This window comes from Mariprofundus sp. EBB-1 (genome assembly GCF_003665155.1).
In the GTDB taxonomy this organism is placed as follows: domain Bacteria; phylum Pseudomonadota; class Zetaproteobacteria; order Mariprofundales; family Mariprofundaceae; genus Mariprofundus.
The window spans coordinates 1-42839 of sequence record NZ_RCFQ01000027.1; the positions used below are offsets into that span (position 1 = coordinate 1).

Below are 42839 nucleotides of genomic sequence, written 5' to 3' on the forward strand. Positions count from 1 at the left end.
ATTTTTTCACCACATTCCCATAGGGGAGCCACTCTCGGCTTTGGCATCCTGCATCGCTCTACCTCCCCCATCCATGGGGTCGTTGCTTCGCCATCAGGTGAATGCTGGATACAGCAGAGAATATACCCTGGGGTATTCACCTTCTTCACAGGCGCGGCCGGTGAATGCTTTTGACTATGCCTGTCGGCGGATACTCCACTTCCATGCAGCGCATCCCATATCTATCTGCACAGCTCAATCCTACAATGCCTTTACTCTGCGAAACTTTCCCCCAGGGGAGTCTCTCTTGCACAAGTGCAATTCACCTTCTGCGTACTCCGAGGTGAAAGCTTTTAACTGTTTTAGTGTGGTTGACCTGACATCACACATCATCAGCCTTGAATGTAGAGCCAAACATCCCTATACATGACCTATGTTAAGAATTTTATTTCTACTATTTATATCTATCCCGCTGCTTGAACTATGGTTACTGATTGAAGTTGGTAGCGGCATCGGTGGTCTTTCGACCATTGCCCTGTGCCTACTCACCGCCGCCCTTGGTGGCTTCCTGATTCGTTGGCAAGGCATGAGTACTTTGATCGATGCGCAAAAACGCATGGCACATGGTGAAGCACCCATTGAACACGGCTTGCATGGTTTAATGATCGCCTTTTCAGGCCTACTCCTGTTCACACCGGGCTTCATCACCGACAGCATGGGCTTTCTGCTACTGTTTCCGCCCTTTCGCCGCCTTGTGATTGGCATGTTACCATTTCAAAAAATTAATCAGACAAACCCTGGGAACAGATCAGGCTCTTCTGATATCATAGATGCTGAAGTCATTACCCACGACAAGCATATTTCATAATATGTGGATAAAAACCGAAAAAAGCATTCACCGGCCGCGCCTGCACATCCGGAACAAAGGCATTTCACCGCAGAGGACGCAAAGTTACGCAGAGTAAAACCTAAAAATAGTATTTAAGACGCGTTGCCTTATATCAATATAGCAGAGCTAGAAACGCGGCTTCAGATGGTGACACAGACTCTCAAGAGGCATTCGGGGACTCGCCCATCATTCAAGGAAAAGCCAACACTATAAACCGATCCTTATAAATCAAATGTCGTTGCTTTACTCTGCGTACTGAAGGTGAATCGAGTTTACGAGAGAGAGACTCCCCTGGGGGACTGCGGTAAACTATTCTTAGATTACTAACCCGTGCCGGCGACGCTGCTTGACCTGCATCATTGCACCCGTACATTTCAGCTTACATTTTTTTCAACACTCGCAACAATGGAGGCAACAACTATGAACGTAGCAACAATGACAACCAGCCAGGTAGCTGATGATCGCATCGGCTTTTTAGGTAAAACATACGGCATGCTTGCCCTCTGTATCGCTGCCGGCAGCATCGGCGCATACATGTCCATGGGCTTCGCTTTCCCGCAGGAACATCCCTTCATGATGTTATTTGTCATGATCGGCGGCATCTTTCTGGTACAGGGCGTTCGCCACATTCCGGGCATCAACTTCATCGCCCTGCTGGCTTTTGGCGCCATCACCGGCATGGCGATCTCTCCACTGGTAGGCATGGTGGCTGCAAAATCCGGTACGCTGGTTACACAAGCATTTATGACCACTGCCGTAGCATTTGTTTCATTGACCGCTTACACCTTTATTTCCCGTCGTGACTTTTCTTTTCTAAAAGGTTTCGTCTGGACAGGGCTGATTGCCATGATCGTATTGGGCCTGTCCAACTACTTCTTCTTTGAATCACCACTATTATCACTAAGCCTGTCCGGTATTGGTGTGTTGCTGTTCTCAGCGTTCATCCTGTATGACACATCGAACATTCTGCGCGATTACCCGAATGACGAGTATATTTCCGCAGCACTGACCCTCTACCTGGATGTGTTTCTACTGTTCCAGCACGTGCTTGCGATGTTCGGCATGCTCGGCGGCGATGACTAAGCTCCACACCTTTAACTAGCAGATAAAACCAAAAGCGAGCCACGAATTTCACGAATACACACGAATAAGGCAGAGAAACTGCTATAGAATATCAGTGGCTAATGTTTTCTGATCACGTACTAATTTCAGCTGTCTCACGGTCTATTAACCCCATCGTTAACTAACAGACAAGACCACAAGCAAGCCAGAAGGTGAATTGTGACTAGATGAATCCCCCAGGGTAATTTCTTTGCGCCAACACATTCACCATGTAAGGCAATGATCATAGATTTTTAATTCGTGTTAATTCGTGAAATTCGTGGCTGATGTTTTCCTGATCACATCTGCAGCCCTTTACCGGGCTGCATTTTTGTTGAGGCTCTGTGTGCATGACGCTAGCCTCTGTTTTTTAACAACTTAGCAACACAACACTGGAGACAGATATGCTTGATAAAGCGCTGATGGAAATCCTGGCCTGCCCTAAATGCAAGGGCGATGTACACTACAATGAGCAAAACAGTGGTCTGGTTTGTGACAGCTGTCAGCTCGAATATCCGATTCGCGATGACATCCCTGTCATGCTTATTGATGAAGCCAAAAGCCTGAGCGCGTAACACCCCCTTCTCTGCCAACATGGCATTCATGGTTAAAATCCTGTTCTATCTGATTCGCTGTCTGCCGGTTCGACTGGCCGGAGCCATTGGAGCGGGTCTAGGGCGTGCGGCCTATCTCATCGATGGCCGCCATCGCCAGATTGCCATGCGTAATCTGCATCGTCTCTATCCACAAAAAAGCATGGCATGGAAACAGCGTATCAGTCGCGAATCCTTTGCCGAACTTGGTCGCACTACCTTTGAGATGCCGCATGTATTTCTGCGTTCCAAACAGTTTTTAACATCGCGCATCGAATTCGTCGGTCTGGAAGAGATCAACAAAGCTGCTGCAGCTGGCCACGGTACTGTTTTTACGGCATGTCATCTCAGCAATTGGGAGATAGGCGCCCTATCCATATCTCTGGTGAATGCTCCCGGCGATCAGATGTATCGGGCTGTGCGTCAACCGCCGCTCGATGCATTTCTTAAGCAGTGCAGAGAACGCTTTGGCAATCGCCTGCATGAACGCCGTGAAAATATGCGCTGGATTCCTAAAACACTGAAACAGGGGAAGAGCGTCTCTATCATGGTGGATCAACACCTTTCCAATGGTGTTCCAGTGCCTTTTATGGGACATCTTGCCCGCTCTACCACCTTGCCTGCAACCTATGCCCGACGTAATCATTCAGCCCTGTTTGCCGGCATCGTGCATCGCATTGGTCATCAATTTCGTTTCCGCATTGAATTTAAACGCATAACATTGCCCCCACAACATGCGGATAGCGAGCAGGATGCACTCGCTGGTACTGCAGCATTGCACGAAGCCTATGCGCAGGCCATTGATCAACGTCCTGAATTGTGGTTATGGATTCATCGGCGCTGGTTATACCTCGATGAACAGGAGCAAGCATGAGCAAACATAAGCCCGTTTCCCGCTTGCGCTGGCAAGCCTCACTCAAACTCATTTCAGATCGTTGGAGTCAAAAAAGCCTGAGTACTGAAAGAGAGCGCCTTGAAAACACCACCCTTTCCACCATCCAACACTATGCCGAGCAATACACTGAAGATGCTTCCGTACTTGAAATCGGCGGCGGTCCATGCTGCATTTCCCGCCTGTTGAATCTGAAACACAAAACCTATCTTGATCCGTTAATCGATGATTTCAGACGCATGTTTCCCGGTGAACTGCCTGAAGATGCTGAATATTTAGCAACAGTGGCTGAACGCATTTCCAAGCCGGCTAATAGTTATGATCTCATTCTCTGCCTGAATATGCTTTCGCATTCGCTCAATCCGGAATTGATCATGCATGAAATCGAGCGCCTGCTAAAAACCAATGGCACCCTTATCTTATCTATTCGCACACACTGCCCCATTGAATCCCGTCTGCATTACTGGGCCATGCAGTTTTGTCCTTTCTTGTGTAAAAAAACGCGTCCGTATTACTACTCACTGACCGGCATTCATCGCACATTACAACGGCACTTCAATATTATTGAAGAAAAAAGACTGAACATCAGACCGTTTTCAAACCCGTATATTAATCGCGAATGGCATCTGTTTGTCTGCACCCACAAAACCAGCCTTCCACACACATCCGGTAGCGCATGACAAAAGATCAACATCTGGTACTGATGCCGCCAAACTGGATTGGTGATGTCATTATGGCCCAACCCGCACTGAAAAGCATCGCAACCTATTATGCTCAGCACGGAACTGCGCAGATTTCGGTATGCGGCAGAGCATGGTTAAAAGAGCTGCTGCCATACCTTGGCCTAAACCATGCCCAATATCAGTCGAGCATTCCTGCTGCCGACACCGCCTTCCTGTTCCCCAACAGTTTCCGTTCCGCCTGGCAGTGCCGTCAGGCAGGGATTAAGCAGATCATCGGCTATCGTGGCCAGTGGCGCAGTCTGTTATTGAGTCGGGCACTGCCCCATCGTATAGACACCTTACATCAACACCACCGTCTGTTTCATCTCGATATTGCCGCACAGATGAATATCCCGACAGAAGACACGGCAGTTACGCTTTCAAGCCCTGCCGGTGACAAATTAGCCGGGCAGAAGCTCATGCAGCAACATGGTCTGGATCCGGAACGGGTCATCTGCATTGCTCCGGGCGCCCAATTCGGGGCGGCCAAATGTTATCCACCGGATGGTTTTCATGCGGTGGTTAAGCAGTTGGCAGACACAGGCTCGCAACCGCTTACGCTGGGCATGCCGGAAGATCATGCCACTAGCCAGCAGATCATAGCCGACATCACCAGCCCGCACTGGAATGCGGCAGGATCAACCAATATGACCGAAGCCCTGCAATTGATTTCCGCATCTAAACTCATGCTGTGCAATGATTCAGGCCTGATGCATGTCGCCGCCGGCTTAGGTATTCCAACGGTAACACCATTCGGAGCCACGGACCCTGCGCGCACGGCTCCCTCGGGCCCGCGTGTAAACGTCTTGTATCAACCGGCAGATTGCAGTCCATGCCTGCAACGCGAATGCAGTGTCAGCGGCCATCCCTGCATGGCCAACATCACACCGACCATGCTATTGGATGCATGCAGATCCATGCTTGCTGACCACTGATATGAAGATCCTGATTGTCAAACTATCCGCCTTTGGTGATATTATTCATGCCCTGCCTGCCCTGCAGGACTTACTTGAACGCAAGCAGGTCAGTGAAGTCCACTGGCTGGTGGATCAACGTTATGGGTTCGTCACAGATATTTTACCGGCCAATGTGATTGTGCATCAGGTTGCGCTCAAAGGTGATCACCCTGTGCGCTCTGCCTGGAAAGCCATCAAAGCGCTTCGGGAAATTGGTTTTGATGCGGTCATTGACCTGCAAGGCCTGATCAAATCAGCCGTGCTTGCACGCGCTTGTGGTTCACCCGTCTATGCCTTTGATCCACATTTTTTGCGCGAGAAAGCCAGCATGATCTTGACCAGAAATATCCGCTTTCACCCGCAGGATAAGCATGTGGTGCAGCAATATCGACGTATTGCTGCGGCTCCGTTCACATCATCGTTTGCACCACCTCAGGCATCATCAGACACCCCTACTGAGGCAATTCCCTACCGCGCACCACAAATCGACATCGCACACAGCCATTGCCGCGCCGATACCACACTGCTTCAACGGCTTGACTTGAAAGCGCACAGTTATGTCATTCTGCATGCCGCCGGCGGCTGGAAAACAAAACAGCTCCCTGAACAGAGCTGGATAGATATTGCCCGAAGCCTGTATGATCAAGGCATTACACCCCTGTTTAGCTGGGGAAACGAGACAGAACAAACTCAAGCGCAACACCTTGCAGCACAAAGCAATGGCTACGCCTTGCCCGAACGATTGAATATGTCAGCATTGGTCGCATTGATTCAAGCAGCTAAAGCTGTGGTTGGCGCAGATACCGGCCTGCTACATCTGGCCGCAGCATTGAATCAAACAACCATCACATTTTGGGGACCGTCTGCATCATGGAATTCGGCTCCCTTCACGGTTGAACAAACAGCAACAGAACCACAAAACCCAGAAAAGGTAGTGAAGCATTGGCATATCGAATCCAGTCCGGCCTGTGGCCCTTGCTTCAAACGCACATGTAATCAATTTGTCTGCATGGATGCGATTAAACCTGAGTCTATTACAAGGATATTACATGAGCTCTGATCATACATTTTCACAGAAGATGCACACCATGCTCCTACGCGCCCGCATTCCAGCCAGCATTCTCATGGGACTGGCTATTATTGTCTTCGCCAATCCCACGCTATCAAGCTGGCTTATCGGTCTGGCTATTGTCGTCATCGGAGAAGCCCTGCGTATCTGGGCTTCCGGCCATATCCACAAATCGGCCCAGGTCACCTCAACCGGCCCATACGCCATGGTACGGCACCCGCTATATCTCGGACATTTCCTGATTGCGACCGGCTTCTGCATTACCGGTGATAGTTTGCCCGCATTTATCATTGTCACCATTGCATTCTTCATCATCTATATGCCCACCTGGAAAAATGAAGAGAAGAATTTAACGGAAATGTTTGGCGCTACCTATTCTGATTTCATGGCCAATACTCCTGCTCTGTTGCCACGCTGGAACCGTAGTGTGTTCAGTGGTTCATTCTCCTGGGAACTGGTAAGCCAGCATCGTGAATGGAAGCATGCAGCCGGCTTAACCGCCGGCATGATCGGCATGGCCGGCTTAATATTCTGGGATAATTCTATCGCCCTGTTTCTACTCTCGTTGGTGCAAGGCAACTAATACACATATGCTGCGTTTCGGCTTTGCCATACTGTGTGCCTGTTGCCTGACGGTTACAGCGCTTAGCGCTGAGGCGACCGCAGCAACAGAGACAGTCAGCACAGCAAACATCGCTACAGCTCTCACCCCATCCTCAACACGCAAGGCTGCTAAAACAGTCGCAACGATCGCGACAAACCAATGCATGCCCTACATTGGTGAACATCTCACATTTAACATTGGCTGGGAATTCATTAATGCAGGCTCTACCACACTGGATATCGCCGCTATCGGTAACAATGGCTGGCAAGTCAAAACACTTGCCCGCACCAATAAATTCCTTGATGCATTCAGAAAAGTACGGGATTACATCACTGCGGAAGGGCTCTGCGTTGATGGTAAGATGCAAAGCACCCTGTTTGATGCTGACCTGCATGAGCGCAAATACAGAGCCAAAAAGCGCACCGAATACCTCTGGAAAGAGAACAAAATCACCCATACCCAGAATCAAATCACCGAACACTTTGATGTACCTGCCGGTCACTTGAGTGTGATTGATGCGTTTCTTACCGTACGCGGGTTAACACTCACACCCGGTCAAACCATCAATATCCCGGTGTTTGATTCACGCAAACAGTATGAAATTGAAGTGAACATTCTGCCTCGCAAAGAGATACTGAAAGCGCCCTGGGGTGAAAAAGTAAGCTGTATTCTGGTAAGGCCCAAACTGAAAACAGCAGGCATATTCACCAATAAAGGTGAGATGCTGTTGTGGATGACCGATGATGAACGTCATATTCCACTGAAAATGATGGCCAAAATAAAATTCGGTCGTATTTTTGCACATCTTAAGTCATATTCGAAAACGCCATGAACAGACACATAGATATTGTAGCAGCGTTCAACGCGATGGATGCTATCACTGATTTAACACACGCGTTGTCTTATCTATCTTTAGGAGAATTTTCTTGAAAATCATTGGAATTCACGGTTATTCATCAAGCAATCCAAATGCAGGAGCAGCACATAACTCCGGCGTTGCATGGGTTGAAAATGGCGTGGTGCTTGCAGCCACAGAAGAAGAACGTCTGAGCCGTAAAAAGAATGATTACAGCTATCCATTCCTCTCACTCAAGCAGATGCTTGATATGCAAGAATCAACGCCTGACTTCACTGCCCTTGCACAGCGTTCGAACATCAAATATCTACCGGATATGCTGAAGAATTATAAGCAGGCACGATCACTAACCGACGATGCTCCCTTTAAAAAATATTTAACCGGTAAACTTCTTGAGTTACCACTGCGCACATCTATTCAGGCCTGCTCCTCTCGCAAGGTACCTGAATCTGTAGCATCCTTACCACGCAGTGAAACCAGACACCATCAGGCCCATGCCGCCAGCGCCTATTATTGCTGCCCATGGCCAGATGAAGAGGTGCTTGTTATCACCCTTGACGGGCATGGGGAGAGCCATTGCGGCTCTGTCTGGACCGGTAAGCAAGGCAAGATGGAATCCCGTTCCTGGCTTTCTGCCCTGCACTCCGTTGGTAATATTTATTCGGCTGTCACCGCGCACCTGGGCTTTAAACCCATGCGCCATGAAGGCAAAATTGTTGGACTAGCGGCCTATGGCAATCCGGAACCTTTTTGCTCTCGCTTACATGAACATGTCACCGAAAGAGGTAAACACACCACCTTTGATGCTGATTTAATCTTACTGGCGATGCTTGGAAATAGAAAAGAGACCACCACTGTTTACCAATCACTCTCACAAGGGCTGTCACGCGAAGATATTTCGGCAGGCTTACAGACATTCACTGAACAGCTTGTCTGCGATTTTATCCATGCATGGGTTGAAGAGAGTGGCATTCATAAGCTGGCGTTGGCTGGTGGCGTATTCGCCAATGTTAAATTGAACCAGCGTATTCTGGAACTTGATAATGTAGATAATATTTATATTCACCCCAATATGGGTGATGGTGGGCTGGCAGTTGGCGCAGCGCTGAATACCTATGCAGACAACAAGGGCGGTCTGATCCCACAATTTATGGCATCAGCATACCTTGGCCCCGACATTGAAGTGGCTTCGGCCAAACTGGCAATGGAAGCAGCCGGAGCAAGCTATACACAACCTGATGATTTAGCCGACCAGGCAGCGGAGCTACTTGCCAATGGTCGTGTTGTTGCGCGTGCTGCAGGACGCATGGAATATGGCCCGCGCGCACTGGGAAACCGGACCTTGTTTGCCTCCTGTTCCGATCCAACGATTAACAAATGGCTCAATGACAGACTTCAACGCACCGAATTTATGCCTTTTGCCCCCATTATTATGGAAGAGTACGCAGCCGAGTATTTCCCGAGCTGGAAACCTGAACACTATGCTGCCCGCTTTATGACCATCACCTACGATGCTTCGAGCATCGCCAAAGAGCAGATTCCGGCGGCTATTCATATTGATGGCACCGCACGCCCTCAGGTGTTGAGGCAACAGGATAATCCTGAGGTTTACGCCATACTCAAAGCCTTCCATGCCAGAACAGGTGTGCCAGCACTGATCAATACATCCTTTAACATGCATGAGGAACCCATCGTATGCTCAGCCTCTGATGCCGTACGAGCCTTCCAACTTGGCAATATCGATGCACTCATTTGCGCTGATCTGTTGGCTGTAGCTGAACAATGAAAGCCCTTGTCACAGGTGGAGCCGGATATATTGGTGCCCATATGGTGCACCTTTTAAGGCAGCATGGGATTGAGGTTGCTGTACTCGATGACTTCTCAACAGGCCACCGTAATGTGATTCCCGAAGGTGTTGAACTGATTGAACAGGATTTAACCAAACCTGAATCCGTGCTTAAAATTCGCGCCTTCAAGCCGGATGTTATTTTCCATTTTGCGGCAAAAAGTATTGTAGAAGAATCCATGCATGCGCCATGGAGCTATTTATCGCAAAATTTACGCATGACCATGCATGCTATTGAGGGGCTGGAAAATGATAGCCTGTTCATTTTCTCCTCATCATGTGCGGTGTACGGGGTTCCTGCATCTATTCCTATTGATGAACAGACGCCATGCCAACCGCTATCTGCCTATGGCAAAAGTAAACATGTTGGAGAGGCTTTATTGGAAGCTGCCTGCAAAGAGCGCGGGCTTCGCGCCATCTGCATGCGCTATTTCAATGTGGCCGGCTGCGGAGATCCAGTACTACTTGAAAACCATCATCCAGAAACACACTTGATCCCAAACCTGTTGCTGGCAGCAGGTAAAAACACATTCAGTATGTATGGAACAGACCATCCAACCACAGATGGAACTGCCGTTCGGGATTACATTGATGTTCGGGATCTGACCGAGGCTCACTTATTAGCGTCACAACAATTACGCCAACAAAAAGCTGGTTTCTTTCAAGCTTTCAATCTTGGTTCGGGTAGCGGATACAGTGTGAAGCAAGTCTTTGATACCGTAGAACAACTCACCGGCTGCACCATTGATTATAACACCCACCCCGCTCGCCCCGGTGATGCACCAACGCTGATTGCAAATTGCACCGCCTGGAAAACCTTTAGCGGCTGGCGTGCCAAATATGATATACACGCCATGATTGAAAGTGCATGGAAAGCCATGCATGCCTGATAGTATTGCGGTTATTATTTCCACCTACAACAAGCCTGATGATTTAAGATGTGTGCTTGAAGGATATCGTCTTCAAACGGATCAACACTTTTCCATTTATGTGGCTGATGATGGTTCTGGTGAAGAAACCCGCACCCTTATAGATAACATGCGTGCAGCATACCCTGTTCCACTGCATCATATCTGGCATAAAGATGATGGATTTAGACTCTCGGAAATACGCAATCGTGCGCTATTAGCGGTGTCAGAGCCCTATGTGCTTATTACCGATGGTGATTGTATCCCATTCCCTGCACTGATTGCCTCACATCGAAGGCTATGTAAACGCGGATCATTTCTTACCGGCTCTCGGCTGTTATTAAGTGAAGGTTTCAGTACTCAAGTAAGACAACAAGACATTGACCTGCATGATCTCACTACAACAGCCACACTGCTGTCATTAAGACGTAGCAAATCGATCAATCGTATCTGGCCCGCTTTTATCCCACCCTTGATTGGCATCGAAAACAGTAAGCTCAGCGGCCTACGGGGCTGTCATATGAGTTTCTGGTTGAAGGATTTGCAAACCATTAATGGCTATGACCAGAGCTTCACAGGCTGGGGCCGTGAAGACTCGGATATTACAGCGCGTTTATTTCATGCCGGACTCACACGAAGAAATCTGTATGGCACACCATTATTACATTTGTGGCATCAGGAATTTTCAAGAAACAGCCTGTCTGACAACGACGCCACCCTGCAATCCTGTCTGAATGAAAAACGCGTTGAAGCCGTGTATGGACTAAGCCAATTGGCCGAAAAACTGAAAACTCATAGCCAACCTCTTCAATAAGGCTTTAATCAAAATCGATCAACCGTTAGCCACGAATTACACGAATCCCCACGAATTTTGAACAAGATAAATAATCTAGAGAGTTGGGGAATGAATGGCTGTATTGTAGAGAGTAATGAAGATGGTTTTAGCCGAATTAGCTTATAGAAATTCGTGTTAATTCGTGTAATTCGTGGCTGGTGTTTTTCCTTTCGTCTCTCTTGCTTCGCACCACAGGTACTTCCTCCTGTCGCCATACGATGAGACTTATCGCTTCGTGTGCGATGAACCAAAAAAGCGTAACAACTCAGTGATTACTGGCGTTGGCGTAAAATGCGATACCTGACTTTTTATCTTCATAGATTTCAATCCAGATATCACCCGTCTTGGCCGCATCAGCCAGATCGGTTGTTGGCACGTGTGCTTTTAATGTCATGGATTCACCATGAAAACGGCCATGAATCTGACAATCACCAGCAATATGGTATTCCACATCATCTGCCGGCCCATCATAGGTAAAGGTAAGCTGGCAGTTCACACCAACATCATCGAACTCACCCTTTTCCCCCTCTTTCAACACATCCTGCTGCAAGTTCATCACATCCCCGTTCATAGACTTTGCAGAGTGTGACAATAGTGCCACCTTAGCTCCATCCATAGCGCGGATAAACGCACTGAAACCACCAAAAATAATCGGATCATAATCAAAGCTGGCTGTTGTTTTCTCAAGAATAATGAAGTTCAACGATCTTGAGTCATCAGCATAAGCAGCCGTACTCACCATTGTGATCACTGAAGCCATCAGCATACAAAATATATAACGCATTTAAATCTCCTAATAATGTAACAAACAGTTTGGTTTATGTAGCCGGGAAAAAGGACTATTTAAGCGGGATGTAACCCATACCTTTCACAATCGCCTGACACTCAGCACCCTGCATATAGGCAATAAAATCTTTGGCTTCACCAACAGGATCGCCTTTACTCAGCAGCAATAGCGGGCGCGATACACTATATTTGCCGGACACCACATTTTCAGGTGTCGCTTCAATGCCATCAAGTGTAAGCACTTTCACCTTACCACCAGTAGCATAATCGCTGGCCACACCAACAGAAGCAAAGGTCACGGCGTTGACATCATGGGCTACTTTATCCAGTGCCACATCCTGTGAAAATGCCACCCAAGCCTGACCTTTATCAAACGTAATCGTATCTTCCTCTGCTACACCTATCAGATGGAATTTTTTGGTGAACAACTCGTAGGTACCATGTTCAGCGCCCATCGATACCAGATACACTTCTCCATCATGACCACCCACAGTACTCCAGTTGGAAGCTTCACCTTTAAAGAGCTGCTCAACCTGAGCCGAAGTCAGGCTTGCAAGCGGATTATCTGCATTGACCACCAAGACAACACCATCCGTAGCAATTTTATGAATCTTCAGATCAGGATATTTTTTAATCTCTTTCGCTTTCACAGAGCGTGAAGCACGACCGATATCCACTTTTCCTTTGGCAACCGTTTTCACACCCTTACTGGAGCCGCCTCCGGCGATCACAATATGTACACCAGCATGGCTCTTTTTATACACCTTAGCACATGCTTTCATGGCTGGCTGCACAGTTGTGGAACCGGCTGAGGTAACAACACCGGCATGGGCAACGGACACCCCGAAAACGGCAATCATTGCCGCAAACAAATAGAGCTTTTTCATGAACAATCCCCACAAAAACTATCAATAAAGAACGTAGAACGTTGATTTACATCAATATGCAAAGCAATTCGATGCATGGCACACCCTTCAAGCGGCCGCACTATGCCAGCATGACATGTGCATGGAAACCTCCATACCATTGATAAATTCAGCACTCTCACACTTTCTCTCAATATAAACATGGCATAGTATTTTTTGAGACATACTGGAAGCCTTGGATACTTCTTTGGACATATCAATACAAGGCTGTGACGTCATAGATAGATCAACCCAAAAGATCATTATCGGACAGGAGAATTGTGAAACAATAGAGCGCCCAGTGAAGGGAGGAACCAAAGAAACGACTCTGGTTTATTTCTGACTAATCTCTTCAATAAACCTTTAATCAAAATCTATCAATCTTTAGCCACGAATTATCACGAATGTACAGAAGGCATATTACTTTCTTATGCAATAAAGTAGCTCATGCTTATCTGTAATCGGATCCATCAACACATAACAACCGACCACACCATTAAGTAGGATCTTTAATTCGTGTTCATTCGTGTAATTCGTGGCTGTTTATTTGATGGAGTAATGCTGAACAGTTGCTGCTCCCCACTATTGTTCAATGAATTTTTTTACAACTTATAAGGCATCACTTGGTGTTAAAACACTAGCATTCACGACTGTTTCTTTCTTTTACCTTTCTGTCTCCCGCATCCACCGTTAAGCTTCGGACATGAATCATTCAGGCAGCCCTCTGGCAACGTTTACACACGTCTCATTCAAACCACTTCGGCAACTCATATTGCTTGCATGCTTGGCCGCGCTCATGCCGACATTTGCTGATGCAGCGAACAAGAATCCGGATGGCACACAGTATGTCAGCCGCGAAGCACTCAGCACGCTACTGGCTTCAGAAATCAACGTTCCAGTAACTGAAATTCGTGCCATTCTGAAACAGGCAACATTTCAGCCAAAGATCGTTCAACGCATGAATGGCCAGTGGGAAGCTCAGCCTTATGCAAAGTATCGACCGCTGTTCATCAAACAGAGTATGCAGGATAAAGGCCGCGCCTATCTTCACAAACATCAGCACATTTTTAACCAAATTGAAGAAAAATATCAGGTTGATAGCGTCATTATTGCTGCCATCCTCGGTATTGAGACACGTTTCGGTGTTGCCCACGGCACACGCCCCGTGCTTGATTCACTCTATACCCTCTCTACCGGCTTCCCGCGTCGGGCTGAATTCTTTCGCAAACAGCTCGGTGCCATCATAGAAATCAGCCGTCAGGACAAGTTTGAACTGAGCACGCTCAAAGGCTCATATGCCGGTGCTTTTGGCTCCATACAATTCATTCCAACCTCGTTCCGCGCATACGCTGTGGATGAAGATGGTGATGGTATCCGTGACGTGTTTCACTCCAAACCCGATATCATTGCCAGCGTAGCCAATTACTTTAAACGACACCATTGGCAACACAATCGTCCTTCGGCTTTCTGGTTGCCCATGGAAACCAAGCTAACGCCTGAATGGCAACAGCTTGCTAAGGGAAAATTAAAACACTGGGTAACACTGGCAGATCTACGCCAATCCATGCCTGAGATATTTAACGCCATTCCACAACCCTGGCGCGATAGTGATAAAGTCAGCATTATCGAAATGGAAACCAAACAAGGCATGCGGTTCGCATTGGTACATTACAACTTTAAAGTCATCATGCGATACAACCCTTCCTTTAATTATGCCATGGCCGTCACAGAAATCGCGGCCATGCTGGAGAGAACAACATTCGCCGTCGATTAATCACCCCCACCCTACTGCTTTCTCTGTTGAGTCTTGTGATAGCAAGCTGCTCAGGCCATGTCTCACCCATTAAGGATTCAGCGCCAGACACGGTGCCCAATGGCCAGGCCCATCTGCCCGATGGCGCAGGCGGTGTTAGCAAAACAGGCAAGCCATATCGTGTTGCCGGCCAATGGTACACGCCCCTGAAAAGTGAAGGCCGTTATGATGAGACCGGTACGGCTTCATGGTATGGCACCAAATTCCATGGACTACTCACAGCCAATGGTGAAACCTATGATATGCATGCCTTATCGGCTGCACATAAAACACTGCCCTTGCCCACCTTGATGCGAGTGACCAATCTGGACAATGGTCGTAGCGTGATTGTGCGTGTGAATGATCGCGGCCCATTTGTGAAAGATCGCTTGATTGATCTCTCTTATGCTGCTGCCAATGCCCTCGGTTACACCAAACAGGGTACGGCCCATGTGCGCGTCCAATCGCTTGAAATCCCCCCGAGTAAAGCAACGAAAACACTGGCTATGGGCGCTAAACTCAAAGCAGCAGACCGCTCCAACACCATCACCGTATCCAGCCCTGACACCTTATCACTGCCAGCGACGGCACCATCCGGAAAAATATTTGTGCAACTGGGCGCCTTTGGCTCACAAGAAAATGCCGGCCGCTTGCAAGCCAAATTAAAAACCGCCTTTCCGGCCGCCCATATTATTGCCGTGCATATCGCTGAGAAAACACTCTATCGTGTGCGTATCGGCCCCTTTGAAGACATGGTAAATATTGAAAAAACAGTATTATCACTACAACAGAAAGGCTTTGATAAGCCCATGGTGATTATTGAATGAGTACAGTACAATCGACAACACGCCCTCGTCTGGCCGCATTTGGCTCATCCCGCATTGGCTCTGACTCACCGATATATCAGGATGTAACGGCACTCTCCAAGCAGATCGCCGAATCCGGTTGGGATGGTATGACCGGTGGGCATCAGGGCATGATGGCTGCATTTTCTGAAGGTATGCATGCCGGTAACGGCCATATTCAAGGCATCACACTGGAGCGTTTTCCCACACCACCGAACAACACCCTAAGCGAAGAGATTCGCGCTAAAAATTTCTTTGATCGCATGGGAACCATGATTGAACAGGCTGACGCATGGTTAGTATTGCCCGGCGGCCTTGGCACACTGGCCGAACTGGCCATGACATGGGATCTCATTGCTATTCGTGTGCTGGAACCACGCCCGCTGCTTCTCTATGGTGATATGTGGCAACCCATTATCGCCACACTTTCTGATCAACTGGTGTTATCGGCCGACAAAGCCTTTCATTCCATTCAACTGTGCCATTCACATCAGGATATTCTGGATGCACTAGAGCCGTACGCATGAAACCTGATGCAACCCACCCCACTGCCAACTACCAGGATCTGCGCGCGATAGTGAGCGACAAAGAAAATGGCCTTCGTTTAGATCAGGCCTTAGCACTGTTATTACACCTTTCACGCCGCCGCAGCCGCCGCGCTATTGATGAGGGTGGCGTATATCTTAATCAGAAACGTTGCAGAACTGCCGGTCGCAGCATCTATACCGGAGATAAACTACGCGTGGTTCTGTTAGAAAAAGAGAAACTCACACCCTTCACCGCCGAGCAAATCGTCTGGCAGCGACCACCACTGTACCTGCTGCATAAGCGCAGCAATCAATATGCTCAAGAAGCCCTGCATCGTAGCCGTGGCACGCTACCCTATGAACTGGCTCAACATTTGGCACTCCCGCCCAAGATTTCTGCCGACTTGCGTCCGGTACATCGTTTGGATCGTGGCACATCAGGGCTTATGTTGTTCTCCTCGAGCCCTAAACAACTGCAGGATTTACAAGCCTTATGGCACTGCTGCACGTTTAAAACCTATCTGGCTGTTGTTGAACCTGCTCCTGCATGGGACAAACAAACCATCACGCTCGCCATTGATAGTGAACGCGACCAGCGCGGGCGTTATCATATTTCGGAACATGGCCGCGCCTGCAAAACAGAAGCAGAAGTGATAGAACGCAAAGGGAACAGAGCACTAATCAAACTCATTCCACATACCGGACGTACCCATCAATTGCGTATTCATCTGGCTGCTTTGGATTGCCCGATTCTCGGTGATATGCGCTATGGCGGAAAAGCACATGCACGTTTAATGTTGCACGCTCAAACTTTACAGATCATCAGGCCTGCACTGGGACAAGATATTCAATGGCATGCAGAACCTGAAGGGGATTGGCAATGGTAATCACATCGTTTGCAGCTAACTGCAACAGCAAACAACAACATAGAACAGGATCAGTTTTCTTAGCTTTATTGCTAACAACAGTGTTCATGAGCGCAATATTGAGTTCCACTGCGTTCGCTTCATCCCAAGGAACATCACCAACATTAGAAGCCAAATCATGGGCAATGCTGGATGCTCGTTCCGGACAGATCATTGCCGAACACAATGCCGACGAGCAACTACCACCGGCCAGTCTAACCAAGATGATGACACTCTACCTGGCCTTTGAAGCGGTCAAAGAGGGTAGGCTCGATATCAATGAACGCATAAAAATCAGTAAAAAAGCATGGAAAATTGGTGGCAGCACCATGTTTCTGGAACCCCGCCTAAACCCAACTGTAAATGAATTATTGCACGGCATAGCCACCTTATCCGGCAATGATGCCTGCATAGCCATTGCCGAACACATGGATGGATCTGAAGAATCTTTTGCCGACCGGATGAATGAAAAAGCCAAAGCTCTGGGCATGCAGCATAGCCATTTTTCCAATGCCACCGGCTTCCCAGCCGAATCCCATTATAGCTCAGCCATGGATATGAGTATTCTTGGTGTAGCCATATGGCGTGACTATCCGGAACAGTACAAACTCTTTGGTGAACGAGATTATACCTTTGATGGCCATACCCAACCCAACCGCAACCGTCTGTTATGGAGTTTCCCTGATGCTGATGGTATCAAAACAGGCCACACCAAAGAGGCGGGTTATTGTCTGGTTGGATCAGCGGAAAAAAACAATACCCGTTTTGTCACTGCTGTCTTTGGCACAAATTCTGATCGGGCTCGGGCAAGAGAATCCAAAAAGCTACTGGGCTATGGGTTTAGAAATTTCATTACCGTCCGTCCAACTGAACGTGAAATTCGACGTCAGGTTGAAGTGTTTGAAGGCGTTAAAAATTCCATATGGCTTAAACCTACCGCGCCAATATGGGTAACAGTTCCACAAAATAGCAAAGCTAAGCTCTCATTTCGCCTGCGTTATGATGCACCATTGAAAGCACCAATCCGTGAAGGACAAAAACTGGGTACTATCGAAGCTGTCATTGGTGGTGACAATGCCAAGGCTGAAGTTATGCGTTCATTCCCGATGGTGGCGACGCAATCCATCAAACAGGCATCATGGATAAGTCGTCAATGGGATGGTTTACGCTTGTGGATCAGTGACAGCTCCAATGAACTGCTCGATGATGTCACAGGTGAGCCCGGCACCGCAGAGTAATCCCATTGATTGCATGGGTGAATGGCCACTTCCTGCCACTGGAAAAAGCCGTAGTTCATATTGAGGACAGGGGCTTTCAATTTGCCGATGGCGTGTATGAAGTCATTGCCTGTTTCAACGGTTCATTCCTCGATATGGATGCGCATTTACAACGATTAGAACGATCCTGTCAGGCCATAGACATTACGCCTCCGGTTAGCCGGAATGCATTGCTATCCCTGATTGAGCAGACCTATCAACGGAACCCCTATGCCAACGCATTGGTATATATTCAAATCACACGGGGCGTAGCGCCACGCTCGCATCTGGTACCGCAAGCACTCACACCAACCATGGTGATCACCTCACGTGACTTAGCCATGCCTAGTGATGAAAAAATATCAACCGGTGTGAATGGCATTACCTTAAATGATATACGCTGGAAACGTTGCGATATTAAATCTATCGCCTTGCTGGCCAGTGTGATCGGGAAACAGGAAGCCAAACAGCACGGCGCTGATGAAACATTCTGGCAGGATGATCAACAGCATATCCTTGAAGGCTGTACTACCAATTGCTTTGCAGTCATCAATGGCGCACTGGTAACGCATCCACTTGATCATCAGGTGCTTGGTGGTATCACCCGAAGCATGGCCTTGCGCATTGCTAAAAGCTTGGATATTGCTGTTGAAGAACGCAGTTGGAAACTGGATGAAGCAGGCCTCACAGAGTGTCTGATGAGTTGCACTACCAATGCCATCATGCCGGTCTGCCACATGAATGGAGAAGCTATTGGCACAGGTCATCCCGGTCCGGTTGCCACCCTTTTGCGGCAAGAGATGTTAAAAGCCTTTGCTGCATTACAAAGCAACAAGCCCACACATGCATAGCCATCGCATAGAAGGCGTCCTGTTGGACATGGATGGCACCATTGTTGATGCCTTCCCACCCATCATTCGCGCCCTGAACCAGACCTTTATAGAGTTTGGTCTGCCGACCATGAATGATGTGGAGGTCAAGCGACATACAGGCAAGGGTGATTGCAGTATGATCAGTCTGTTTGGTGACCGTAAAGAAGAAGCGGGCATTCGTTTTTTAGAGATTCACGATGAAGATTATCTTGATCACATCACGCCCCTCGAAGGTGCAGTATCACTGTTTGAATGGTTAAAAGCATCGCATATTCCAAGCGCTATCGTCACCAGCAAAAGTCAAATTCGGGCTGAAGCACAGCTACAGGCCTTAGGCTGGAGCCATTACTTTGAAACGGTCATTGGTAAAATGCCGGGACGGCCGGAAAAACCTGACCCTGCCCCTGTGCTACTAGCCTGTGAACGACTGAATATCGCACCATCAGCATCGGTCATGATTGGCGATGGCCTTGCCGATATGAAAGCAGCCACACGTGCAGGCAGCCGCCCTTTAGGCATCTGTGATGGTTTCTCTTATCAGGAACTGACCGATGTTGGTGCACTATCTTGTTTCGATTCATTAACAGAGGTTCAGGCATGGCTACAAAAACAGATCGATTAACCACCCCGGATAATATTGTGCCGGATGAGACCGATTGCGAGCCGACATATTCCGATAAAACAGTATCCGACCAGCTGATTCGCTTTCTGCTGCCAGACGCGCGCGCGCGCGGGGTCATTATTCGCGCTACGCATATTTTCGAAGAAGCCAATCGCATCCATGGCTTAAACGGCAATATTGCGCACTTGTTTGATCAAAGCCTGCTGGCATCCATCTTACTGCTCTCCATCAGCAAAGGTGGCACCCGTCAGGTGCTGCAACTCAATTCGACTACCAGTTCAGCTCCTGTTCAAATGCTATTAACAGAAGCCCGCCAGGGCGATGTGCGCGGCTTCATCAATTGGGCTGATGGCCAAACCATTCTGCATCACGACGATGGTGAAACGCTATCTGGCTGGCTCGGCAAACCAGTTCGCTTTTCTACCGTGCGTGATTTGGGTTTTGGTCAACCTTATGTCTCCAGCATTGAACATGAATCTGATTTTTTAGCCGACCATCTTATTCATTACCTCCATCAATCCGTGCAAATCAGAGCCGATATCGTTCTGCACGGTGACCTTGCTATTATGATCGAAGCCATGCCCGGCTGTAGTGATGATGACTGGTTTAAGGCTGTCGAAAGTATGGCAAAGATCCCCAACGGCGTACTTGAAACAGCATCCACGGCATCCATATTGACCTATTTCAACGATTTACATATCAAACAGGCGGGTACGGATGCATACCGTTACCACTGTGATTGCAGCCCTGAAAAGATGACCCAGGCAATGAAGAGTTTTTCACCTGAGCAGCTTGCTTCACTGGCCGATGAAGCCGGTAATATTACTGCCTCTTGTCAATACTGCCGTAGCCATCACATCATCAAACTGACACAAATTGTTGCATAGCCAATCGACACAGCAATGGATCTGAAATACTCCATTATCCGCCGCCCGAAACGCAGAACCGTAAGCATTGTCATTCGAAGCAACAATCAGGTGGATGTGCTTGCTCCAAGCCGAACACCTGCTGATCTGATCCACCAATTTGTGCGTGAAAAACAGTCATGGATACAAAAAAAGCTACAATTCAATAAAGAAGTGAGAGCCTGCTATCAGCCTAAAAACTTTACGACTGGTGAAGCTTTTCAACTGAGCGGTGAAACCTACCGACTCCATATATCCAACAAGACAACAGCCATTCATATTGATGACGATCAACTCAAGGTACCCTGTCATGCTCCCGACACACTCAAAAAGCTGATCATAAGCTGGTACAAGACATCAGCAGAAAAACATTTTCAACAACGCAGTCATCACTTCGCCACGCAAATTGGTGTAGCCCCTGCCTCCATTGGTGTGAAAACCTATAAAAGCCGCTGGGGAAGCTGCCATCATGATGGCCGCATTTATTTCAACTGGCGCTTAATGATGGCCCCTGAATGGGTTATTGATTATGTCATAGTGCACGAGCTATGCCATTTGATTCATCACAATCACTCCAAACAATTCTGGCATGTCGTTGAGCAGACTATGCCGGACTATCGCCATGCCAAAGTATGGTTAAAAACCAATGGGCTATCGCTTGAGGTGTAACAACAGATCAACGTAAATATGTGTGAGCAGGGTCACAGACAATCCAATTCTACCCCTCATTATGCGCGCCACCCGACAGATGTGATCCGGCTCGCATACACTAAGGAGAATAACCTGATGCGCACAATGAATAGACTAATAATAAGTTTGATTTCCTCTTTTCTGATTGCAGGCGTCCATTCAGCCTCTGCCAACAGCATTAGTGACTGGATGGGTGAGCATCGCAATGCTCAAGCATCCGTCTCCAGTCATGACGATCAGCCTGCTGATGCAGCGCAATTATTAACACTGGAACCCGGCCAAACAGAAATGTATGCCCGCCCGTCTCCCGATGGCCGCTTTTTGATCACCCTGAACAGCAAACGCAATACATCGTGGATTTCCCGCCATTTCAGTGAGAATGGTGACCCTGCCAATCGCATTTCCGACGATAACAGAGCCTTTGATTCCATAGGCTGGCGAGACAATACACATGTCTATTATTTATCGGAACGCGCCGGTGGATTAGCGTTGTGGGAAAAGATCTCCGATGGCGAAGGCATGCAGCGCCGCATTCAAGCCCTGCATGGTATGATCACGCAACCCATTCTACTTGAAAATAATACAATTATTGCGGTTCGGCTGACACCGCTGGAGCGCAGAAACAAGCAGCATCAGAACACCCATTCCCGTCATAAAGCAGACGATAATTTCAACAACTGGACTTTTGACGGCTTTCGTACAGATATTGTCCGCTTCAATGCAGATGGCGAAGAGCAGGTGCTAGCCAATGGTGTTAATCCCTCAATCTCTCCTGATGGTCAGTGGCTTGCATTTTCCATGCAAACAGGCCGTAGCATGCACCTCTTTCGCATTTCTCTGGATGATTCTTCCGAGCTCATCCAGATTACCGACAGCAGAAGCGTGGATGTCCAACCATCATGGAGCAAGGATAGCCAGCGACTCTACTTCACCTCTAACCGTGCCAGACCTGACCTTCGCCATGCCAATAAGAGCCAATGGGATATATGGAGTATAGATATCAACGGTCGCAACCTGACACAGTTGACGCATAATGAAGCTCGCGATGGTGCAGCTAGAATGGACAAAAATGGTAAAATATACTTTCATTCAGATCGCAAAATTGCTAAAGCCCTTCGCGCACAGCATCAACTTGGCTCAGGCTCTACTTCCGGCTTTCATATCTGGACAATCGACGCTCCAAAGCCTGTGAAGTAATCGTCCAAGCCTCACCCTCCCGATTCGAGGTTCGATCATTTATCCAACGACTTTTAATCGGTTCGACATCGATTGATTTCCTACCATCACTTTTACTCAAGATACGATTACCGTTACTGTTAGCTCATGAAAATCATCACCGCAAACCTCAATGGCATTCGTGCCGCCACCAAAAAAGGGTTTTGGGAGTGGTTTTCAGATCAGAACGCCGATTTTCTCTGTTTACAAGAGCTCAAAGCCCATGCCCATCAGATCCCGCCAGAAGCAATGCCTGACGGTTTTCATCATCACTATCACTTTGCCCAAAAACCGGGTTATTCCGGAGTCGCACTATATTCGCGTTTAAAGCCCGAAGCTGTGCACATCGGCCTGGCTGCTATCGACCCCGACACTGATTGGTCAGACATGGATGCCGAAGGGCGTTTTGTCATGGGGGATTTTCTGGGCGCGAATGGTGCCAAACTTTCTGTCATCAGTGTCTATTTTCCATCAGGCTCCAGTTCAGCACTGCGTCAAACGGTAAAAATGACGTTTTTAGAACGCTTCCTGCCGCTGATGCAACGGCTACAAAGCGATGGACGTGAACTTATTGTCTGTGGTGATATCAATATTGCCCACCAACGCATTGATCTGAAAAACTGGCGCGGTAACCAAAAACACTCAGGATTCTTGCCCGAAGAGCGTGCATGGTTTACGCAATGGATCGAAGCCGGCTTTACAGATGTGCTGCGCCAATTATATCCAGAAAAAGAGCAATATAGCTGGTGGTCTAATCGTGGCCAGGCCCGTGCCAATAATGTCGGATGGCGTATTGATTATCATATGTGCACACCCGAAACGGCCAAAAAAATCAAAGATATTGGTGTTTATACCGACCACTGGTACTCCGATCACGCTCCAATTACAGCCACATTTGAAGGCTAAATCGGCGAAGTGTTTCAAGAACAGGAAGAGATAAGCAACTGAACCTTGTCAATCACCCTGAAATTAACACAGCACCTCTATAGCGTCAGAGCATCTTGCACAGCATCAAGCTTCTCTTGCGCTACAATTTTAAAACGACCGCCTTTCTCCAGCTCCGCTAACGTTAACGCATTACCCCACACGCAACCTGTATCCAAGCCAAGTACATGTGGCTGATCATCCACCAGACCTTTCGCAGCCCAATGACCATAGACCACATGCGTATCGCCCAGCCACTTCAATCGCTTATGACTAAACCATGGTCTCTCTTTTTCATTACTGCTTTCACCGGTCCGTACATCCCAGTTAAACACGCCATCACTGCTACAATAGCGTGTGCGGGTGAATACGGCAGCAGCAAATAGCGGGCGGGTAGGATCCGCTTTCTTCGGTTCAGAAATCGGGAATTTCACATGATGCAGTTGATGGCAAAATTCTTTCCAGTGTTCGCCCTGCAACTGCATTTCAATTTTCATGGCTCTTTTTTTCGCTTTACGCAGTGTCCATTGCGGATGCAGTCCGGCATGCACCATTGTCCAAGCTAAATCCGTATCATGGTGCAACACAGGCTGATGCCTTAACCATGTAATCAGCTCTTCACAATCATCAGCATCAAGTACCTGTTCCAGTGTATCCCGCCGATAGCTGCTGGATCCACTTGCCAGCTCTAGCAGGTGTAGATCATGGTTACCCAACACACAGATACAAGCATCACCCAAGGCTTTTAGAAATCGCAATGTATTCAAAGAGTCTGGCCCTCGGTTGACCAGATCCCCAACACACCAGAGCACATCTTCGGCAGGGTTGAAATCAACCTGCCTGAGCAATTTTCTCAGTGGTTCATAACAACCCTGAATATCCCCTACCGCATAGACTGCCATGCTGAGCCTACGCCTCTGCCTCGGTATTCAATGCGCTCAACAGTTCAGGTAAGAACTCACCAAATTCAGCCACCATCAAGGTGAAGTCCGCATCAAATCTGGCCACATCATCCCCGCCGGATTCACCCGCCTCATCCAGAATAGCGGAATCAAATTTCAAACGGCGAACAGACATATCTTCATGCAACACAAATGACATACGTTCACGCCAATTCATCGCCATCTTTTTCACCCGTCGTCCAAGTGCAACATGGGCGCGTACTTCAGCAGATGAAAGATCAACATATTTACAACGCACTACGCCTTCCGCACCTTCTCCTGCCTGCATTTCACATTCATCTTCCACCTCAAACCCTTCAGGCAGAGCAGTATCATTCATCAACCAGCGCGTCATCGCCGTTTCCGGTGATTCATTGGTAGCAGGCAGTACAACATTGAATGTGCCAAGCGTTTTACGTAATAGCTCAATCAAGGATTCGGCTTTACTGGCGCTGGAGGAATCGACAATCAGCCACCCTTTCTGCGGTAAAATGCATGCATAGGTATGGCTGGCCCGTACCAATGCTCTTGGCAACAACTCCTGCAATACCTGTTCTTTAATATCACCCTTCTCTTTACGCCCCACCGGACGCCCTGCTTCAGCTTCAATCTGAAAAGCGCGTTCAACCACCTGTTCACGCACCAGTGAAGCCGGCAATACCTTATCTTCACGACGCATGCACAGCATCAATGCACCATTGCTCTCATGCACCAACATCTGCCCGGCATGACCCAGAGGCTTACTCCAGCCCTCACAGGCCATCTCCATCTGACCGCAATCACGTGCCTTGCGTGTCAGCAGAGCCTCATGCAACTGCGCTGCGGTCAATTTAAAATCATCCTCAAACGCATAAAACTGAATATTCTTAAACCACATATTACATTGTCCTTGTTAGGTATTTTCACTATAAGCTACATGATTCACCAATGCACCGCAGCCTTATCCCTTTTTATTCTGGCAGTAACGATGAATAGTGACGATTAAAAAACTGCGCCGCAATGTATCAAAAGCCTCACACTTCACAACATTACTTAGACATCATCATACTGGCGAAACGCTTATTCATATTAGGCTTTATTTTTTCAAACTTCCCGCTACACTGCGCGACCGTTTTGGCAAGGCTTTCGGCTTGTCAAATACCTGGAGGATTTGATGATCAAACTGTATTCTGATGCCCATTGTCCAAACTCGCATCGTACCCGTATTGTCTTGGCAGAAAAAGAACTGCCCGTCGAAACGCAAGAATTAGAAGCTGATAACCTCCCTGCCGATTTCATGAAGATTAACCCGTATGGTAAACTACCTACGGTGATCGATCGTGACATCGTGTTTTTTGAATCATCTGTAGTCAACGAATACCTCGATGAGCGTTATCCGCACCCTCCATTGAAACCGGGTTCACCAGCAGAACGTGCTCAGATGCGTTTAGCAGTGCTACAGTTAGAGCGTGAACTCTACCCTTTGTACGCAGATAGCCAGAACAGCCGCAAGAAAAAAGATGCTGTCGCCAAAATCAAAGTCTATCTTACGTCATTGGATGCATACCTTGCGCGTCAGGAATTTTTCATCGGTGAGCAATACACACTGGCTGATGTAACGCTGGCTCCTATTTTGTGGCGTCTGCCTTCTATTGGAATCGATACAGCACCATGGAACAACCTTGAAGGCTATATGGACCGTCTGTTTGAACGTCCGGCCTTTGAACGTTCATTGTCTGAAATCGAGCAAATGTTACGCGATTATTGATTATTGATTGCTGATTCTCAAAACATAGAAAAAGATTTTGATGTGATTTGCATCACAGCCTTTTACGATTAAAGTACCTACCCTCCCGCAAAATCTCGGCAAACAGGGTATGAAATATTATGTTTAGTGTATTGCACCGTGATCACCCGGAAAGAGACAATGCGATCAAATTCGTAGCCGAGGTATTTCTCAAGGCTCATGGTGCCGATATTCAACATTTCATGCCCAATATGATGCTCGTGCGCGATAAACATCAGCAATATCGATCTGTAATGGGCTACAAAGAAGCCTCGAAAGCACCACTTTATTTGGAACATTATCTGGATGCCCCCATTGAACAGTGTATATCAAGCTATCTCGGTCAGCCTGTAGATCGTTCTGAAATTGTTGAAGTAGGCAATCTGGCTGAAGCATTCCCGGGCGATGCCCGCATGGCTATTATTGGAGCAACGGCCTATTTTTATAATGCAGGCTTTCGCTGGGTTGTATTTACAGGCACCAAACGCCTGCGCAATGTGTTTGTTAAATTGGGTTTATCACCTAAACAGCTGATTCATGCAGATGAAGAACGACTACCTGAAGGCGACCTGAAAAAATGGGGCACATATTATAATGGAGATCCTGTTGTTTGTTTCGGTTCACTCGAAGAGGGGCATAGCAATTTACAGGCCTTGTGGGAAAATATGCGTGATACCTGGTCCAGCGCTGAACAAGCAGGCATAGATGCAGCCCATTGCAAGCAGTCCGCATGAATCCGCTCAGTATAGCTATTTCCCAATATGCACAGGAAACACCGGCTGCCATTGCTATTGAAAACAGCACAACATCACTGACGTATGCTGATGTAAGCAAGGCCGTAACCAAACTCGCAAATGAGCTGGGAACACATCATTTAAACGCTATCGCCCTACTGGCTGATAACGGGCCAGCCTGGTGCATTGCTGATCTGGCCTGTCTGCAGGCCGAAGTGATGCTGGCTCCGATCCCTCATTTTTTCACCCCACAGCAGATCGCACATCTGCTCCGTAGTGCAGGCATTGATGCGCTGCTTTGCCAAACAACACATAGCGAACAACTGCAACAACTATTGACGACCCTGGACATAAAACAGGAACCGCCTGTAACACTGACTTTAGCCGGTCAATCCCTACATCTGATTCGGCTGCATCTTACAAAGATCCAGCTGCCTGAAGCATGTGCCAAAGTCACCTTCACATCCGGATCTACCGGTGAACCCAAGGGCGTCTGCTTACAAGCTGCTACCATGCAGACCGTGTCGCGCTCTCTGGCACACGTCACCGGTGCCAATAAAAAGGACAGACACCTCTCCCTGCTACCTTATGCAACCCTGCTGGAAAATATCGGCGGCATTTACGCCCCCCTTCTCAGTGGCGCTACCGTGGTATCACCGTCATTAGCAGACGTTGGACTCAGTGGCTCCAGTGGCCTTGATGTGCAACGCTTTGTCGGCATGCTGATTCAATCGCGCGCCACAACCTGCATTATGATTCCGCAAATGTTGCATGCGCTGGTTGCTGCTATCGAAGCAGGAGCACCACAGCCACACACCTTGCGCTTTATCGCCGTGGGTGGAGCACCTGTTTCAGAACAACTATTGCAGCGCGCTGCTGCGCTCGGTTTGCCTGTCTATGAGGGTTATGGGCTCTCTGAAGCTTCTAGCGTTGTGGCTGTAAACAGCCCGTCGCATCACAAACCGGGCAGTGTTGGTCACATATTACCGCATGCTAAGGTACGCTTCGCGGATGATGGTGAAATCCTCGTCAACGGAGGCCTGTTCTCCGGTTATTTAGGCGATGAAGCATTCGCCGATACTTATTGGCCAACAGGTGACATCGGGCATATGGATGATGAGGGATTTCTGTTTTTGAGTGGCCGCAAGAAACATATTTTCATCACAGCCTTTGGCCGCAACGTCTCACCTGAATGGGTCGAACGGGAGCTCTGTATTGAACCGGTCATTGCCCAGTGCTGTGTCTTTGGTGAAGCGCGTCCGTTTAATGTAGCCATCATCGTTGCCCGCAATACAGGCAATGATGTAACTGACCAAATGATTCAACAGGCAGTTGATAGCGCCAATGCGCAATTACCCGATTATGCATCCATTTCGGCTTGGATCTTGGCGGATGACACCTTTAGCATCGCCAATGGCTTATGGACAGGAACAGCGCGACCAAGACGCCAGTTTATTTTTCAACAATATGAAGCACAAATAGAACAGATATATTTACGACACGGAAACCGGGAGACCTGAATGGCGTTTTATGATGAATTGGTTGCAGCAACAGAAGATGCGCGCAATGATTTGATATCCATCCCATTTATTCAGATGGGTAGTGCGGGGCAATTAAGTCTGGAGAGCTACACTGCATTCCTGACGCAGGCCTACCATCACGTTAAACATACCACACCCTTATTGATGGCAACCGGCGGCCGTTTGCCTGCAAGGCTGGAATGGCTGCGTGAAGCTGTCGGTGAATACATCGAAGAAGAGATGGGGCATCAGGAGTGGATTCTCAACGATATCGAAGCCTGTGGCGCAGACAAAGAAGCAGTGCGCAATGGCACACCATCTGCTGCCACTGAACTGATGGTCGCCTATGCCTATGATACCATCTATCGCAATAACCCGGTTGGTTTTTTCGGCATGGTACTGGTGCTTGAAGGCACCAGCGTAGCACTTGCAACACACGCGGCGGGTAATATCGAGCAGGCACTGGGGTTACCAAAAACTGCCTTCTCTTATCTGAATTCCCACGGCTCGCTGGATGTTGGCCATGTTGATTTTTACGAAAAACTGATGAACCGACTGGACCATGATGAAGACAAGCAGGCAGTTATTCACTGTGCAGGCATGGTTTATAAATTGTATGGCGATATATTCCGTTCTCTACCGATGATTGCGCTGGAGGGATAATGGAAATCAAGGACAAACGTGTTGTTTTAACAGGCGCTGCCGGTGGTATGGGCTCCATATTGGCCAGAGAACTGGTTAAACTCGGTGCCAATCTGGCCATGGTGGATGCCAATGCAAAAGCCCTGGATGCTATGCACGCAGAATTGCCGGACTCCCATGCTATTGCAGGTGATCTCTCATCTGCCGCCGGATGTACTGTAGTCGCCGACCAATGTCTGGAAAAGCTGGGAGGTATTGACCTGCTTATCAATTTAGCCGGTATTAACAGTTTTGCTGCATATGAAGATGAAAACCCTGAAAAGATAGAACTGATGCTACATGTGAATCTGCTGGCTCCTATGTGGTTAGCGCGTGCATTTCTACCCGTGATGCAGAAGAACAATGCCGGTCGCATCGTCAATGTCGGCTCTATTTTCGGCTCCATTGGTTTTGCCTATTTCGCTGTTTACTCGGCCAGTAAGTTCGGCCTGCGTGGTTTTTCTGAAGCACTGCGCCGTGAAGTGGCAGACACCAACATCAAAGTCACCTATATCGCACCACGTGCTGTAAAAACACCGATGAATTCCGATGCACTGATGCGCATGGGTGAAGCAACCGGCATGAATATGGACGCCCCTGAAGATGTCGTGAAAAAAATTATCGCAGCGATCAACAATAACCGCAAAGATATCTATTTCGGTTTTCCTGAAGCGCTGTTTGTTAACATCAATGTCATGTTCCCGCGCTTGGTAGATAAAGCACTGGCTGCGCAAAACCGTATCGCTCGTGCCTTCGCCAAGGGCGAAAAATAACCCCATAGCCACATGAAACCACACTACCAAGGAGTACAGTAATGAAGATAACGCAATGGATGATGAGTATCATGATATTGGCAGGATTGCTCTCTACACCCGCTTATGCCGACGAAGTAAGTGATACCGTACTGGAGTTACAACATCAGTGGGCTTCGGCCAACTACAAAGCTGCAGACGACACCAAGGAGGCCACCTTTAAGGCTCTGGTCGCTAAAGCTGAGGCACTGAGCGCCAAACATGCAGATCGTGCTGAACCCAAAATATGGGAAGCGATTATCCGGGCTGGATATGCCGGTGCGATGGGTGGTCTCTCATCCATTACCAATGCCATGCCACAGATGGAAAAAGGACGCGACCTGCTTTTGGAAGCTGAGAAAATTGATGCCAATGCCTTGAACGGCTCCGTCTATACCACTCTGGGTAGCTTCTTCTATATGACACCCGGCTGGCCAATCGGTTTCGGTGATGAAGATAAAGCACTGGAATACCTGAGCAAAGCACAGACGATTGCACCTGATGATATGGATGCCAACTATTTCATGGCTGATTACTGGGTGGAGCAACGCAAATACAAAAAGGCATTACCGTTACTGGAAAAAGTTATGGCACTGCCTGCTGTAGCGAATCGTCCGGTATATTCGACTGGTCGCAAAACAGAAGCGGCCGTACTGTTAGCTAAAGTGAAGAAAAAATTACACCTCAAGGTGGCTAAATAAATCCATCGGCAATATATATTTAATCACATAGACCCTTCACCGCGAAAAATGCACGAACTGACGCCTCGCAGTGAAAGGGTCTATGTAATAAAACAGATTCATTATAGAGTCAGCCGATGAAGTCTGCTGACAAAAATTTCTGGTCATATCTGCTCAGCTTGTGGCCACTACTGTTTCTCTTTCTACTCGGTCAGAGCTTGATGCAATTAAACGGCAATGCGACTGAGCTTGGCCTAACAAACACCCTGTCACTGATTGATACCGGCCTGTTTTTACTGTTGATCTGCGGTGCTGCATGGTGGACCTATATGCCACTACAGCAGTGCTTTAATCAGTGTGATGATCTGGAACAACATCGCTCTTTCATTGAAACGGTTCTATCAGACTTTCCATGGCGGGCATTAAAATCTTATACCGTTGCCGGATGGGTGTTCGCCATCTATCTGATCATCAGTATCCCTTTGTTTGCGGTACTGAACGATCATCTACTCAGCTGGCGCATGTTCATCACATTAGCACTTAATTTCTCTTTTGCCTCCGGTGTTTTAGCTCCGGCACTTGCTGTAACGCACTCCATCGTATTTTCCTCCCAGCTGCGTCTTAGCCTGTCGCGGCATGGCCTATTTGCCGGCCTGTTATCCGACACCTATTCTCATAAACACATCACCGCATCAACACACAGGCCATGGATCGTTTTTCTCGTCACAGGCCTTGTACCAACAATTATTCTGGCCTGTTACATCTGGCTAGCCCAAGATGGCAATGAGAATGAAACTGTATTCATTCTCTCTCAAGTCATTGTACTTCTGGCCATGTCGATCACCGCCAGTCTGGTTCTGGTTTGGCATATCACACAAACACTCAAAACAATTACCTCAACACTGGAAACCGGCCTGGGTCATTTGGCCAGCGGTCAATTTGAAGGCCGTGTCCCGGTTCTACTTGATGATGATTTTGGTGAATTAGCACGTGGTTTAAATACCGCCATGCACGGTCTGCAGGAACGCGAAGATTTAAAAGATTCTTTAGCTTTAGCAGCCGAAATTCAGCAAGGTCTGTTGCCCAAACATGAACCGGTCATCCCCTATTATACCTTGAAGGGGTTTCAACAAACCTGTTATACGGTCGGTGGAGACTATTACGATTATATTAAACTCGATGATGGGCGTATCTGGCTGATGGTAGCAGATGTATCCGGCAAGGGTTATCCAGCTGCTTTGACCATGGCCAACCTACAAGCGATGTTACGTGGTTTATCTACACTAAACTGGCCTATTGAAGAGGCCGCGAACTATTTGAATGAAGCCCTGTGCGACACCTTAACTTCTGGTCGTTTTGTCACCCTGTTCATGGCCAAGTTGCAACCTGAATCCCATTCACTGGTCTGGGTAAATGCAGGTCATGTGCCACCTTTATTGATAAAAACCGACGCATCCGGTGAGCGCACGATCAAATCCATGCAAGCCTCTTCACCTCCGCTTGGCCTGATTAGAAACCTGCAATATGACGTGGTCAGAACGGAATTTGATCCAGGTGATACACTGCTGGCTTATACCGATGGTGTGACCGAAACATCCGGCCGCATTGGCAAAGAGATGTATGGTGAAGCCAGACTCAGAAAATGGCTAATGGCACATACAGAAAACCCGGTAAGTGAACTACCACGTCTGTTACTTGAAGAATTGGATGCCTTTGGTCGCAATGACGGGGATGATGATTTAACGCTGCTGTGTGTTAAAAGGGAGAAATAATGTCAAACAATCATGACTATAGAACCGAACGTGATTCCATGGGCGAAATGCAAGTGCCTGCCAACGCCATGTATGGTGCTTCCACTGCACGTGCTGTAGAAAATTTCCCGGTATCCAATTTGCGTTTTTCACGTGAATTCATTAAAGCCGTGGCGCAAATTAAGATGGCTGCTGCTTCCGTGAATGCTGATTTAGGTCGCCTTGATCGCGCCAAAATGGAGCTTATTCGTCAGGCTGCCCTGGAAGTGGCTTTGGGTGATTGGGATGCCGAATTTGTACTCGATATTTTTCAAACCGGTTCTGCCACATCAACCAATATGAATGCCAATGAAGTAACCGCCCACCGTTGTGCGCAAATTAATGCAGATGAACCGATTCATCCCAATGATCATGTCAATCAGGGCCAATCATCCAATGATGTGATTCCCACTGCGATTCATCTGGCTGCCAGTGATCTATTGGTACATGCACTGCTTCCAGCCGCCACACACCTGCTTGCGGTCTTGAACGAAAAAGCTGCAGCCACACGCGATGTCATCAAGATCGGCCGCACCCATTTGATGGATGCCACCCCGGTAACACTGGGTCAGGAGATTTCCGGCTGGGCACGCCAGATTGAGTTGGGTATTGAGCGCCTGAAATCTTGCCTGCCACGCATCACTGAACTGGCGCAGGGTGGTACTGCTGTAGGCACAGGTCTGAATACGCATCCGGAATTTGGAGCGCGCATGGCAGCCGCCTTATCTGAAGCTTATGGCATCGATTTTAAGGAAGCGGAAAATCATTTTGAAGCTCAAGCAGCTCAGGATGCTGCTGTTGAGCTCTCCGGTCAGTTAAAAACACTGGCGGTCTCATTGATGAAAATCGCCAACGATGTACGCCTGTTAAATATGGGACCACGCTGTGGTCTCGGTGAAATATCCGTTCCAGCAGTACAACCGGGCAGTTCCATTATGCCGGGTAAAGTGAATCCCGTGATTGCTGAGTCGATGGCACAGGTTTGCGCTCATGTCATGGGTAACGATGCCGCGATTAGCATTGGTGGCAGCACCGGCCTGCTGGAATTGAATGTGATGTTGCCAATGATGACACATAACCTTCTCGAATCTGAACGGCTGTTAGCTAGTGCCATGCACATGTTCGCCGACAAATGTATTCAAGGTATCGAAGCCAATAGAGAACGCTGTGCCGAGCAAATTGAATGGAGTATGAGCATGGTAACATCGCTGGCTCCTGTGATCGGCTATGATCGTGCATCTCAAATTGCCAAACAGGCTGTCAACGAAGGTAAAACCGTACGCCAGCTCTGCCTTGAAGCTGATGTACTGCCCGCCGATGAACTGGATCGCTTATTGGATCCAACATCCATGCTGGCTCCCAAATAAACTACGATCAAAACCACTGGACAGATAGATTGACAACCATAACCGATTTTCCACATCACGCTTTCCGTGAATATGATATTCGCGGCATTGCCGCCACCGACATCACAGAAGCCCTAGCTTATCGTCTTGGTCAAGCCTTTGCCACCATGTTACCAGCCAACGAATCGCGCCCGGTCATTGTTGGCCGTGATGTGCGGCTGTCTGGCCCGGGTCTACAAACAGCCTTGATACGCGGACTCAACGATGCCGGTCTGCATGTGATGGATATCGGTATCGTGCCTACCCCTCTGGCTTATTATGCGGTGCATCAACTCTCAGCAGCCGGCAGTGTGCATGTCACTGCCAGCCACAACCCCAGTGAATATAACGGCTTTAAAATGATGATTGGCACGTCCAGTCTGCACGGCCATGATATTCAACGCTTAAAGGAGCTGATGCAGCAAGATCTCCGCACTGACAAAGCCACCGGTAGTTGCACCCCCTTCTCTATCACCGACAGTTATACCCAATTTGTTGTGAATGATTGCCCGCTCTCTCGTCCCTTTAAAGTGGTCATTGATGCAGGCAACGGTCCATCAGGCATGATTGCCGCCCCGCTCTATCGACAGTTAGGTTGTGAAGTCATTGAGCTTTATTGTGAACCGGATGGTCGTTTCCCCAATCATCATCCCGATCCGACCATCGCAGAAAACATGGTTGATCTGGCCAACACCGTACGTGCCCACAAGGCTGACCTTGGTATTGCTTTTGATGGTGATGGTGATCGTATCGGCATCGTTGATGAGCATGGCACCATTATCTGGAGCGATATGTTGCTGTTACTGCTGTCGCGGCGTCTGTTACTGGAATATCCCGGCGCTACCATTATTTCTGAAATTAAAAGCTCACAAATGCTCTACAACGCCATTGAACAAGCCGGTGGCAAAGCGGTGATGTGGCGTACCGGACACTCCTTAATCAAAGCAAAAATGAAAGAGACCGGCGCCCTGCTGGCTGGCGAAATGAGCGGCCACCTATTTTTTGCAGATCGTTTTTTCGGCTTTGATGATGCTGCATATGCCGGTGCCCGTATCATGCAGATGCTTGCCGATACGGGCTCCACGTTTTCAGAGCTGCTGGCTGATGTACCCATCACTGTAGCCACACCGGAAATTCGCATTGCATGCAGTGACCAAGAGAAGTTCGATGTCGTTGATCAAGCCATCATCCATTTCAAATCGCTGGGATATGACATTATTGATATTGATGGCATGCGTATCCGTTTTGCCGATGGCTGGGGCCTGTTGCGTGCCTCCAACACCCAACCGGCACTGGTGATGCGTTTTGAAGCACCGGATAACAAGCGACTCGATGAGATGCGTGCCTTGATTGAATCATGGCTGGATACACAATAACAAAACTGTTCACCACGAAGACATAGAGACATCAAATGCATTGCGACCAAAGGAAATGCCTGTGATGTTAAACAAGAGAGTATCCCCTGGGGGACAAAGAAAAAATCAATTTGAGTTTATCTATCAACCTACTCTTAGCACCTTATGCTCATCCCAAACTTCTTCTTTGATTATATTTCCTTTGTGTCTTCGCGCCTCTGTGGTGAAAGCCGTCCGTTTAGTTATGGATAGGCTTTAACTATCGATTGAATTTACAGGTGAATTCTAATACAAAAACGTATATGCTGCGCCGCCTTTATACTTATCTCACAGGAGTTCATCATGGCTTTAAACGTCTATTACGATAAAGACGCTGATCTTTCGATCATCAAGAGTAAAAAAGTAGCAATTATTGGTTACGGTTCACAGGGTCATGCTCATGCAACCAACCTTAATGATTCCGGCGTAGACGTTACTGTCGGCCTGCGTGCAGGTTCTTCTTCTGTCGCTAAAGCTGAAGCTCATGGCCTGAAAGTCAGCAATGTTGCTGATGCTGTTGCTGGCGCTGACTTCGTAATGGTACTGACTCCTGATGAGTTCCAGTCTGTATTGTACCGTGATGAGCTTGAGCCAAACCTGAAACAGGGTGCAACACTTGCATTCGCGCATGGTTTCGCCATTCATTACAATCAGGTTGTTCCACGTGCCGATCTCGACGTTGTCATGATTGCACCGAAAGCGCCTGGCCACACTGTTCGCTCTGAATTTGTACGCGGCGGCGGCATCCCTGATCTGATCGCTATCCATCAGGATGCAACAGGTAGTGCTAAAGCACTTTGCCTCTCTTACGCATCTGCAATCGGTGGCGGCCGTACTGGTATCATCGAAACTACATTCCAGGATGAGACTGAAACCGATCTGTTCGGTGAGCAGGCTGTTCTTTGTGGTGGTGCTGTTGAACTGGTTAAAGCTGGTTTCGAAACACTGACTGAAGCGGGTTACGCTCCTGAAATGGCATACTTTGAATGTCTGCACGAACTGAAATTGATTGTTGATCTGATGTATGAAGGTGGCATCGCCAACATGAACTACTCTATCTCTAACAATGCTGAGTATGGTGAGTATGTTACTGGCCCTAAAGTGATCAACGAAGAGTCTAAGAAAGCAATGCGTGAGTGCCTGAAGAACATCCAGTCTGGTGAATATGCCAAACAGTTCATCCTTGAAGGCGCAACTAACTACGCAAGCATGACTGCTGCACGTCGTAACAACGCAGTTCATCCAATCGAAGTGACTGGTGAAAAGCTGCGTGCAATGATGCCTTGGATCAACAAGATCGTAGATAAATCTAAAAACTAATCTGTCGAGGCAGCGTCCTCGACTTAAACAGAAAGGGAGCCATTCGGCTCCCTTTTTTTGTTACCCGTTACCGTTAGAAAAGAGCATCAAGGGCTATAGAATTTCAAGGGTCAGTTCTTTAACTTGCACCCACGCTTAAAACACGGGACACATGACTTCTTTTTCAAAGATCTTTTCTAGGCAACAACGGCTGGATCTGGTTTTGGGCGTACCAGTTCCGATAACACATTTGTATCGACCAGATAGCTCACAATGAAATACCCCGAACTGGAGAGTCTGACAGTTCAACACCAACAAGTGGAGAGCTCCGCATGAACTCAACGAAACCGGGGCGCTGCTTTTTCATCGCCTTATATTCTTCAAAGGAGATTACAACAGCAGATGGTTTTCCTCGCACAGTAACCAGTTGCGGCCCCTCATCATGGGCTGATTTGATCACTTCACTTAATCGAGCTTTCGCATCCTGTAATTGCCATTGTCCCATAACAGCCTCCTTTAAACTCTTTGTAAGGTCTACGTCAAGAAAACAGAAACCCAATAGTCATCACAATGGCTCATGCATCAACACCACCGGATTCGCAGTTTCACCGATTAGATAGGGTTCAACGCCCAGAGCCTTAAAACCATGGCGCTCATACAAACGGATAGCTGATGCGTTTTTTTGCCAAACACGCAGCCACCATCCTGAGCAACCTGATGCCATGACGTTTGATCTGGCGGCTCTAAGCAGATCACTGCCTATCCCTTTGCCATACTCATCTTCAACAACATAGAGGCGAACCAGTTCCATCATATTGGCGTTCGGCAACTGCTTTGGTCTGGGCGTTTGCGCCAATTTTGCATAAGCGAGCAAACTATCATCACGCTCTGCTACCCAATAGAAAGCAGTTTCGTCCGCAATTTCCGCAGCAATGCGTATATGATCAAACATCTTTTCCAGATAAGTCGCCATATCATCAGGCCTGACAATATCGCCATATGCCTTGTTAAACGTATGGCTACCTATCTGAATGATTGCATTTACGTCCTTAGCCCCGGCCAGCCGTATTTCACACACAACTAGCTGCCCAGCACCCTTTCAGATCAAACACGCGTCGATTAAGCCGTAGCAGCAGCCAGTGCCTGATCGATATCGGCAATGATATCATCAATATGCTCAATGCCGATGCAAAGGCGCAACATATCCGGCGTCACGCCCGCTGTGACCAGCTCATCTTCACTAAGCTGACGGTGGGTAGTGGAGGCAGGATGAGCGGCCAGTGATTTGGTATCACCGATATTCACCAGACGTTTAAACATGTCGAGTGAATCATAGAACTTCTCAGCCACTTCAAAACCACCTTTCACGCCAAAGGTAAGCAGTGCGGAGGGGCGCCCATCACAATATTTTTGCGCCAGCGCATGGTAAGGCGAATCGGGCAATCCACCGTACTGCACCCAAGCCACATCCGGATGATTTTTCAGATGGTTCGCAACAACGATAGCGTTATCGCAATGACGCTCCATGCGTAGTGTCAGCGTCTCAATACCTTGCAATAGCAGAAAAGCATTCATAGGACTAAGGGCTGAACCTGTATTGCGCAGCGGCACAGTACGGGCACGACCAATAAATGCCGCTTCACCCAGTGCCTCGGTATAAACCACACCATGATAAGCTGCTTCAGGTTCGTTCAGCATTGGAAAACGATCTGCATGTTCAGCCCATGGGAACTTGCCGGAATCAACAATCATACCGCCAAGCGAGTTACCGTGCCCACCCATATATTTGGTCAATGAATAGACCACAATCGATGCGCCATAATCAATCGGACGAATCAGCGATGGTGCCACCGTATTATCCACAATCACCGGAATACCATGTTTGTCGGCCATCGCACAGATAGCTTCAAGATCAACAATATTACCAGCCGGATTACCGATAGATTCGCAGAAGATTGCAGAGGTTTTATCATCGATCAGCACTTCAAGTGCTGCCGGGCTATCATTCTCGGCAAATCGCACATCAATGCCCTGACTTGGCAACATATGGGCAAACAAGGTGTAGGTGCCGCCATAGAGCATCGGGATGGTGACAATGTTATTACCCGATTTGGCAATGGTCTGGATTGCATAGGTGATCGCCGCACTGCCTGAACTCACAGCAAGGCCTGCAATACCACCATCAAGTGCTGCACAGCGTTTTTCCAACACATCTGATGTGGGGTTCATAATACGGGTATAGATGTTACCGGGTACAGCAAGATTGAAGAGGTCTGCTCCATGTTGGGCACTATCAAATTCATAAGCCACCGTCTGATAAATCGGTACGGCAACCGATTTGGTGGTTGGATCGGTTTCGTAACCCGCGTGGATGGCAATCGTTTCAGTTTTCATCTTTTCTCCTCTTTGTTGCCTGCATCAGGCAGATCTGTTGTGCGAGCGTTGTCGCTCAAAATTTGTTTTCTCATACACCAGCCCCAACCAGTTATTCACAATCGACTTGGCCGTATCGCGCCAGGTGTTATCGAGTAGCGGCTCAAGATGTGACTCTGGGAAGCCAGGTAATTCAGAGCCCTGCTTAAGCGCATCAAGAAGATCCTGACGATAGTGCTCAGCAATAACGATCGCATCATCACAAAAATAGTGCTCGGGCATAGGTGGATAATCATCACGCTCACCGCGCTTAAAACGGCTCACCTCGCGCTTGTACTCTTTAAGCAGGCTGTTGGTGTCGTACTCCGGATGGCCTTGAAAATAAACCATACTATATTGATCAGGGCTGACCGCCATATGCACCCCGGCCACCTCACTCTCAATCAGGATGGTTAAACCGGATCGCTCTAATGGTTCGCGATAAATCGCGTTAAAGCGTGAATGTGGCACATCAAAGCGGGTGTTGATATCACGCAACAATGGATGCTCCTGATGCATAATCCGATGCGGATAAACGCCCCATAATTTGGCGGGCATAGGTTCACGTTCAATGTGGTAGAGCTGTTTTACCAACGCATGCGTGGCAAGGCAGGAGCAGAGCACTGAGGTGACATGTTCCTGCGCCCATGTAACCACTTCCTTCAGTGGTTCCCAGAATGGTTCCTGATCCAGAGAAGGGTTACTGACATTGGCTCCAGTGACAATCAGTGCATCCAAGCCCATCGTTTTGATCTCATCAAAACTATTGTAGTAGTGGGTGATGTAATCCTGACTCTCTTCACTGCGCTCAAGTCCATCAACGGTAAAAGGGTGGACATAAAACTGCACAATCTGGTTGCAGCTACCGACCAGCCGCATGAACTGTATTTCGGTGGCGATCAGAGCGGCATCGGGCATCATATTCAACAGCCCAACATGCAACTCGCGAATATCCTGCTGCAGCGCCTGTTTCAAGGTAAGCACCTTTTCACCGCGCTGACGTAGCTTCTCAAATGCAGGTAAAGATGTGTGCTCAACCAATGGCATGTATGAAGGCCCCTCTTTCAACTATCTTGCCGTAGTACAAGACAAAATGAAGCCTAGTTTTTTTCCCCCATGATGGAAAGTTATAAACAGTAAATTACAGATAGCTTAGCTTGTTTTAAGGTTAAATTAAGAATCCTTTCCTATAGTGCCCCGACATTCAAACAAAGGCCCCTGCTTCGCGGCCTTATTCAGGAGATATAAAATATGAAAAAGATCATCGCTACTGCGGCTATTACATTGGCTTCCGTTGGCATTGCCAGCAACGTAAATGCACAGGAGATCTCTTACTACACAGGTATGGGTGTCGGCATTCTTAGCACAGAACATAAAGCAGCTGGCGTTGACCAGACCAAGAAGACATTTGGTGGCTTTGTTAAATTCGGTGCTGATTTTAATGAATATTTCGCAGCAGAACTGCGTCTCGGCATGAGCGGTAAGAATAAAAAGACTGTAGGTGCAAGCACTTCCACCTATTCCAGCCCTGTGCTCTTCTCCTATCTGGCCAAAGCCAAGTATCCGGTCGCATCCAACCTGGATATCTTCATGCTGGCCGGTGCTACTACTGCACGCATCAAAGGTCAGCTGAACACTGCTACCCAGACCCAGACCAAAACAGGCCTGAGTGTTGGTGCTGGTTTTGATTACAAACTCGACAACAACCTTTCAATCGGCGCGGATTGGACACAGTACATGTTCCCTGTCTCTATGAAAGCCGGCACCGTATTCGCAGCCGATTCCAAGGCTCGCATGTGGGGTTTAACCACCAACGTCGCGTACCACTTTTAAAACAAGCGGTTTATCTATATTTACCACGGGGAGGCTCTCAAGAGCCTCCCCGTTTTTGTTTATGCTCAGGTAAGAGGCTAACTACCGTCGGCGCTTGATTTTGTCGTTGAAGGCATCGGCGATGTCACTGGCTACCACCTTGGCCTCCTTGGGTTTGCCATAATCACCGGTAACGATAAATATCACTTTCCCACTATTGGTATCAATACCCTTCAGTGTAAACTCTTTAACACCTGAATAAGACGCCTCGCCACCGGTCATTTCACCCCACATGCTGCTTGAGGTTGCCAGTTTCAAATTGCCTTTGACGATAATCTGGAAACCCTGATCACGATAGCCCCCCAGTGAGTAGGCATCATTAAAATTGAAAGAGTCAGCAATGGCGCGGGCATCAAAACCTTGCTTAAGAAATTCGGTCATAATCATATCGGTATAAACGTTATTGGAAATGGCTGCGTTACCGGAACCGGGAGCAGAAACACTCATACCCCTGATATTGGTGATATCGGTGGATACAGCAATACGACTATGAGAAAACTGATGAATATCGTAGCCATTGGTAACACTAATCTCGATATCTTTCATGCCACTGCGAATGGCCTGACCAGCCAATTTGGTGGCAGTGCTACAACCCTGTAATAAAAAGGTGCAAACACCGATTGTAATGACCCATTTCTTCATAGCCTCTTCCTCTCTACCAACCTTGGTTTGATTGCACAGACTCTATGATTAAGTTGCCAGTTCAAGCATATTTTTATACCGGCTTGCACATGAAACATTCAGTTCACTGGCATTTAACCGATAGATAGTATGATCCAGATAGTTTCTGGCATGTATATATAATTCAGGAGGTTGAAATGGCAGTTATAATTCCAGGTATTCAATCTTCCAATGCGATACTTTTTTCACAAAAGGCAGAAGTACAACACAAAACCGCTGAACCACCCGCGTCACTACATGTAGCAGGTCAGATGACTTTTAGTGTTAGAGACAATCCTACCGAATTAATTTTACGTGCAGCGACAGAAAAAATTAACGCGATGTTTGCTCCGCATCTTGGTGATGGTGCTATTGAACAGGCTGCTCAGTCAGGCATGGACATGAGCCCGGAAGCTACGGCGGATCGTATCCTGGCTTTTGCCAGTCAAATGATTGGTCGAGCGGAAAGTAAACAACTTGATCTGCCGATTGCGCAACAAACCTCCCGAGCACAACTGTTTGAAAATATAAAAGTCGGTATCGAAAAGGGATTTGAACAGGCACGTGGTATTCTTGATGGCATGCAAGCACTTGAAGGGGATGTGAAAGACACTGTTAATAACACCTATGATTCTGTTCAACAGGGGCTGGATAACCTGGCTCAGTTGCTTGGCTTGTTGCCACCGGATAACACTACCGCTTGAAGACTCAGGGACAGTGTTCCCAAACAATCACTGACAAACAATTCAACATTCAATACTTGATACCTTTTAGCGAATTCCAGAATATCGGAGTGAAGTATAAATCTGTGTTCATTCCTTTATATGGACAATGAAATGTGATTTAAAATCACCTTCGCCCCAATTCTAGGCTTATTATCTGCATTTAATTCAAAATAAGTGAATTAAAAATAGAAATATACCCCATTTGGGTGATGTGCAAATGAAAGGCGTGTGTTTGAGTCGTGAAGATTAATCTCATTCACATGAATACAAAAGCTACTATAAGGGGGGGGGGAATATGAAATACAGAATATTTTATGCAGCTTTGATTGTTGCATTTAGCAGCAGCGTAGTTGTGGCAGATGAAACTCGCGAAAATCGACATGATTCTGAAATCAATCAAATTAAAATAAGTAAGCAGCTTAATGCTCAAAATATTGCAGCAAATAAAACTGCAATTGCAGCAATTCAGCTTAAAGCTGGTCCTGCTGGAGCTAACGGCGTTGATGGTGCGACAGGCGCACAAGGCCCAATTGGTTTAACCGGAGTTGCAGGTGCCAACGGCGTTGATGGTGCGACAGGAGCACAAGGCCCGATTGGTTTAACTGGTCCTGCAGGTGCCAACGGCGTTGATGGTGCAACAGGAGCACAAGGCCCAATTGGTTTAACTGGTCCTGCAGGTGCCAACGGCGTTGATGG

General features: G+C 47.9%; 44 protein-coding genes and 1 pseudogene. 36 read left to right on the forward strand and 9 right to left on the reverse strand.

Features of this window, described 5'->3' with window-relative positions; all coding sequences use genetic code 11:
- Positions 1 to 412 precede the first annotated feature (412 nt).
- The 12 genes from D8Y20_RS10470 to D8Y20_RS10525 all read left to right on the forward strand — a co-directional run bounded on the left by D8Y20_RS10470 (position 413) and on the right by D8Y20_RS10525 (position 11229).
- Entirely contained in the window at positions 413 to 847 is a 435-nt protein-coding gene (locus tag D8Y20_RS10470) for an FxsA family protein (protein WP_121543492.1), read from the forward strand.
- Between the two features lie 441 nt (positions 848 to 1288).
- Positions 1289 to 1951 carry a Bax inhibitor-1/YccA family protein gene (locus tag D8Y20_RS10475; RefSeq protein ID WP_121543494.1) on the forward strand — a complete coding sequence of 221 codons (663 nt, stop codon included), beginning with the start codon at positions 1289 to 1291 and terminating at the stop codon, positions 1949 to 1951.
- A gap of 422 nt (positions 1952 to 2373) precedes the next feature.
- Positions 2374 to 2544, forward strand: a complete 171-nt coding sequence (locus D8Y20_RS10480; RefSeq protein ID WP_121543496.1) for a Trm112 family protein — start codon at positions 2374 to 2376, stop codon at positions 2542 to 2544.
- A gap of 19 nt (positions 2545 to 2563) precedes the next feature.
- Positions 2564 to 3436: a lysophospholipid acyltransferase family protein gene (locus D8Y20_RS10485; RefSeq protein ID WP_121543498.1), complete on the forward strand. Its 873-nt coding sequence runs from the start codon at positions 2564 to 2566 to the stop codon at positions 3434 to 3436.
- Positions 3433 to 4134 (forward strand): methyltransferase domain-containing protein, encoded by a 702-nt coding sequence (locus D8Y20_RS10490; RefSeq protein ID WP_121543500.1) that lies wholly within the window; start codon positions 3433 to 3435, stop codon positions 4132 to 4134. The genes D8Y20_RS10485 and D8Y20_RS10490 overlap by 4 nt, the downstream gene beginning before the upstream one ends.
- Positions 4131 to 5111 (forward strand): lipopolysaccharide heptosyltransferase II, encoded by a 981-nt coding sequence (gene waaF, locus D8Y20_RS10495; protein ID WP_121543502.1) that lies wholly within the window; start codon positions 4131 to 4133, stop codon positions 5109 to 5111. Before D8Y20_RS10490 ends, waaF begins: the two co-directional genes overlap by 4 nt.
- A gap of 1 nt (position 5112) precedes the next feature.
- Positions 5113 to 6192, forward strand: coding sequence for a lipopolysaccharide heptosyltransferase I (gene waaC / locus D8Y20_RS10500; RefSeq protein WP_121543504.1), 1080 nt, complete (start codon positions 5113 to 5115; stop codon positions 6190 to 6192).
- Entirely contained in the window at positions 6182 to 6784 is a 603-nt protein-coding gene (locus D8Y20_RS10505) for an isoprenylcysteine carboxylmethyltransferase family protein (RefSeq protein WP_121543506.1), read from the forward strand. The genes waaC and D8Y20_RS10505 overlap by 11 nt, the downstream gene beginning before the upstream one ends.
- 7 nt (positions 6785 to 6791) lie before the next feature.
- Positions 6792 to 7637 carry a DUF3108 domain-containing protein gene (locus D8Y20_RS10510; RefSeq protein ID WP_121543508.1) on the forward strand — a complete coding sequence of 282 codons (846 nt, stop codon included), beginning with the start codon at positions 6792 to 6794 and terminating at the stop codon, positions 7635 to 7637.
- 94 nt (positions 7638 to 7731) lie between these two features.
- Positions 7732 to 9447, forward strand: a complete 1716-nt coding sequence (locus D8Y20_RS10515) for a carbamoyltransferase C-terminal domain-containing protein (RefSeq protein WP_121543510.1) — start codon at positions 7732 to 7734, stop codon at positions 9445 to 9447.
- A complete protein-coding gene (gene galE / locus D8Y20_RS10520; RefSeq protein ID WP_121543512.1) occupies positions 9444 to 10397 on the forward strand; it encodes a UDP-glucose 4-epimerase GalE in 954 nt (317 codons plus the stop codon). The genes D8Y20_RS10515 and galE overlap by 4 nt, the downstream gene beginning before the upstream one ends.
- Positions 10390 to 11229 carry a glycosyltransferase family 2 protein gene (locus D8Y20_RS10525; RefSeq protein ID WP_121543514.1) on the forward strand — a complete coding sequence of 280 codons (840 nt, stop codon included), beginning with the start codon at positions 10390 to 10392 and terminating at the stop codon, positions 11227 to 11229. Before galE ends, D8Y20_RS10525 begins: the two co-directional genes overlap by 8 nt.
- Positions 11230 to 11515: 286 nt before the next feature.
- Here the strand turns inward: D8Y20_RS10525 and D8Y20_RS10530 are convergent, their stop codons facing one another.
- Both D8Y20_RS10530 and D8Y20_RS10535 read right to left on the reverse strand, forming a co-directional pair.
- Positions 11516 to 12034, reverse strand: coding sequence for a hypothetical protein (locus D8Y20_RS10530; RefSeq protein WP_121543516.1), 519 nt, complete (start codon positions 12032 to 12034; stop codon positions 11516 to 11518).
- 55 nt (positions 12035 to 12089) lie between these two features.
- Entirely contained in the window at positions 12090 to 12923 is an 834-nt protein-coding gene (locus D8Y20_RS10535; protein WP_121543518.1) for a phosphate ABC transporter substrate-binding protein, read from the reverse strand.
- A gap of 814 nt (positions 12924 to 13737) precedes the next feature.
- On the opposite strand from D8Y20_RS10535, the gene D8Y20_RS10540 reads away from it, so the two are divergent.
- From D8Y20_RS10540 to D8Y20_RS10590, 11 genes are all read left to right on the forward strand, one after another.
- Positions 13738 to 14715, forward strand: coding sequence for a lytic transglycosylase domain-containing protein (locus tag D8Y20_RS10540; protein ID WP_161957621.1), 978 nt, complete (start codon positions 13738 to 13740; stop codon positions 14713 to 14715).
- Positions 14716 to 14750: 35 nt separating this feature from the next.
- On the forward strand, positions 14751 to 15560 hold the full coding sequence (locus D8Y20_RS10545) for a septal ring lytic transglycosylase RlpA family protein (protein ID WP_236075400.1): 810 nt from the start codon (positions 14751 to 14753) through the stop codon (positions 15558 to 15560).
- Complete coding sequence (locus tag D8Y20_RS10550) at positions 15557 to 16105, forward strand: LOG family protein (RefSeq protein ID WP_121543524.1); 549 nt, start codon at positions 15557 to 15559, stop codon at positions 16103 to 16105. The genes D8Y20_RS10545 and D8Y20_RS10550 overlap by 4 nt, the downstream gene beginning before the upstream one ends.
- On the forward strand, positions 16102 to 16992 hold the full coding sequence (locus tag D8Y20_RS10555) for an RluA family pseudouridine synthase (RefSeq protein ID WP_121543526.1): 891 nt from the start codon (positions 16102 to 16104) through the stop codon (positions 16990 to 16992). Before D8Y20_RS10550 ends, D8Y20_RS10555 begins: the two co-directional genes overlap by 4 nt.
- An 86-nt stretch (positions 16993 to 17078) precedes the next feature.
- On the forward strand, positions 17079 to 18248 hold the full coding sequence (locus tag D8Y20_RS10560; protein ID WP_121543572.1) for a D-alanyl-D-alanine carboxypeptidase family protein: 1170 nt from the start codon (positions 17079 to 17081) through the stop codon (positions 18246 to 18248).
- Between the two features lie 5 nt (positions 18249 to 18253).
- The gene (locus D8Y20_RS10565; RefSeq protein ID WP_236075396.1) at positions 18254 to 19117 is read left to right on the forward strand and encodes an aminotransferase class IV; all 864 of its coding nucleotides are present in this window, start codon (positions 18254 to 18256) and stop codon (positions 19115 to 19117) included.
- Complete coding sequence (locus D8Y20_RS10570) at positions 19110 to 19760, forward strand: HAD family hydrolase (protein ID WP_121543530.1); 651 nt, start codon at positions 19110 to 19112, stop codon at positions 19758 to 19760. The genes D8Y20_RS10565 and D8Y20_RS10570 overlap by 8 nt, the downstream gene beginning before the upstream one ends.
- Positions 19736 to 20647, forward strand: a complete 912-nt coding sequence (locus tag D8Y20_RS10575) for an Hsp33 family molecular chaperone HslO (RefSeq protein WP_121543532.1) — start codon at positions 19736 to 19738, stop codon at positions 20645 to 20647. The genes D8Y20_RS10570 and D8Y20_RS10575 overlap by 25 nt, the downstream gene beginning before the upstream one ends.
- Before the next feature lie 15 nt (positions 20648 to 20662).
- Complete coding sequence (locus D8Y20_RS10580; RefSeq protein WP_121543534.1) at positions 20663 to 21334, forward strand: M48 family metallopeptidase; 672 nt, start codon at positions 20663 to 20665, stop codon at positions 21332 to 21334.
- A gap of 117 nt (positions 21335 to 21451) precedes the next feature.
- The gene (locus D8Y20_RS10585; protein ID WP_236075397.1) at positions 21452 to 22552 is read left to right on the forward strand and encodes a DPP IV N-terminal domain-containing protein; all 1101 of its coding nucleotides are present in this window, start codon (positions 21452 to 21454) and stop codon (positions 22550 to 22552) included.
- Positions 22553 to 22678: 126 nt separating this feature from the next.
- Positions 22679 to 23476: an exodeoxyribonuclease III gene (locus D8Y20_RS10590; RefSeq protein ID WP_121543536.1), complete on the forward strand. Its 798-nt coding sequence runs from the start codon at positions 22679 to 22681 to the stop codon at positions 23474 to 23476.
- 77 nt (positions 23477 to 23553) lie between these two features.
- Here the strand turns inward: D8Y20_RS10590 and D8Y20_RS10595 are convergent, their stop codons facing one another.
- Together D8Y20_RS10595 and D8Y20_RS10600 are read right to left on the reverse strand one after the other, a co-directional pair.
- Positions 23554 to 24396, reverse strand: coding sequence for a symmetrical bis(5'-nucleosyl)-tetraphosphatase (locus D8Y20_RS10595; RefSeq protein WP_121543538.1), 843 nt, complete (start codon positions 24394 to 24396; stop codon positions 23554 to 23556).
- A gap of 7 nt (positions 24397 to 24403) precedes the next feature.
- The gene (locus D8Y20_RS10600; protein ID WP_121543540.1) at positions 24404 to 25312 is read right to left on the reverse strand and encodes a recombination-associated protein RdgC; all 909 of its coding nucleotides are present in this window, start codon (positions 25310 to 25312) and stop codon (positions 24404 to 24406) included.
- A gap of 276 nt (positions 25313 to 25588) precedes the next feature.
- Between D8Y20_RS10600 and D8Y20_RS10605 the strand changes: the two genes are divergently transcribed.
- The 10 genes from D8Y20_RS10605 to ilvC all read left to right on the forward strand — a co-directional run bounded on the left by D8Y20_RS10605 (position 25589) and on the right by ilvC (position 36495).
- Positions 25589 to 26182: a glutathione S-transferase family protein gene (locus tag D8Y20_RS10605; RefSeq protein WP_121543542.1), complete on the forward strand. Its 594-nt coding sequence runs from the start codon at positions 25589 to 25591 to the stop codon at positions 26180 to 26182.
- A 119-nt stretch (positions 26183 to 26301) separates the two neighbouring features.
- Positions 26302 to 26934, forward strand: a complete 633-nt coding sequence (locus D8Y20_RS10610; RefSeq protein ID WP_121543544.1) for a thermostable hemolysin — start codon at positions 26302 to 26304, stop codon at positions 26932 to 26934.
- Positions 26931 to 28454, forward strand: a complete 1524-nt coding sequence (locus D8Y20_RS10615; RefSeq protein ID WP_121543546.1) for an AMP-binding protein — start codon at positions 26931 to 26933, stop codon at positions 28452 to 28454. Before D8Y20_RS10610 ends, D8Y20_RS10615 begins: the two co-directional genes overlap by 4 nt.
- Complete coding sequence (locus tag D8Y20_RS10620) at positions 28455 to 29117, forward strand: TenA family transcriptional regulator (RefSeq protein WP_121543548.1); 663 nt, start codon at positions 28455 to 28457, stop codon at positions 29115 to 29117. It begins immediately after the preceding gene.
- A complete protein-coding gene (locus D8Y20_RS10625; RefSeq protein ID WP_121543550.1) occupies positions 29117 to 29908 on the forward strand; it encodes an SDR family oxidoreductase in 792 nt (263 codons plus the stop codon). The genes D8Y20_RS10620 and D8Y20_RS10625 overlap by 1 nt, the downstream gene beginning before the upstream one ends.
- A gap of 41 nt (positions 29909 to 29949) precedes the next feature.
- Positions 29950 to 30627, forward strand: a complete 678-nt coding sequence (locus D8Y20_RS10630) for a lipopolysaccharide assembly protein LapB (protein WP_236075398.1) — start codon at positions 29950 to 29952, stop codon at positions 30625 to 30627.
- A 116-nt stretch (positions 30628 to 30743) separates the two neighbouring features.
- Positions 30744 to 32378 (forward strand): PP2C family protein-serine/threonine phosphatase, encoded by a 1635-nt coding sequence (locus tag D8Y20_RS10635; protein ID WP_121543552.1) that lies wholly within the window; start codon positions 30744 to 30746, stop codon positions 32376 to 32378.
- Positions 32378 to 33763, forward strand: a complete 1386-nt coding sequence (locus D8Y20_RS10640; RefSeq protein ID WP_121543554.1) for an aspartate ammonia-lyase — start codon at positions 32378 to 32380, stop codon at positions 33761 to 33763. Before D8Y20_RS10635 ends, D8Y20_RS10640 begins: the two co-directional genes overlap by 1 nt.
- A 38-nt stretch (positions 33764 to 33801) precedes the next feature.
- A complete protein-coding gene (locus D8Y20_RS10645; RefSeq protein WP_121543578.1) occupies positions 33802 to 35157 on the forward strand; it encodes a phosphomannomutase/phosphoglucomutase in 1356 nt (451 codons plus the stop codon).
- A 321-nt stretch (positions 35158 to 35478) separates the two neighbouring features.
- Positions 35479 to 36495, forward strand: coding sequence for a ketol-acid reductoisomerase (ilvC, locus tag D8Y20_RS10650; protein WP_121543556.1), 1017 nt, complete (start codon positions 35479 to 35481; stop codon positions 36493 to 36495).
- Between the two features lie 247 nt (positions 36496 to 36742).
- On the opposite strand, the gene D8Y20_RS10660 is transcribed toward ilvC, so the two are convergent.
- The 4 genes from D8Y20_RS10660 to D8Y20_RS10675 are packed head-to-tail and all read right to left on the reverse strand — an operon-like array spanning position 36743 to position 39933.
- Positions 36743 to 36979 carry a type II toxin-antitoxin system Phd/YefM family antitoxin gene (locus D8Y20_RS10660; RefSeq protein ID WP_121543558.1) on the reverse strand — a complete coding sequence of 79 codons (237 nt, stop codon included), beginning with the start codon at positions 36977 to 36979 and terminating at the stop codon, positions 36743 to 36745.
- 60 nt (positions 36980 to 37039) lie between these two features.
- Positions 37040 to 37552, reverse strand: coding sequence for a GNAT family N-acetyltransferase (locus tag D8Y20_RS10665; protein ID WP_121543560.1), 513 nt, complete (start codon positions 37550 to 37552; stop codon positions 37040 to 37042).
- 41 nt (positions 37553 to 37593) lie between these two features.
- On the reverse strand, positions 37594 to 38868 hold the full coding sequence (locus D8Y20_RS10670) for an O-acetylhomoserine aminocarboxypropyltransferase/cysteine synthase family protein (RefSeq protein WP_121543562.1): 1275 nt from the start codon (positions 38866 to 38868) through the stop codon (positions 37594 to 37596).
- Positions 38869 to 38892: 24 nt separating this feature from the next.
- On the reverse strand, positions 38893 to 39933 hold the full coding sequence (locus tag D8Y20_RS10675; protein ID WP_121543564.1) for a homoserine O-succinyltransferase: 1041 nt from the start codon (positions 39931 to 39933) through the stop codon (positions 38893 to 38895).
- Positions 39934 to 40137: 204 nt separating this feature from the next.
- Here D8Y20_RS10675 and D8Y20_RS10680 point away from each other — a divergent pair, with 204 nt between their 5' ends.
- A complete protein-coding gene (locus tag D8Y20_RS10680) occupies positions 40138 to 40719 on the forward strand; it encodes a porin family protein (protein WP_121543566.1) in 582 nt (193 codons plus the stop codon).
- Between the two features lie 81 nt (positions 40720 to 40800).
- Here D8Y20_RS10680 and D8Y20_RS10685 read toward each other — a convergent pair whose 3' ends face one another.
- On the reverse strand, positions 40801 to 41400 hold the full coding sequence (locus tag D8Y20_RS10685) for a hypothetical protein (protein ID WP_121543568.1): 600 nt from the start codon (positions 41398 to 41400) through the stop codon (positions 40801 to 40803).
- A gap of 176 nt (positions 41401 to 41576) precedes the next feature.
- Between D8Y20_RS10685 and D8Y20_RS10690 the strand changes: the two genes are divergently transcribed.
- Positions 41577 to 42122 (forward strand): DUF5610 domain-containing protein, encoded by a 546-nt coding sequence (locus tag D8Y20_RS10690; RefSeq protein WP_121543570.1) that lies wholly within the window; start codon positions 41577 to 41579, stop codon positions 42120 to 42122.
- A gap of 316 nt (positions 42123 to 42438) precedes the next feature.
- Positions 42439 to 42839 (forward strand): annotated as a pseudogene (locus D8Y20_RS13990) (collagen-like protein); the annotation flags it as partial.

What these genes read in the sequence shown, in the direction of transcription:
- D8Y20_RS10505 (WP_121543506.1), top strand. Translation starts at nt 6,182, where the DNA reads ATGAGCTCTGATCATACATTTTCACAGAAGATGCACACCATGCTCCTA.
- D8Y20_RS10675 (WP_121543564.1), bottom strand. Translation starts at nt 39,933, where the DNA reads ATGCCATTGGTTGAGCACACATCTTTACCTGCATTTGAGAAGCTACGT.
- D8Y20_RS10540 (WP_161957621.1), top strand. Translation starts at nt 13,738, where the DNA reads ATGCCGACATTTGCTGATGCAGCGAACAAGAATCCGGATGGCACACAG.
- D8Y20_RS10590 (WP_121543536.1), top strand. Translation starts at nt 22,679, where the DNA reads ATGAAAATCATCACCGCAAACCTCAATGGCATTCGTGCCGCCACCAAA.
- D8Y20_RS10560 (WP_121543572.1), top strand. Translation starts at nt 17,079, where the DNA reads ATGAGCGCAATATTGAGTTCCACTGCGTTCGCTTCATCCCAAGGAACA.
- D8Y20_RS10470 (WP_121543492.1), top strand. Translation starts at nt 413, where the DNA reads ATGTTAAGAATTTTATTTCTACTATTTATATCTATCCCGCTGCTTGAA.
- D8Y20_RS10550 (WP_121543524.1), top strand. Translation starts at nt 15,557, where the DNA reads ATGAGTACAGTACAATCGACAACACGCCCTCGTCTGGCCGCATTTGGC.
- D8Y20_RS10610 (WP_121543544.1), top strand. Translation starts at nt 26,302, where the DNA reads ATGTTTAGTGTATTGCACCGTGATCACCCGGAAAGAGACAATGCGATC.
- D8Y20_RS10670 (WP_121543562.1), bottom strand. Translation starts at nt 38,868, where the DNA reads ATGAAAACTGAAACGATTGCCATCCACGCGGGTTACGAAACCGATCCA.
- D8Y20_RS10555 (WP_121543526.1), top strand. Translation starts at nt 16,102, where the DNA reads ATGAAACCTGATGCAACCCACCCCACTGCCAACTACCAGGATCTGCGC.
- D8Y20_RS10570 (WP_121543530.1), top strand. Translation starts at nt 19,110, where the DNA reads ATGCATAGCCATCGCATAGAAGGCGTCCTGTTGGACATGGATGGCACC.
- D8Y20_RS10680 (WP_121543566.1), top strand. Translation starts at nt 40,138, where the DNA reads ATGAAAAAGATCATCGCTACTGCGGCTATTACATTGGCTTCCGTTGGC.
- D8Y20_RS10475 (WP_121543494.1), top strand. Translation starts at nt 1,289, where the DNA reads ATGAACGTAGCAACAATGACAACCAGCCAGGTAGCTGATGATCGCATC.
- D8Y20_RS10485 (WP_121543498.1), top strand. Translation starts at nt 2,564, where the DNA reads ATGGCATTCATGGTTAAAATCCTGTTCTATCTGATTCGCTGTCTGCCG.
- waaF (WP_121543502.1), top strand. Translation starts at nt 4,131, where the DNA reads ATGACAAAAGATCAACATCTGGTACTGATGCCGCCAAACTGGATTGGT.
- D8Y20_RS10690 (WP_121543570.1), top strand. Translation starts at nt 41,577, where the DNA reads ATGGCAGTTATAATTCCAGGTATTCAATCTTCCAATGCGATACTTTTT.
- ilvC (WP_121543556.1), top strand. Translation starts at nt 35,479, where the DNA reads ATGGCTTTAAACGTCTATTACGATAAAGACGCTGATCTTTCGATCATC.
- D8Y20_RS10510 (WP_121543508.1), top strand. Translation starts at nt 6,792, where the DNA reads ATGCTGCGTTTCGGCTTTGCCATACTGTGTGCCTGTTGCCTGACGGTT.
- D8Y20_RS10640 (WP_121543554.1), top strand. Translation starts at nt 32,378, where the DNA reads ATGTCAAACAATCATGACTATAGAACCGAACGTGATTCCATGGGCGAA.
- D8Y20_RS10575 (WP_121543532.1), top strand. Translation starts at nt 19,736, where the DNA reads ATGGCTACAAAAACAGATCGATTAACCACCCCGGATAATATTGTGCCG.
- D8Y20_RS10630 (WP_236075398.1), top strand. Translation starts at nt 29,950, where the DNA reads ATGAAGATAACGCAATGGATGATGAGTATCATGATATTGGCAGGATTG.
- D8Y20_RS10600 (WP_121543540.1), bottom strand. Translation starts at nt 25,312, where the DNA reads ATGTGGTTTAAGAATATTCAGTTTTATGCGTTTGAGGATGATTTTAAA.
- D8Y20_RS10685 (WP_121543568.1), bottom strand. Translation starts at nt 41,400, where the DNA reads ATGAAGAAATGGGTCATTACAATCGGTGTTTGCACCTTTTTATTACAG.
- D8Y20_RS10535 (WP_121543518.1), bottom strand. Translation starts at nt 12,923, where the DNA reads ATGAAAAAGCTCTATTTGTTTGCGGCAATGATTGCCGTTTTCGGGGTG.
- D8Y20_RS10615 (WP_121543546.1), top strand. Translation starts at nt 26,931, where the DNA reads ATGAATCCGCTCAGTATAGCTATTTCCCAATATGCACAGGAAACACCG.
- D8Y20_RS10580 (WP_121543534.1), top strand. Translation starts at nt 20,663, where the DNA reads ATGGATCTGAAATACTCCATTATCCGCCGCCCGAAACGCAGAACCGTA.
- D8Y20_RS10620 (WP_121543548.1), top strand. Translation starts at nt 28,455, where the DNA reads ATGGCGTTTTATGATGAATTGGTTGCAGCAACAGAAGATGCGCGCAAT.
- D8Y20_RS10660 (WP_121543558.1), bottom strand. Translation starts at nt 36,979, where the DNA reads ATGGGACAATGGCAATTACAGGATGCGAAAGCTCGATTAAGTGAAGTG.
- D8Y20_RS10525 (WP_121543514.1), top strand. Translation starts at nt 10,390, where the DNA reads ATGCCTGATAGTATTGCGGTTATTATTTCCACCTACAACAAGCCTGAT.
- D8Y20_RS10490 (WP_121543500.1), top strand. Translation starts at nt 3,433, where the DNA reads ATGAGCAAACATAAGCCCGTTTCCCGCTTGCGCTGGCAAGCCTCACTC.
- galE (WP_121543512.1), top strand. Translation starts at nt 9,444, where the DNA reads ATGAAAGCCCTTGTCACAGGTGGAGCCGGATATATTGGTGCCCATATG.
- D8Y20_RS10605 (WP_121543542.1), top strand. Translation starts at nt 25,589, where the DNA reads ATGATCAAACTGTATTCTGATGCCCATTGTCCAAACTCGCATCGTACC.
- D8Y20_RS10595 (WP_121543538.1), bottom strand. Translation starts at nt 24,396, where the DNA reads ATGGCAGTCTATGCGGTAGGGGATATTCAGGGTTGTTATGAACCACTG.
- D8Y20_RS10635 (WP_121543552.1), top strand. Translation starts at nt 30,744, where the DNA reads ATGAAGTCTGCTGACAAAAATTTCTGGTCATATCTGCTCAGCTTGTGG.
- D8Y20_RS10625 (WP_121543550.1), top strand. Translation starts at nt 29,117, where the DNA reads ATGGAAATCAAGGACAAACGTGTTGTTTTAACAGGCGCTGCCGGTGGT.
- D8Y20_RS10585 (WP_236075397.1), top strand. Translation starts at nt 21,452, where the DNA reads ATGCGCACAATGAATAGACTAATAATAAGTTTGATTTCCTCTTTTCTG.
- waaC (WP_121543504.1), top strand. Translation starts at nt 5,113, where the DNA reads ATGAAGATCCTGATTGTCAAACTATCCGCCTTTGGTGATATTATTCAT.
- D8Y20_RS10480 (WP_121543496.1), top strand. Translation starts at nt 2,374, where the DNA reads ATGCTTGATAAAGCGCTGATGGAAATCCTGGCCTGCCCTAAATGCAAG.
- D8Y20_RS10530 (WP_121543516.1), bottom strand. Translation starts at nt 12,034, where the DNA reads ATGCGTTATATATTTTGTATGCTGATGGCTTCAGTGATCACAATGGTG.